The 55,793-nt window shown below is 73.1% G+C and carries 56 protein-coding genes, 2 tRNA genes and 1 pseudogene (1 of these 59 running past the window's edge); 24 read left to right on the top strand and 35 right to left on the bottom strand.

What is annotated here, in order from left to right; genetic code table 11:
- A protein-coding gene (locus tag KBX37_RS06940) for a hemolysin family protein (protein ID WP_210775088.1) crosses the window boundary here: on the bottom strand, positions 1-958 show its 5' portion. Its footprint begins 56 nt before the window's first position; only the first 958 of its 1,014 coding nucleotides appear in the window; the start codon lies at positions 956-958; the stop codon falls past the left edge of the window.
- A gap of 228 nt (positions 959-1,186) precedes the next feature.
- Between KBX37_RS06940 and galE the strand changes: the two genes are divergently transcribed.
- Both galE and galK read left to right on the top strand, forming a co-directional pair.
- Positions 1,187-2,116, top strand: coding sequence for a UDP-glucose 4-epimerase GalE (galE, locus tag KBX37_RS06935; protein WP_247657203.1), 930 nt, complete (start codon positions 1,187-1,189; stop codon positions 2,114-2,116).
- Positions 2,113-3,312: a galactokinase gene (galK, locus tag KBX37_RS06930; protein ID WP_210775086.1), complete on the top strand. Its 1,200-nt coding sequence runs from the start codon at positions 2,113-2,115 to the stop codon at positions 3,310-3,312. The genes galE and galK overlap by 4 nt, the downstream gene beginning before the upstream one ends.
- Before the next feature lie 105 nt (positions 3,313-3,417).
- Here galK and cysN read toward each other — a convergent pair whose 3' ends face one another.
- The 8 genes from cysN to KBX37_RS06890 form a co-directional block, all read right to left on the bottom strand.
- On the bottom strand, positions 3,418-4,746 hold the full coding sequence (cysN, locus tag KBX37_RS06925) for a sulfate adenylyltransferase subunit CysN (RefSeq protein WP_210775085.1): 1,329 nt from the start codon (positions 4,744-4,746) through the stop codon (positions 3,418-3,420).
- Entirely contained in the window at positions 4,746-5,660 is a 915-nt protein-coding gene (cysD, locus tag KBX37_RS06920) for a sulfate adenylyltransferase subunit CysD (protein ID WP_210775084.1), read from the bottom strand. The genes cysN and cysD overlap by 1 nt, the downstream gene beginning before the upstream one ends.
- Positions 5,661-5,739: 79 nt before the next feature.
- Entirely contained in the window at positions 5,740-6,558 is an 819-nt protein-coding gene (locus KBX37_RS06915) for an inositol monophosphatase family protein (RefSeq protein WP_210775119.1), read from the bottom strand.
- Between the two features lie 117 nt (positions 6,559-6,675).
- Positions 6,676-7,266: an aminoacyl-tRNA hydrolase gene (gene pth, locus KBX37_RS06910; RefSeq protein ID WP_210775083.1), complete on the bottom strand. Its 591-nt coding sequence runs from the start codon at positions 7,264-7,266 to the stop codon at positions 6,676-6,678.
- Between the two features lie 98 nt (positions 7,267-7,364).
- Positions 7,365-8,066 (bottom strand): 50S ribosomal protein L25/general stress protein Ctc, encoded by a 702-nt coding sequence (locus tag KBX37_RS06905; RefSeq protein WP_210775082.1) that lies wholly within the window; start codon positions 8,064-8,066, stop codon positions 7,365-7,367.
- 287 nt (positions 8,067-8,353) lie between these two features.
- Positions 8,354-9,334, bottom strand: a complete 981-nt coding sequence (locus tag KBX37_RS06900) for a ribose-phosphate diphosphokinase (RefSeq protein ID WP_154939736.1) — start codon at positions 9,332-9,334, stop codon at positions 8,354-8,356.
- A 51-nt stretch (positions 9,335-9,385) separates the two neighbouring features.
- On the bottom strand, positions 9,386-10,915 hold the full coding sequence (gene glmU, locus KBX37_RS06895) for a bifunctional UDP-N-acetylglucosamine diphosphorylase/glucosamine-1-phosphate N-acetyltransferase GlmU (protein ID WP_210775081.1): 1,530 nt from the start codon (positions 10,913-10,915) through the stop codon (positions 9,386-9,388).
- A 101-nt stretch (positions 10,916-11,016) separates the two neighbouring features.
- Positions 11,017-11,088: transfer RNA gene (locus tag KBX37_RS06890), tRNA-Gln, on the bottom strand.
- Positions 11,089-11,296: 208 nt separating this feature from the next.
- Here KBX37_RS06890 and KBX37_RS06885 point away from each other — a divergent pair.
- Together KBX37_RS06885 and KBX37_RS06880 are read left to right on the top strand one after the other, a co-directional pair.
- Positions 11,297-12,253 carry an acyl-CoA desaturase gene (locus tag KBX37_RS06885; RefSeq protein ID WP_210775080.1) on the top strand — a complete coding sequence of 319 codons (957 nt, stop codon included), beginning with the start codon at positions 11,297-11,299 and terminating at the stop codon, positions 12,251-12,253.
- 117 nt (positions 12,254-12,370) lie between these two features.
- Entirely contained in the window at positions 12,371-13,048 is a 678-nt protein-coding gene (locus tag KBX37_RS06880; RefSeq protein ID WP_210775118.1) for a TetR/AcrR family transcriptional regulator, read from the top strand.
- Positions 13,049-13,060: 12 nt separating this feature from the next.
- On the opposite strand, the gene KBX37_RS06875 is transcribed toward KBX37_RS06880, so the two are convergent.
- From KBX37_RS06875 to KBX37_RS06845, 7 genes are all read right to left on the bottom strand, one after another.
- Positions 13,061-13,537, bottom strand: coding sequence for a DUF4383 domain-containing protein (locus KBX37_RS06875; RefSeq protein ID WP_210775079.1), 477 nt, complete (start codon positions 13,535-13,537; stop codon positions 13,061-13,063).
- A gap of 175 nt (positions 13,538-13,712) precedes the next feature.
- Positions 13,713-14,168, bottom strand: a complete 456-nt coding sequence (locus KBX37_RS06870; protein ID WP_210775078.1) for a DUF4383 domain-containing protein — start codon at positions 14,166-14,168, stop codon at positions 13,713-13,715.
- Between the two features lie 115 nt (positions 14,169-14,283).
- Positions 14,284-16,086, bottom strand: coding sequence for an ABC-F family ATP-binding cassette domain-containing protein (locus KBX37_RS06865; RefSeq protein ID WP_210775077.1), 1,803 nt, complete (start codon positions 16,084-16,086; stop codon positions 14,284-14,286).
- Between the two features lie 255 nt (positions 16,087-16,341).
- On the bottom strand, positions 16,342-17,295 hold the full coding sequence (locus tag KBX37_RS06860; RefSeq protein WP_210775076.1) for a 4-(cytidine 5'-diphospho)-2-C-methyl-D-erythritol kinase: 954 nt from the start codon (positions 17,293-17,295) through the stop codon (positions 16,342-16,344).
- Positions 17,292-17,432 carry a hypothetical protein gene (locus KBX37_RS06855; RefSeq protein ID WP_210775075.1) on the bottom strand — a complete coding sequence of 47 codons (141 nt, stop codon included), beginning with the start codon at positions 17,430-17,432 and terminating at the stop codon, positions 17,292-17,294. Before KBX37_RS06855 ends, KBX37_RS06860 begins: the two co-directional genes overlap by 4 nt.
- Before the next feature lie 9 nt (positions 17,433-17,441).
- The gene (gene rsmA, locus KBX37_RS06850; RefSeq protein WP_210775074.1) at positions 17,442-18,311 is read right to left on the bottom strand and encodes a 16S rRNA (adenine(1518)-N(6)/adenine(1519)-N(6))-dimethyltransferase RsmA; all 870 of its coding nucleotides are present in this window, start codon (positions 18,309-18,311) and stop codon (positions 17,442-17,444) included.
- Positions 18,312-18,343: 32 nt separating this feature from the next.
- Complete coding sequence (locus KBX37_RS06845; protein WP_210775073.1) at positions 18,344-19,243, bottom strand: TatD family hydrolase; 900 nt, start codon at positions 19,241-19,243, stop codon at positions 18,344-18,346.
- A gap of 82 nt (positions 19,244-19,325) precedes the next feature.
- Here KBX37_RS06845 and KBX37_RS06840 point away from each other — a divergent pair, with 82 nt between their 5' ends.
- Together KBX37_RS06840 and KBX37_RS06835 are read left to right on the top strand one after the other, a co-directional pair.
- Complete coding sequence (locus KBX37_RS06840; protein ID WP_210775072.1) at positions 19,326-20,552, top strand: hypothetical protein; 1,227 nt, start codon at positions 19,326-19,328, stop codon at positions 20,550-20,552.
- 72 nt (positions 20,553-20,624) lie between these two features.
- The gene (locus tag KBX37_RS06835; RefSeq protein WP_210775071.1) at positions 20,625-21,476 is read left to right on the top strand and encodes an alpha/beta fold hydrolase; all 852 of its coding nucleotides are present in this window, start codon (positions 20,625-20,627) and stop codon (positions 21,474-21,476) included.
- Between the two features lie 68 nt (positions 21,477-21,544).
- Here the strand turns inward: KBX37_RS06835 and metG are convergent, their stop codons facing one another.
- Positions 21,545-23,347 (bottom strand): methionine--tRNA ligase, encoded by a 1,803-nt coding sequence (gene metG, locus KBX37_RS06830; protein ID WP_210775070.1) that lies wholly within the window; start codon positions 23,345-23,347, stop codon positions 21,545-21,547.
- A 161-nt stretch (positions 23,348-23,508) separates the two neighbouring features.
- Here metG and KBX37_RS06825 point away from each other — a divergent pair, with 161 nt between their 5' ends.
- On the top strand, positions 23,509-24,390 hold the full coding sequence (locus tag KBX37_RS06825; RefSeq protein ID WP_247657180.1) for a hypothetical protein: 882 nt from the start codon (positions 23,509-23,511) through the stop codon (positions 24,388-24,390).
- Between the two features lie 12 nt (positions 24,391-24,402).
- On the opposite strand, the gene rsmI is transcribed toward KBX37_RS06825, so the two are convergent.
- On the bottom strand, positions 24,403-25,242 hold the full coding sequence (gene rsmI / locus KBX37_RS06820) for a 16S rRNA (cytidine(1402)-2'-O)-methyltransferase (protein WP_247657197.1): 840 nt from the start codon (positions 25,240-25,242) through the stop codon (positions 24,403-24,405).
- A 92-nt stretch (positions 25,243-25,334) separates the two neighbouring features.
- Here rsmI and KBX37_RS06815 point away from each other — a divergent pair, with 92 nt between their 5' ends.
- The 3 genes from KBX37_RS06815 (at position 25,335) to KBX37_RS06805 (ending at position 29,546) form a co-directional block, all read left to right on the top strand.
- Entirely contained in the window at positions 25,335-27,005 is a 1,671-nt protein-coding gene (locus tag KBX37_RS06815; protein ID WP_210775068.1) for a dolichyl-phosphate-mannose--protein mannosyltransferase, read from the top strand.
- 497 nt (positions 27,006-27,502) lie between these two features.
- Positions 27,503-28,774, top strand: coding sequence for a VWA domain-containing protein (locus tag KBX37_RS06810; RefSeq protein WP_210775067.1), 1,272 nt, complete (start codon positions 27,503-27,505; stop codon positions 28,772-28,774).
- Between the two features lies 1 nt (position 28,775).
- Positions 28,776-29,546, top strand: a complete 771-nt coding sequence (locus KBX37_RS06805) for a peptidase (RefSeq protein ID WP_210775066.1) — start codon at positions 28,776-28,778, stop codon at positions 29,544-29,546.
- A 40-nt stretch (positions 29,547-29,586) separates the two neighbouring features.
- Here KBX37_RS06805 and KBX37_RS06800 read toward each other — a convergent pair whose 3' ends face one another.
- Positions 29,587-29,856: a hypothetical protein gene (locus KBX37_RS06800; RefSeq protein WP_210775065.1), complete on the bottom strand. Its 270-nt coding sequence runs from the start codon at positions 29,854-29,856 to the stop codon at positions 29,587-29,589.
- Between the two features lie 262 nt (positions 29,857-30,118).
- Here KBX37_RS06800 and KBX37_RS06795 point away from each other — a divergent pair, with 262 nt between their 5' ends.
- The 4 genes from KBX37_RS06795 to KBX37_RS06780 all read left to right on the top strand — a co-directional run bounded on the left by KBX37_RS06795 (position 30,119) and on the right by KBX37_RS06780 (position 33,197).
- Positions 30,119-30,772 carry a 4'-phosphopantetheinyl transferase gene (locus KBX37_RS06795; RefSeq protein ID WP_210775064.1) on the top strand — a complete coding sequence of 218 codons (654 nt, stop codon included), beginning with the start codon at positions 30,119-30,121 and terminating at the stop codon, positions 30,770-30,772.
- A gap of 115 nt (positions 30,773-30,887) precedes the next feature.
- Positions 30,888-31,913, top strand: a complete 1,026-nt coding sequence (locus KBX37_RS06790; protein ID WP_210775063.1) for a DUF4352 domain-containing protein — start codon at positions 30,888-30,890, stop codon at positions 31,911-31,913.
- Between the two features lie 182 nt (positions 31,914-32,095).
- Positions 32,096-32,290: a general stress protein CsbD gene (locus tag KBX37_RS06785; protein WP_210775062.1), complete on the top strand. Its 195-nt coding sequence runs from the start codon at positions 32,096-32,098 to the stop codon at positions 32,288-32,290.
- Between the two features lie 25 nt (positions 32,291-32,315).
- Positions 32,316-33,197: a redoxin domain-containing protein gene (locus tag KBX37_RS06780; protein WP_210775061.1), complete on the top strand. Its 882-nt coding sequence runs from the start codon at positions 32,316-32,318 to the stop codon at positions 33,195-33,197.
- 25 nt (positions 33,198-33,222) lie between these two features.
- Here the strand turns inward: KBX37_RS06780 and KBX37_RS06775 are convergent, their stop codons facing one another.
- On the bottom strand, positions 33,223-33,843 hold the full coding sequence (locus tag KBX37_RS06775) for a VOC family protein (protein ID WP_210775060.1): 621 nt from the start codon (positions 33,841-33,843) through the stop codon (positions 33,223-33,225).
- 490 nt (positions 33,844-34,333) lie between these two features.
- On the opposite strand from KBX37_RS06775, the gene KBX37_RS06770 reads away from it, so the two are divergent.
- A complete protein-coding gene (locus KBX37_RS06770) occupies positions 34,334-34,942 on the top strand; it encodes a hypothetical protein (RefSeq protein ID WP_210775059.1) in 609 nt (202 codons plus the stop codon).
- A gap of 68 nt (positions 34,943-35,010) precedes the next feature.
- Here KBX37_RS06770 and KBX37_RS06765 read toward each other — a convergent pair whose 3' ends face one another.
- The gene (locus KBX37_RS06765) at positions 35,011-35,802 is read right to left on the bottom strand and encodes a hypothetical protein (protein WP_210775058.1); all 792 of its coding nucleotides are present in this window, start codon (positions 35,800-35,802) and stop codon (positions 35,011-35,013) included.
- A 220-nt stretch (positions 35,803-36,022) separates the two neighbouring features.
- Here KBX37_RS06765 and KBX37_RS06760 point away from each other — a divergent pair, with 220 nt between their 5' ends.
- The gene (locus KBX37_RS06760) at positions 36,023-36,583 is read left to right on the top strand and encodes an RNA polymerase sigma factor (protein ID WP_210775057.1); all 561 of its coding nucleotides are present in this window, start codon (positions 36,023-36,025) and stop codon (positions 36,581-36,583) included.
- The gene (locus tag KBX37_RS06755; RefSeq protein ID WP_210775056.1) at positions 36,568-37,338 is read left to right on the top strand and encodes a hypothetical protein; all 771 of its coding nucleotides are present in this window, start codon (positions 36,568-36,570) and stop codon (positions 37,336-37,338) included. The genes KBX37_RS06760 and KBX37_RS06755 overlap by 16 nt, the downstream gene beginning before the upstream one ends.
- Before the next feature lie 57 nt (positions 37,339-37,395).
- Here KBX37_RS06755 and KBX37_RS06750 read toward each other — a convergent pair whose 3' ends face one another.
- Positions 37,396-37,872 (bottom strand): DUF4279 domain-containing protein, encoded by a 477-nt coding sequence (locus tag KBX37_RS06750; protein ID WP_210775055.1) that lies wholly within the window; start codon positions 37,870-37,872, stop codon positions 37,396-37,398.
- 415 nt (positions 37,873-38,287) lie between these two features.
- Here KBX37_RS06750 and KBX37_RS06745 point away from each other — a divergent pair, with 415 nt between their 5' ends.
- Positions 38,288-39,196, top strand: a complete 909-nt coding sequence (locus KBX37_RS06745) for an arylamine N-acetyltransferase (protein WP_210775054.1) — start codon at positions 38,288-38,290, stop codon at positions 39,194-39,196.
- Positions 39,197-39,456: 260 nt separating this feature from the next.
- Here KBX37_RS06745 and KBX37_RS06740 read toward each other — a convergent pair whose 3' ends face one another.
- From KBX37_RS06740 to KBX37_RS06710, 7 genes are all read right to left on the bottom strand, one after another.
- Complete coding sequence (locus tag KBX37_RS06740) at positions 39,457-40,041, bottom strand: DUF4304 domain-containing protein (protein WP_210775053.1); 585 nt, start codon at positions 40,039-40,041, stop codon at positions 39,457-39,459.
- 131 nt (positions 40,042-40,172) lie between these two features.
- Positions 40,173-40,246, bottom strand: a tRNA-Ala gene (locus KBX37_RS06735).
- Positions 40,247-40,482: 236 nt separating this feature from the next.
- Positions 40,483-41,283: a hypothetical protein gene (locus KBX37_RS06730; RefSeq protein WP_210775052.1), complete on the bottom strand. Its 801-nt coding sequence runs from the start codon at positions 41,281-41,283 to the stop codon at positions 40,483-40,485.
- 177 nt (positions 41,284-41,460) lie between these two features.
- Positions 41,461-42,111 carry a GNAT family N-acetyltransferase gene (locus KBX37_RS06725; RefSeq protein WP_210775051.1) on the bottom strand — a complete coding sequence of 217 codons (651 nt, stop codon included), beginning with the start codon at positions 42,109-42,111 and terminating at the stop codon, positions 41,461-41,463.
- On the bottom strand, positions 42,108-43,403 hold the full coding sequence (gene glp / locus KBX37_RS06720) for a gephyrin-like molybdotransferase Glp (RefSeq protein WP_154939801.1): 1,296 nt from the start codon (positions 43,401-43,403) through the stop codon (positions 42,108-42,110). The genes KBX37_RS06725 and glp overlap by 4 nt, the downstream gene beginning before the upstream one ends.
- The gene (locus KBX37_RS06715) at positions 43,400-44,353 is read right to left on the bottom strand and encodes a UTP--glucose-1-phosphate uridylyltransferase (RefSeq protein WP_179802988.1); all 954 of its coding nucleotides are present in this window, start codon (positions 44,351-44,353) and stop codon (positions 43,400-43,402) included. Before KBX37_RS06715 ends, glp begins: the two co-directional genes overlap by 4 nt.
- A gap of 9 nt (positions 44,354-44,362) precedes the next feature.
- A complete protein-coding gene (locus KBX37_RS06710; protein WP_210775050.1) occupies positions 44,363-46,552 on the bottom strand; it encodes a diguanylate cyclase in 2,190 nt (729 codons plus the stop codon).
- Positions 46,553-46,636: 84 nt separating this feature from the next.
- On the opposite strand from KBX37_RS06710, the gene KBX37_RS06705 reads away from it, so the two are divergent.
- From KBX37_RS06705 to KBX37_RS06695, 3 genes are all read left to right on the top strand, one after another.
- On the top strand, positions 46,637-47,293 hold the full coding sequence (locus KBX37_RS06705) for a 5-formyltetrahydrofolate cyclo-ligase (RefSeq protein ID WP_210775049.1): 657 nt from the start codon (positions 46,637-46,639) through the stop codon (positions 47,291-47,293).
- A 61-nt stretch (positions 47,294-47,354) separates the two neighbouring features.
- Positions 47,355-47,711, top strand: coding sequence for an FmdB family zinc ribbon protein (locus tag KBX37_RS06700; protein WP_210775048.1), 357 nt, complete (start codon positions 47,355-47,357; stop codon positions 47,709-47,711).
- Between the two features lie 1,110 nt (positions 47,712-48,821).
- Positions 48,822-49,085: a hypothetical protein gene (locus KBX37_RS06695; RefSeq protein WP_247657178.1), complete on the top strand. Its 264-nt coding sequence runs from the start codon at positions 48,822-48,824 to the stop codon at positions 49,083-49,085.
- Positions 49,086-49,324: 239 nt separating this feature from the next.
- Here KBX37_RS06695 and KBX37_RS06690 read toward each other — a convergent pair whose 3' ends face one another.
- Entirely contained in the window at positions 49,325-49,504 is a 180-nt protein-coding gene (locus tag KBX37_RS06690) for a hypothetical protein (RefSeq protein ID WP_247657189.1), read from the bottom strand.
- Between the two features lie 223 nt (positions 49,505-49,727).
- On the opposite strand from KBX37_RS06690, the gene KBX37_RS34250 reads away from it, so the two are divergent.
- On the top strand, positions 49,728-50,282 hold the full coding sequence (locus KBX37_RS34250) for a hypothetical protein (protein WP_307848980.1): 555 nt from the start codon (positions 49,728-49,730) through the stop codon (positions 50,280-50,282).
- Positions 50,283-50,294: 12 nt separating this feature from the next.
- Here the strand turns inward: KBX37_RS34250 and KBX37_RS06680 are convergent, their stop codons facing one another.
- A complete protein-coding gene (locus KBX37_RS06680; protein WP_210775046.1) occupies positions 50,295-50,777 on the bottom strand; it encodes a DUF2231 domain-containing protein in 483 nt (160 codons plus the stop codon).
- Positions 50,778-50,972: 195 nt separating this feature from the next.
- Here KBX37_RS06680 and KBX37_RS06675 point away from each other — a divergent pair, with 195 nt between their 5' ends.
- Positions 50,973-51,401: a Fur family transcriptional regulator gene (locus KBX37_RS06675; RefSeq protein ID WP_210775045.1), complete on the top strand. Its 429-nt coding sequence runs from the start codon at positions 50,973-50,975 to the stop codon at positions 51,399-51,401.
- A 102-nt stretch (positions 51,402-51,503) separates the two neighbouring features.
- Positions 51,504-52,361, top strand: a complete 858-nt coding sequence (locus KBX37_RS06670) for an oxygenase MpaB family protein (protein WP_210775044.1) — start codon at positions 51,504-51,506, stop codon at positions 52,359-52,361.
- Between the two features lie 291 nt (positions 52,362-52,652).
- Here KBX37_RS06670 and KBX37_RS06665 read toward each other — a convergent pair whose 3' ends face one another.
- The 4 genes and pseudogenes from KBX37_RS06665 to KBX37_RS06650 form a co-directional block, all read right to left on the bottom strand.
- Entirely contained in the window at positions 52,653-53,516 is an 864-nt protein-coding gene (locus KBX37_RS06665; protein WP_247657186.1) for a PD-(D/E)XK nuclease family protein, read from the bottom strand.
- Positions 53,517-53,667: 151 nt separating this feature from the next.
- Positions 53,668-54,282 carry a MarC family protein gene (locus KBX37_RS06660; protein WP_210775042.1) on the bottom strand — a complete coding sequence of 205 codons (615 nt, stop codon included), beginning with the start codon at positions 54,280-54,282 and terminating at the stop codon, positions 53,668-53,670.
- Positions 54,283-54,322: 40 nt separating this feature from the next.
- A complete protein-coding gene (locus tag KBX37_RS06655; RefSeq protein WP_210775115.1) occupies positions 54,323-55,186 on the bottom strand; it encodes a PHP domain-containing protein in 864 nt (287 codons plus the stop codon).
- Between the two features lie 26 nt (positions 55,187-55,212).
- Positions 55,213-55,793: pseudogene (locus KBX37_RS06650) on the bottom strand (hypothetical protein); the annotation flags it as partial.

The following is a 55,793-nucleotide window of genomic DNA, read 5'->3' as shown; positions in this document are numbered from 1 at the left end:
GCCGCTGCTCGGGCAGGCGCGCCGCGGAGACCGCGACCCGGGACACCCGGCGCCCCTCCAGGGCCAGCACCCGCAGCAGCCAGCCGTCGACCGGCTCGTCCGGCGCCTCGGCGTCGACCGGGGACACCGGCACCTCGTCGCCGGCCACCGGCAGCCGCCCGAGCGCCGCCATCAGGTAGCCGCCGACCGTCTCGTACGGCCCGACGGGCAGCGGCACCCCGGTGCGCTCGGCGAAGTCGGCGAGGTTGAGCCGGCCGTCCACCACGGCGGGCAGGCCCGCGTGCGCGGGCTCGGGGTCGCCGTCGTACTCGTCGTGGATCTCCCCGACCAGCTCCTCGATCAGGTCCTCACACGTGACGATGCCGGCGGTGCCGCCGTACTCGTCGACCACCACCGCCAGGTGGTGTCCCTCCTTGCGCATCTCGGTCAGCGCGGCGAGCACCCGCTTGCTGCCGGGCAGCTGTTTGACCTCGCGGGTCAGCTCGCCGACGGTGGTGCACGGGTCGAGGTCGGGGCGGAGCAGCACGTCCCGCAGGTGCACGAAGCCGACCACGTCGTCCTGGGTGCCGTCGACCACCGGGTAGCGGGTGTGCGTCTCGGCCCGGACCACCCGCTCGGCCTCGGCGATGGTCAGCCCGGCGGAGAGGAAGACGACCTCGGTGCGGGGCATCATCACCTCGCGGACCAGGCTCGCGCCGGCCACCAGCACCTCGTCGATGATCCGCCGCTCGTCCGGGTGGAGCCGGGTGTTGGCCGCGACGAGGTCGCGCAGCTCGTCCTCGCTGATCCGCTCCCGACCGGCCGCCGGGCTGGCGCCGAGCAGGTCGGTGACGAGGCGGGTGGCGCCGTCGGCGGCCCGGACGACGAGCCGGGCCACCGTCCGGGCGATCGGCCCGGGCCGGCGTCGGGGCCGCCCCGACACGCGTCGACGCAGCCCGGGACTGCCCGCTTCCCGCATGGAAGAGATGGTAAGGCTGCGCGTCACCGCCGACCGGCGATGTTCGGATCTGTTCAGTCGTGAAGGTTCATGATGGAATGAGGCGGGCCGGGACGCTGAGCGCGGGCACAGCGTGCGGCCGTAGGGTGATCACGAACGGCCGCGACGGGACGCGGCCAGGCAGGAGGACCCGACGTGAAACTGCTCGTCACCGGCGGCGCCGGCTTCATCGGCAGCGTGGTGACCCGGATGCTGCTCGACAACGGCCACGGCGTGACGGTCCTCGACGACCTGCGCACCGGCCACCGGGCCGCGCTCGCGCCGGACGCCACCCACGTCGAGCTGCCCGTCCACGAGGCCGCCCGGGTGCTCACCCCGGAGGCCGGCTTCGACGGGGTGCTGCACTTCGCCGCGCTGATCGCCGCCGGCGAGTCGATGGTCCGCCCGGAGCTGTACTGGCACGCCAACACGGTCAGCTCGATCGCCCTGATCGACGCGGTCCGCGCCGCGCGGGTACCCCGGCTGGTCTTCTCCTCCACCGCCGCCGTCTACGGCAACCCGACCGAGCTGCCCATCCCGGAGACCGCGGTCAAGGCCCCCACCAACACGTACGGGGCCACCAAGCTCGCCGTCGACATGGCGCTCACCTCCGAGGCGATCGCCCACGACCTGGCCGCCGTCTCGCTGCGCTACTTCAACGTCGCCGGGGCGTACCTCCGCGACGACCTGGCGATCGGCGAACGGCACGACCCGGAGACCCACCTGATCCCGATCGCGCTGGACGTCGCCGCCGGCCGGCGGGAGAAGCTCCAGCTCTTCGGCGACGACTACCCCACCGTCGACGGCACCTGCGTGCGCGACTACATCCACGTGGCGGACCTGGCCCGGGCCCACCTGCTGGCGCTCAGCGCCGCCGTGCCCGGCCGGCACCGGATCTACAACCTGGGCAACGGCAACGGCTTCACCAACCGCCAGGTGGTCGACGTGGTCCGCGAGGTCACCGGCCACCCGCTGCCGGTGGAGATCGCTCCGCGCCGCGAGGGCGACCCGGCCGAGCTGGTCGCTTCTTCGGCGCTGGCCCGCGAGGAGCTGGGCTGGACGCCGGAGAAGCCGACCCTGCACGACATGGTCGGCGACGCCTGGGCCTTCTACCGCGCGCACGTGCTGGGGCAGCGATGAGCGGGCCGGCCGCGCAGACCGCGCCACCCGGGGCCGCGGCGGGCGACGTCGCGGCCCGCGCCGCCGCCGGCTTCCACGCCGCGTACGGCGAGCCGCCCGCCGGCCGCTGGGCGGCTCCCGGCCGGGCCAACCTGATCGGCGAGCACACCGACTACAACGACGGCTTCGTGCTCCCCTTCGCGCTGACCCTGCGGACCGTGGTCGCCGCCGCCCCGCGGCCCGGTGAGCGGTGGACGGTCCGGTCGGAGCTCTCCGACGAGGCGGTGGAGTTCGGCGCCGCCGAGGTCGACGAGCCGGGCCGGGTCACCGGCTGGGCGGCGTACGTGGCCGGGGTCGTCTGGGCGCTGCGCGAGGCCGGGTACGACGTGCCCGGTGCCCGGCTGGCGATCACCTCCGACGTACCGGTGGGCTCCGGCCTCTCCTCCTCGGCGGCCATCGAGGCGGCGGTGCTCGCCGCCCTGGTCGACCTGGGCGGGCTGGACCTGCCCGCCGAGAGGCAGCCGCGGCTGGCCCAGCGGGCCGAGAACGCCTACGTCGGCGCGCCGACCGGCATCATGGACCAGTCGGCGGTGATCCGCTGCCGCGAGGGGCACGCCCTCTTCCTGGACTGCCGCACCGAGGCCGTCGAACACATCCCGTTCGACCTCGACGCCGCAGGGCTGGCCGTGCTCGTCATCGACAGCCGCGCGCCGCACCGGCACGCCGACGGCGAGTACGCCTCCCGCCGCGCCGCCTGCGAACGGGCCGCCTCGCTGCTCGGGGTGCCGGCGCTGCGGGACGTACCGCTCGCCGACCTCGACGCCGCACTGGCCCGGCTCGACAACGACGAGATCCGCCGCCGGGTCCGGCACGTGGTGACCGAGGACCAGCGGGTGCTGGACACCGTCGACCTGCTCCGCGCCGGCCGGGTACGCGAGATCGGCCCGCTGCTCACCGCCTCGCACGCCTCCATGCGGGACGACTTCGAGATCACCGTCCCGGAGATCGACACCGCGGTCGAGACGGCCCTGGCGGCCGGCGCGCTCGGCGCCCGGATGACCGGCGGCGGCTTCGGCGGCTGCGTCCTCGCCCTGGTCCACTCCGACCAGTCCGACCCCGTGGCCCGCGCCGTCGCCACCGCCTACGCCGACCGAGGCTTCCCCGCCCCCGCCCACGTCACGGTCCTCCCCGCCCCCGGCACCACCCGCCTCGACTAACCCCCACCCCGTCGCCGTCGGGGGCCTCTTACAGAGAAAGAGTGGCTATCCACGTCGGAATAGCCACTCTTTCTCTGAAAGTGCGTCCGGCCAACCCGGGGTGGGTCAGGCGGTGTCGACGATCATGCCGGCGGCGACGGTGCGGTTGGTGGTCTCGTCGATGATGACGAAGCCACCGGTGGTGCGGTTGCGGCGGTACTCGTCGGCGAGCAGCGGCACGGTGGTGCGCAGCCGCACCCGGCCGATCTCGTTGAGCTTCAGCTCGCCGGCCGCCTCGTCCCGGTGCAGGGTGTTGATGTCCAGCCGGTAGTGCAGCCCGCGCACGATGGCCCGGGCCGACCGGGTGGTGTGCTTGATCGCGTACTTGCCGCCGACCTGGAGCGAGCGGGTCTCGTCCATCCAGCAGACCATCGCCTCGATGTCCTGCGACACCGCCGGCGAGTTGTTCGGCCGGCAGATCATGTCGCCCCGCGAGATGTCGATCTCGTCTTCCAGCCGGACGGTCACCGACATCGGCGGGAACGCCTCGGCCACCGGGCCGTCCGCCGTCTCCACCGAGGCGATCCGGCTGGTGAAGCCGGAGGGCAGCACCATCACCTCGTCCCCCGGCTTGAGCACGCCCGAGGCCACCTGCCCGGCGTAGCCCCGGTAGTCGGTGACGGTGGTGGACTGCGGACGGATCACGTACTGCACCGGGAACCGCACGTCGACCAGGTTGCGGTCGGAGGCGATGTGCACCCGCTCCAGGTGGTGCAGCAGCGACGGGCCCTCGTACCAGGGCATGTTCTCCGAGCGGGTGACGATGTTGTCGCCCTTGAGCGCGGAGATCGGCACCACGGTCAGGTCCGGCACGTCGAGCTTCGCGGCGAACGCGGTGAACTCGTCGGCGATCCGCTCGAAGACCTCCTGCGAGTAGTCGACCAGGTCCATCTTGTTCACGCAGAGGACCAGGTGCGGCACCCGCAGCAGCGAGCAGAGGAAGGCGTGCCGGCGGGACTGCTCGACCAGGCCCTTGCGGGCGTCCACCAGGATCAGCGCCAGGTCGGCGGTGGAGGCGCCGGTGACCATGTTCCGGGTGTACTGGATGTGCCCCGGGGTGTCGGCGATGATGAACTTCCGCCGGGGGGTGGCGAAGTAGCGGTACGCCACGTCGATGGTGATGCCCTGCTCCCGCTCGGCGCGCAGGCCGTCGGTGAGCAGCGCCAGGTTGGTGTACTCGTCACCCCGGGCCGCGCTGACCGCCTCGACGGCGGCGAGCTGGTCGGTGAAGAGCGACTTGGTGTCGTACAGCAGGCGGCCGATCAGGGTGGACTTGCCGTCGTCCACGCTGCCGGCGGTGGCGAAGCGCAGCAGGTCCATCGGCCGGGCCTCCGGCCCGGCCCCGGTGGCGGCGCGGCTGTCCGCCGCGCCCCCGGCGATGGTCTCGGTGCTCATCAGAAGTAGCCCTCCCGCTTGCGGTCCTCCATGGCGGCCTCGCTGACCCGGTCGTCGCCGCGGGTCGCGCCGCGCTCGGTGATCCGGGTGGCGGCCACCTCCTCGATCACCTTCTCCACCGTGTCGGCGTCCGAGCGGACGGCCGCGGTGCACGAGGCGTCGCCCACGGTGCGGTAGCGCACCCGGGCCTTGAACCGCTCCTCCCCCGCGCGGGGGCGGAAGAACTCGTTCACCGCGTAGAGCATGCCGTCGCGCTCGACCACCTCGCGCTCGTGCGCGTAGTAGATCGACGGCAGCGGGATGCGCTCGTGGGCGATGTAGTGCCAGACGTCCAGCTCGGTCCAGTTGGACAGCGGGAAGACCCGGATCGACTCGCCCGGGTGGTGCCGGCCGTTGTAGAGCGACCACAGCTCGGGGCGCTGGTTCTTCGGGTCCCACTGGCCGAACTCGTCGCGGAAGCTGAACACCCGTTCCTTGGCGCGGGCCTTCTCCTCGTCCCGCCGGGCGCCGCCGAAGAGCGCGTCGAAGCGGTGCTTCTCCACCGCGTCCAGCAGCACCGGGGTCTGGATCCGGTTGCGCATGCCGTCGCCGGACTCGCGGACCATGCCCCTGGCCAGGGCCTCCGGCACGCTGGCCACGATCAGGTGCAGGCCCAGCTCGGCGACCCGCTGGTCGCGGTACTCCAGGACCTCGGGGAAGTTGTGCCCGGTGTCCACGTGCATGACCGGGAAGGGGATGTTGGCCGGGGCGAACGCCTTCTGGGCCAACCGGAGCATGACGATGGAGTCCTTGCCGCCGGAGAAGAGCAGCACCGGGCGCTCCATCTCCGCGACCACCTCACGCATCACGAAGATGCTCTCCGCCTCGAGCGCGTCGAGGTGGGAGACCTGGTAGAAGCGGGCGGGGGCGGTCATGACACGGTCTCGATCGGCGTGGATCCGCTCATGGATTCCAGACCTTTCCGGTCGGATACATCAAGAACAAGCGCTCAGGCTACCCGGAATGTCTCTGCAGCGCTGCAAGCAACCGAGTGGCGAGATCCTTGCGGCAGACCAGTAGGTCCGGCAGCCGCGGATCCGCCTCGTTGTATTTCAGCGCAGAACCGTCGATCCGGGAAGCGTGCAGGCCGGTGGCCGTCGCCACAGCGACCGGGGCGGCCGAGTCCCACTCGTACTGGCCACCGGCGTGGATGTAGGCGTCCACCTCACCGGTCACCACCGCGGCGATCTTCGCACCGGCCGAGCCCATCGGCACCAGGTGCGCGCCCACGTCCTCCGCCAGGTCGCTCAGGAAGACCGGCGGCCGGCTCCGGCTCGCCGCCAGGCGCAGCGTCCGCCCGCCACCCGCGGTCGCCGCCTCCAACGTCATCGGCGGGTACGCCGGCGGGTGGTCCGTGCCGAGCACCCGGTGCTGCGCCGGCAGCCCCACCGCCCCGGCCACCAGCCCGTGCGGCGTCGGCGCGTTGCGCGCCCAGAGCGCCACGTGCACCGCCCAGTCCGAGCGCCCCTCCTCGGCGAACTCCCGGGTGCCGTCCAGCGGGTCGACGATCCACACCCGGTCGGCGGTCAGCCGGGACACCGCCGCCGGGTTCACCTCCGCCGCCCAGGCCAGCCGCGAGCCCTCGTCCTCCTCCGACAGGACCGCGTCACCGGGTCGCCACCGGGCCAGCTCGGTACGGATCAGGTCGTGCGAGACCTTGTCCCCGGCCGACTTCAGGGCGCCCGCGTCGGCGAACCCCATCTCGGCACGCAAGCCCAGCAACGCCTGCCCGGCCCGCGCCGCCAGCCACCGGGCGAACGCGCCGTCGATCATCGGAGGACTGCCCACGTACCACTCCCGTCGCCTCGCCGCGATCCGGGTCGCGGGTCGCGGCACGCCAGAAGGCGCAGACTACCGGCCGGGGCGACCCGTTCCCGGTACGCCCCGCCCTCAGGCCCCGTGGTACGCGTTCTGCGTCGGCTCCACGCCCTTGGTGACCACCGACTCCACCACGTCCGCCGCCCGGTCGACCAGGAACTCCAGCTCCTTGCGCTCCGCAGCGCCGAAATCCGACAGTACGTAGTCCGCCGGGTCCTGCCGCCCCGGCGGGCGACCGATGCCGAACCGCACCCGGACGTACTCCTTCGTCCCCAGCGACTTCGACATCGAGCGCAGGCCGTTGTGCCCGCCCTCGCCGCCGCCGATCTTGATGCGCAGCTGGCCGTACGGGATGTCCAGCTCGTCGTGCACCGCGATCACCCGCTCGGCGGGGATCTTGTGGAACTGGGCCAGCGCCGCCACCGGACCGCCGGAGAGGTTCATGTACGTCAGCGGCTTGACCAGCACCAGCTTCGGCCCGCCGAAACCCAGCCGCCCCTCGGCGACCTCCGCCACCGCCCGCTTGTGCCGGCCGAACTTCGCCCCCACCCGGCCCGCCAGCAGGTCGGCGACCAGGAAACCGACGTTGTGCCGGTTACCGGCGTACTCCCGACCGGGGTTGCCCAGGCCGACCACCAGCCACGGCCCCACCTCGTCCGTCACGTCCCGTCCCTCCCGCTCAGCGCCGCACCTGTCCCGATACGCCGACAGGCGCCCCCCGCTGTCCGCCGGGAGCGCCTGCCGTAAACGATGCGGACCGATCAGGCCCCGGTCTCGGCGCTCTCCTCGCCACCGGCGGCGGCCGGCTCGCCGGCCTCGGCGCCCTCGGACGCCTCGGCGGTCTCCTCGCCGACCCCGGCCTCGACCTCCGCGTCGGCCACCTCGACCTCGGGCAGGGTCGCCTCGAGCTGCTCGGCGGTCGGGGCGGCGGTCACCGAGGCGACCAGCAGCTCCGCGTCGGTGGCCAGCTCGACGCCGGCCGGCAGCTGCACGTCGGCGGCCGTCACCTGGGTGCCGGCCTCCAGGCCCTCGATCGAGGCCTCCAGGTGGTCCGGCACCTTGGTGGCGTCGGCGGTCACCGACAGGGTGTCGTGGTCGTGCACAATCAGGGTGTCCCTGGCGGCCTCGCCGGTCAGCTGGACCGCGACCTCGACGGTGACCTTCTCGCCACGGCGGACCAGCAGCAGGTCGATGTGCTCGAAGGTGTCCCTGATCGGGTCACGCTGGATCGCCTTCGGCAGCGCCAGCACCTGGGTGCCGTCGCTGACCTCGATCGCGAAGAGCTGGTTCGCGCCGCCCTTGCGGATCGCGGCCGCGAACTCGCGGGCCGGGAGCGCGATGTGCTTGGGCTTCTCGCCGTGGCCGTACAGCACGGCGGGCACCTTGCCGGCCCGGCGGGTACGACGGGCACCACCCTTGCCGAACTCGGTACGGGGCTCGGCGCTGATCTTTACCTCGGACACGGGGAAACTCCTGATGCGTTCGCTACGGCGGCTTGTCGTCTTGCGGTGCTGGGGCGAGGGGCTCGCTGGGGCTCATGCGTCATGAACGACTGCCCGGAGCACCGCGTCGATGACGGTGCCTCCGTGCGGTGCTTTTCAGCGGCCCGCCGGGCACCCTCGCCGTGGCAACCGCACCAGTCTACCCGAGCTGATTCCGAGGTTTCCGGCAGTCCCCTCATCACCGTTCCCGCCGGCGCGCCGGCCGGCGGGAACGGTGCCGCGCCGCGGTCACCGCCGCGGCGCGGCGCTCAGCTCAGGCCGCCGAAGAGGGTGGTCACCGACCCGTCGTCGAAGACCTCGCGGATCGCCCGGGCCAGCAGCGGCGCGATCGACAGCACGGTGAGCTTGTCGAGCTGCTTCTCCGGCGGGAGGGGCAGCGTGTTGGTCACCACGATCTCGCTGATCGGGCTGTTCTTCAGCCGCTCGGTCGCCGGGTCCGACAGCAGGGCGTGGGTGGAGGCGACGACGATCTCCGCCGCACCCGACTCCTTGAGGATGTCGGCGGCCTTGCTGATCGTGCCACCCGTGTCGATCATGTCGTCGACGATCAGGCAGACCCGACCCTCGACCTCACCGACCACCCGGTTCGCCACCACCTGGTTCGGCTTCAGCGGGTCCCGGGTCTTGTGGATGAACGCCAGCGGGCAGCCGCCCAGCCGGTCGGTCCACCGCTCGGCCACCCGCACCCGACCCGAGTCCGGCGCGACCACCGTCATCGGCCGGCCCGCGTACTTGTGCTCCACGTACTCGGCCAGCACGTCCATCGCGAAGAGGTGGTCCACCGGGCCGTCGAAGAAGCCCTGGATCTGCGCGGTGTGCAGGTCGACCGTGAGGATCCGGTTCGCGCCGGCGGTCTTGAGCAGGTCGGCCACCAGCCGGGCCGAGATCGGCTCCCGACCCCGGTGCTTCTTGTCCTGCCGGGCGTACGGGTAGAACGGCAGCACCACGGTGATCCGCTTGGCCGAACCGCGCTTCAGCGCGTCGATCATGATCAGGGTCTCCATGACCCAGGTGTTCACCCCGTGCGTGACGGACTGCACCACGAAGGCGTCCGAACCGCGCACCGAGTCCTTGTAGCGTACGAAGATCTCGCCGTTGGCGAACTCGTACGCGTCGGAAGGCGTCGGCGCGACGCCGAGCACCTCACCGATCTCCTTGGCCAGCTCCGGAAAGCCACGTCCGGAGAAGAGCATCAGGCTCTTGCGGTTTTCGGCGACGATGCTGCCCATGGGCCCGTCTGCTCCCGTTGGTCGGTGGTTCCCGGCGGCGGAAGCCGGGGACTATTCGGTTGCAGTATCCCCCGCAGCCGACGGCCGTCCCACGGTCTCGGCGTCCCCGTGCATTGCCTCACCTTCCCTTGCGACCGGGCCACCGGCCGACGCACCCTCCGCCAGCGCCCGCTCCGCCGCCGCGGCCGACACCGTGCCGGCCCGCTTGCGGGCCACCCAGCCCTCGATGCTGCGCTGCGGGGCCCGGGTCACCCCGAGCGCGCCCGGCGGCACGTCCTGCGAGATCGCGCTGCCCGCCGCCACGTACGCCCCGGCGCCCACCTCGACCGGCGCGATCAGGCTGGTGTCGCAGCCGATGAAGGCCGCCTCGCCCACCACGGTGCGGTGCTTGTTCACCCCGTCGTAGTTCACGAAGATCGTCGCCGCGCCGATGTTGGCCTTCGCCCCGATCGTCGCGTCACCCACGTACGACAGGTGCGGCACCTTGGCACCCGGGCCGACCTCGGAGTTCTTCACCTCGACGAACGTGCCGACCTTCGACTTCTCGGCCAGCCGGGCGGCCGGGCGCAGGTACGCGTACGGCCCCACGCTGGCCCCCGGACCCACCTCGGCGCCCACCGCGTGGCTGCGCAGCACGGTCGCCGCCGCCCCCACCACGGTGTCGATCAGCGTCACGTCCGGCCCGACGACCGCCTGCGCGCCGACCACCGTCGTGCCCCGCAGCTGGGTGTTCTGGTCGATGACCGCGTCCCGCTCCACGGTGGCGGTGACGTCGATCCAGGTGGTCTCCGGGTCGAGGAGGCTCACCCCGGTCCGCATCCACGCCTCGTTGACCCGGTCGCGCAGCAGCCGGCGCAGCCCCGCCAGCTCCACCCGGTCGTTGCAGCCCAGCGTCTCGACGTGGTCCGCGGCGACGTGCACGCCCACCGGCTCCCCGGCCGAGACGAGCAGGCCGAAGACGTCGGTGAGGTACTCCTCGCCCTGGTCGTTGTCGGTGGAGAGCTTGCCCAGCGCGTCGCGCAGCCGCACCGCGTCGAACGCGTAGATGCCGGCGTTGATCTCCCGCAGCGCGCGCTGCGCCGGGGTCGCGTCCCGCTCCTCGACGATCTGCTCCAGCCGCCCCGCGGCGTCGCGCACGATCCGGCCCAGGCCGGTCGGGTCGGGCACCTCGGCGGCGAGCACGGTCGCCGCCGCGCCCTCGCCCTCGTGCGCCGCCACCAGCGCGGCCACCGTCTCGGCGCGCAGCAGCGGGACGTCCCCGTTGATCACGACCACCGTGCCGGAGGCCTCCGGCACCGCCTCCAGCGCGATCCGCACGGCGTGCCCGGTGCCGAGCTGCTGCGCCTGGAGGACCGGGGTGGCGTCCGGGGCGATCTCGGTCAGGTGCGCCCGGACCTGCTCGGCGCCGTGACCGACCACCACCACGGTGCGGTCGGCGGCCAGCGGCGCGGCCGCGGTCAGCACGTGACCGAGCAGCGTACGACCGAGCAGTGGGTGCAGCACCTTGGGCAGCGCCGACTTCATCCGCTTACCCTCACCGGCGGCGAGCACGACGACGGTACGGAGGTGGGGCTGGGGCACGACGTGGCTCCCGTCGGGAAGGCGACACTCTCGCGGCCATGCTAACCAGACTGCGGGGCGCTTAGTCCCATACCCCACGTGCGGCGCGATATCGGAGAAGGCTCGGCCGCCAGGGTTCGAACCTGAAACACGGGTACCAAAGACCCGGGTGTTGCCAATTACACCACGGCCGACTGTGACGCAAGACAGCTTAGCGCCTCCCTCTCAGCGGCCCCACCCCTACGTGATCGCTGCACCGAGCCCTGCGAAGAGGCCCTCGATCCTCCAGTACAGCTCTCGACTCCGCGACCGGCCCTTCATTCATGTCCGCAACTGTCCACTCCACCGGGGCGGAACCCTAAGTTACGGTGACGTAGGCGTATATCTGCGCTGGGAGGTGCCATGTCGACCGTGACGGACGAGAGTGCCACCGGGCCGAAGCCACTCACCCAGGGCCCGCAGTCCACGGGCATCCTGATCGCGCTGTGGGCCTTCGTGGTCGTACCCTTCCTGGCCCTGCTCGCCGCCGTCCCGGTCGCCTGGGGCGGCTGGCTGAGCGGCCCGGACCTGGCCATCGCGGCCTTCTGGTACCTGCTCTCCGGGCTGGGCATCACCATCGGCTACCACCGGTACTTCACCCACGGCTCGTTCAAGGCCCCGCGCCCGGTGCGGGTGGCGTTGGCGGTGGCGGGCTCGTTCGCCGTGCAGGGCGAGATCATCCAGTGGGTCGCCGACCACCGCCGGCACCACGCGTTCTCCGACGCCGAGGGTGACCCGCACTCGCCGTGGCGCTACGGCGAGAGCGTCCGCGGGCTGGCCCGGGGCCTGTTCCACGCCCACGTGGGCTGGCTGTTCGGCCGGGAGCTGTCCAACCGGGCCCGCTTCGCCCCGGACCTGCTGGCCGACCGGGACACCCGGCGGGTGGACCGGCTCTTCCCGCTGCTGGTGGTGGTCTCGGTGCTGGGGCCGGCGGTGATGGGTGGCCTGGCGACCTGGTCCTGGTCCGGGGCGTGGACGGCGCTCTTCTGGGGCGGTCTGGTCCGCATCGCGTTGCTGCACCACGTGACCTGGTCGATCAACTCGGTCTGCCACGTCTACGGCGAGCGGCCGTTCGCCGTGCGGCAGGGCGACCGGGCGTCGAACTTCTGGCCGCTGGCGCTCCTGTCGTTCGGCGAGAGCTGGCACAACCTGCACCACGCCGACCCGACGAGCGCGCGGCACGGCGTGCTGCGCGGCCAGGTGGACATCTCCGCCCGGGTGATCTGGCTGTTGGAGAAGGCCGGCGCGGCGCGGGACGTCCGCTGGCCGAAACCGGAGCGGATCGCCGCCAAGCTGGTGAAGCCGGCCGCACGGCGCTGAAACCGGGCGATGCCCGCGGAGGTTACCTGGCAGTATTGCCGGGTGACCGAGGTAGACGGGCACGGCGGCAGGAACATCCCACGACAGGGCGTCACCGAGCGCCGGCGAGGTGACGAGATGGCGGACGAGGCCACCGACGGACGGCGGCGGGCGGCGAGCGCGCCGGCCGCGAAGCCCACCTCCCGGGTACGCATGTCCGCGGCGCAGCGGCGGGAGCAACTGATCTCGATCGGCCGGCAGATCTTCGCCGAGCGCGGGTTCGACGCCACCTCCATCGAGGAGGTGGCGTCGCGGGCCAAGGTGTCCAAGCCGGTGATCTACGAGCACTTCGGCGGCAAGGAGGGCCTTTACGCGGTGGTGGTCGACCGCGAGGTGCGCGCCCTGCTGGACCGGATCGCCACGGCGTTGACCGCCGGGCACCCGCGCGAGCTGCTGGAGCAGGCGGCGCTGGCGCTGCTCACCTACATCGAGGAGGAGACCAGCGGGTTCCGGGTGCTGGTCCGGGAGTCGCCGCTGATGGCGGCGACGGGGAACTTCAGCAGCGTGATGAACGACGTCGGGCACCAGGTGGAGCACATCCTGGCGGCCGAGTTCTCCAGCCGGGGGTACGACCCGAAGCTGGCCGAGCTCTACTCGCAGGCCCTGGTCGGGATGGTGGCGTTGACGGGCCGCTGGTGGCTGGAGGTGCGCAAGCCGCGCAAGGAGGTGGTGGCGGCGCACCTGGTGAACCTGTCCTGGAACGGGCTGTCCCACCTGGAGGCGAAGCCGGGTCTGATCACCCGCAAGCGGGCCTGACCGCCGGCCGGTTCAGCGGGTGCCGGCCTCCGCGATCGGGTGTTGCCGGCGGCGGCGCTCCTCTTCGGCGTGCTCGTCGGTGCCGACCTTGTCGTAGAGGCCGGTGGCGAGGAGCAGCAGGCCGAAGAGCATCGACACGATCACCGTGGACATGGAGAAGTTCAGGAAGTTCGCGGTGGTCTGCAGGACGGACATCATGGCGAGGCTGGTGACCATGAAGACCGCGCCGGCGGTCAGGTTCATGTAGTGGCCGAGGTTGCTGCGCCGGGACGCCCCGATCATCAGCACGATCCCGAAGACCACGGAGACCAGCGAGAACGCCAGGTTGGTGCGGAGCCCGAGCGCCCAGTTGGGGCCCCGGTCGAAGAGCGGCTGCCCCCAGGTCTCGAAGACGCCCCAGACGCCGAAGACCAGGATGTAGAGCCCGACCAGCCCGGCGACGACCCGGTACAGCGGGCGAGCCGGATGGTTCACCGGAAAGTGCGCCATTGACCCCTCCGTCCGAGAAGACCCTTTCCGGAGGATTGTCCCTCAGATCGGACTCCACCGTCCGGCGAACAGCCGGCCGGGCACCGGGCAAACGAAAGATCCCGCCCCGCCCGGGAGCAAGCCAACGGACGAAGCGGGACCACAGACGGTTGTCGCCGGAGCGCAACCACCAGGATCAGAGGACGAGCCGGGCCTTCTCGAAGGCTTCCTTCTCCTCGTCGGTGCCGACCTTGCCGTACATGCCGGCCATCAGCAGGACCAGGCTGAGCGTCAGCACCACGATCACGGTGAAGATGCTGAAGTTGCCGATGTTGGCGTCGGTCTGCAGGAACGCCAGCTCGGCCAGGCCGAGCACCATCAGGCCGTAGGCCAGGAACTGGTTGATCGCCACGTCGAGGTTGCGGCCGATCACGGTGCCGGCCAGCACGACGATGCCGAGCAGGATGCTCAGCAGCGAGAATCCGAGGTTGGTCCCCTGACCCAGGACCTTGGTGTCATCCTGGGCGAGGAGGTCGTTGCCGGCGCTCGCGATGACGCCGAGCACACCGAAGACCACCAGGTACAGACCAACGAGCCCGCCGATCGCCCGGTAGATCGGCCGCGCGGGGTGGTTGACGGGGGTATGGGCCATGTCTGAGTCTCCAACGCCGTGGGGATGAGAGAGGTCGACGATGATTGTCCCGCACGCCGGGATGTGACGCCGCACACGGCCCCCGTCTCCTGGCGGGACGGACGCGCGGCGGCGGTCAGACCGGCGGGATCTCGTCGGCCAGGGTGAGCCAGGCCTCCTCGGTCCGCTCGCGCTCGGCACGTACCTCCTTGAGCTGCGCGTCGAGTTCGGCGACCTTGGCGTAGTCGGTGGCGTGCGCGGCGAGCTGGTCGAGCAGCCCGGTCTCCTTCTGTTCCAGCTTGGCGATCTGCCGTTCCAGCCGGCTCAGCTCCTTGCGGGCCTGCCGGGCCTCGGCGGCGGACATGCCGGTCGGTGCCGCGGCGCCCGGGGCGGCCGTGGGAGCCGCCGGGACCCGCGCCGGCTCCGCGCCGCCGGCCCGCGACAGGTACTCGTCGACCCCGCCGGGCAGGTGCACCAGCCGGCCGTCGCCGAACATCCCGTACGCGACGTCGGTGACCCGCTCGATCAGGTAACGGTCGTGGCTGGCCACGATGATCGTCCCGGGCCAGGAGTCGAGCAGGTCCTCCAGCGCGGCCAGGGTGTCGGTGTCCAGGTCGTTGGTGGGCTCGTCGAACAGGAGCACGTTGGGCTCGCCGGCGAGCAGCCGGAGCATCTGCAACCGGCGGCGCTCCCCGCCGGAGAGGTCGCTGACCGGCGTCCAGAGCCGGCGGTCGTCGAAGCCGAAGATCTCGGCGAGCTGGGCGGCCGAGATCTCCCGGTCGCCGAGCTGCACCCGGCGGGCGATCTCCTCGACGGCTTCCAGGACCCGCAGGTGGCCGGGGAGTTCGGCCAGTTCCTGCGACAGGAACGCGGGCCGGACGGTGGAGCCGGTGTGGAGCCGGCCGCCGTCGGGCCGGGTGACGCCGGCGAGCATCCGCAGCAGGGTGGTCTTGCCGGCGCCGTTGCGGCCGAGGATGGCGATCCGGTCACCGGGGCCGACCTGCCAGGTGGTGTCGTGCAGGATTTCCTTCGGGCCGGCGTTCAGGCGGACGTGCTCCAGGTCGTACACCTGCTTGCCGAGCCGGGCGGTGGCGAGCCGTTGCAGCGACATGGTGTCGCGCGGCGGCGGGACGTCGGCGATGAGCGCGTTGGCCGCGTCGATCCGGAACCGCGGCTTGGAGGTACGGGCCGGCGGGCCGCGGCGCAGCCAGGCGATCTCCTTGCGGAGCAGGTTCTGCCGGCGGGCCTCGGTGGCCGCGGCGACCCGCTCCCGCTCGACGCGGGCGAGGGTCCAGGCGGCGAAGCCGCCCTCGTAGGCGCGGACGGCCTGGTCGCCGACCTCCCAGGTGGTGGTGCAGACCGCGTCCAGGAACCACCGGTCGTGGGTGACCACGACCAGCGCGCCCTTGCGGCCGACCAGGTACTTCGCCAACCAGTCGACCCCGCCGACGTCGAGGTGGTTGGTGGGCTCGTCGAGGATCAGCAGGTCCGATTCGCGGACCAGCAGCGCGGCCAGCGCGACCCGGCGCCGCTCGCCGCCGGACATCGGGCCGACGGGCTGGTCGAGGCCGAGGTGCGGCATGCCGAGGCCGTCGAGGATGGCCCGGACGCCGGCGTCGCCGGCCCACTCGTGCTCGGCGCCCATGCTCTGGCCGAGCCAGGCGGTGCCGAGCACCACGTCCCGGACGGTGGCCTCGGGGGTGAGGGTGAGGCTCTGCGGCAGCCAGAGGACCCGCAGGTCGCGGCGGTGGGTGACCCGGCCGTCGTCCGGTTCCTCCTGCTTGGTGAGCAGCCGCAGCAGGGTGGACTTGCCGGCGCCGTTGAGGCCGACCACGCCGATCCGGTCGGCGTCGTCGAGGCCGAGCGAGACGTCGGTGAGCAGCGGCCCGGCAGCGCCGTACCCCTTGGACACCCGGTCCAGGTTGACGATGTTGGCCACGACCTCACCTCCCATGATCAAGGCGTCCCGGTGCCGGCTGGCACCTGGGGACGCCTGACCTCCAAGGGTACGCGGACCGCCCGGCCGCCCGCGCCGCGCGGCTCGGGCCGGCACGCTGCCCGGCGCAGGGGTCGCCCGGCCGCCCCGGCCCGGCGCGCACGATCAACTCCGTGTCGCCGGAACGGGGGTGTCCCCGCCACCCGGACGCCCCCATGTCGCCGACCTGGAGTCGATCTTGTGTACGGGGCGCGCCGGTCAGGTGATGCGGGCTCCGGCGACCGGCCCGTGGGCGACCCGCGCCTCCCGGCACACCTCGGCCGCCTCCAGATCGCCGGCGATCCGCTCGGCGTGGGCGGCGTCGGTGGCGAGGAAGACGCAGGTGGGGCCGGAGCCGGAGACGATGCCGGCCAGCGCACCGGCCGCCTCGCCGGCCTTGAGGGTGTCGGCCAGCGACGGGCGCATGGCCAGCGCGGCGTCCTGGAGGTCGTTGCCGAGGGTGGCGGCGAGCACCCGGGGGTCGCGCTGGCGCAGCGCGGCGAGCAGCGCGTCGGTGCTGCCCAGCGGCTCACCGGCGCTGCCGGCGTCGCGGAGCCGGTCCAGCTCCCGGTAGGCCGCCGGGGTGGACAGGCCGCCGTCGGCGACGGCGACCACCCAGTGCCAGGAGGTGGGGCGGGCCAGCACCGGGCTGACCGCCTCGCCCCGGCCGGTGCCCAACGCGGTGCCGCCGTGGATCAGGAAGGGCACGTCCGAACCGAGGTCGGCGGCGATGCCGGCCAGCTCGTCGCGGGACAGCCCGGTGCCCCAGAGCGCGTCGCAGGCGACCAGCGCCGCGGCCGCGTCGGCGCTGCCGCCGGCCAGGCCACCGGCGAGCGGGATCTGCTTGCGCAGGTGCAGCCGGGCGTGCGGCATCACCCCGGCGTACCCGGCGAGGGCGTGGGCGGCCCGGATCACCAGGTTGGTGTCGTCCAGGGCCAGCTCGCCGGCGCCCTCGCCCTCCATGGTCAGGGTGAGCGTGTCGCCCCGGCGGGCGGTGAGCTCGTCGTGGATGGAGATGGCGTGGTAGACGGTGTTCAGCTCGTGGTAGCCGTCGCGGCGCAACGGCCCCACCCCGAGGTGCAGGTTGACCTTCGCCGGCACCCGGACGCGGACCGGTCCGCTGGCGCCGCGCCGCTGCTGCTCGTCGTCGTCCGGTCGCCAGGCCTCGGTCACGGGGCGAGGTCCCGCCGGCGCGGGCGGATGTCGAACGGCTTCTCCACGATCAGCTCCTCGGCGGAGTCGGCGGCCGGCTCGCGGCGGCCGTCAACCAGGTCGTACGCGTACACGTGCGGCGTGCCCCCGGCGGACACGGCGCCAGCCTACTGCGCGGCGGGCGCGGCGGCCGGAGCCGACGCGGCGATGGCGGCGAACTGCTCCACGGTGAGTGACTCCCCGCGCGCGCCGGGGTCGACGCCGGCCGCCGTGAGCGCCGCGGCGGCCCGGTCGGCGCCGCCGGCCCAGCCGGCCAGCGCGGCGCGCAGGGTCTTGCGGCGCTGCGCGAACGCGGCGTCCACCACGGCGAAGACGCGTTCCCGGGGGACGTCGGCGCGGGGCGGTTCGCGGCGGGTGAAGGCGACCAGGCCGGAGTCGACGTTGGGCACCGGCCAGAACACGTTCGGTGGCACCTTGCCGGCGGCGCGGGCCCGGGAGTACCAGGCCAGCTTCACCGACGGGACGCCGTACACCTTGGAGCCGGGACCGGCGACGAGCCGGTCGGCGACCTCCTTCTGCACCATCACCAGGCCGTGGCGCAGGGTGGGCAGCTCGGCCAGCAGGTGCAGCACCACCGGCACCGCGACGTTGTAGGGCAGGTTCGCCACCAGCGCGGTCGGGGCCGGCTCGGCCAGGTCGGCGGCGCGGACCCGCAGCGCGTCGGCGTGGTGCACGGTGAGCCGGGCGGCGTCCGGGCCGGCGTGCCGGGCGGCGGTCTCCGGCAGCGCGCCGGCCAGCGTCCGGTCGATCTCCACGGCGTGCACGTGGGCGGCGACCGGCAGCAGGGCCAGGGTGAGCGAGCCGAGCCCCGGCCCGACCTCCAGCGCCACGTCGTCCGGGGCCAGCCCGGCGGCGGTGACGATCCGGCGGACCGTGTTCGGGTCGTGCACGAAGTTCTGGCCGAGCTTCTTGGTGGGGGCGACGCCCAGCCGGGCGGCCAGTTCCCGGATCTCCGCCGGGCCGAGGAGTCCGGTCACGCCCCGTAGCGTATCGGCGGGACCGGGCCCGCTCACCACGGGCCGAAGACCCGGTCGCCGGTGGCGGAGATGGCGGCGCAGAGTTCGTCGAGGTCCGCGCCGGTGGTGTCAGCCAGGAACCGGACCGTCAGCGGAATCAGGTACGACGCGTTCGGCCGCCCCCGGTGCGGCATCGGGGTCAGGTACGGCGCGTCGGTCTCCACCAGCATCTGGTCGAGCGGGGTGAGCGCGGCGGCCTCGCGCAGCGCACCGGCGCTGCCGAAGGTGACGGTGCCGGCGAAGCTGAGCAGGTAGCCCCGGCGGACGCACTCGGCGGCGAACTCGGCGTCGCCGGAGAAGCAGTGCAGCACCACGGTGTCCGGCGCGCCCTCGTCGTCGAGGACGCGCAGCACGTCGGCGTGCGCGTCCCGGTCGTGGATCACCAGGGCCTTGCCGTACCGCTTGGCGATGGCGATGTGCGCCCGGAAGCTCTCCTCCTGCGCGGCCCGCCCTTCGTCGCCGGTACGGAAGAAGTCCAGTCCGGTCTCGCCGACGCCCCGGACCCGGTCCCGGGCGGCGAGCGCCTCGATCTCGCGCAGCGCCTCGTCGAGGTCGGCCAGCCGGGGCGCCTCGTTCGGGTGCAGCGCGACGGTGGCGAGCACCGCCGGGTACTTCTCGGCGACGCCGGCGCCCCAGCGGGAGGAGTCCACGTCGACGCCGACCTGGACCAGCCGGTCCACGCCGACGGCGGCGGCCACCTCGATCGCGGCGGCGACCGGGTCGTCGGCGGGACCGCCGCCGGGCACCCCCGCCTCGTTGACCGTGATGTCGAGGTGGGTGTGGCTGTCGAGCACGGGGCGGGGCAACGCCTCCGGCGCGGGCGGGAACTCCCCGGCCCGGCGGGCGGCCCGCTGCTTGCGGGTTTCGGTCGGCTCACTCATCGCGGCCAGCATCACACACCGCCACCGGGCCATGTCTCCGGGACGCCATCGACTGTTCACCGGCCCGGCATGAACCGCGATTACCGTCTGCAGGATGACCGTCACCCGTCAGGCCAGCGACACCGGGTTGCGCGTCGTCCACGAAGGCACGACGTACCCGGCGGAGGAGATCGCCCGGGGCGCGGCGTACGAGTTGTTCCGCGCCGACGAGGCACCCGGTTTCGAGTGGGCGCCCCGGCCCGGCTCGGCGCTGCCGTGGCGCAGGTTCGTCCACGTGACCGAGGTCGGCGCGGTGCAGGGGGCGGCGGAGCCGGCCGAGGAGCCGGAGGCGCCGCTGCTGGTGCCGCTGCACCGGGAGCGCGGCTGGGCGCACGTGCACCAGCTCAGCCAGCAGCCGACGGCGGCCGGGGACCCGACGCTCAGCACCGTCCGCGCCTCGGCGGTGGTGCGGCGCGGCACCCGGATGGTGAAGGTGCTCTCCGCCCAGCAGCTCGCCGGCTACGTGCGGGGTTGGCTGCCGCACGGCTTCTGCTACCGGGAGCACGACGTGGCGCACCTGCGTACGCCGGCGGCGCTGGCGGTGCTGCGCGGCGACGGCGCGGGCGGCGGCGACGACGTGGCGTACGTGCTGCGCTGGCGGGCGGCCGACCCGGTCGACTACGACGTGCCGGTCGGCCCGGCGCACCGGGGGCTGCTGGCGCTGCCGCCCCGGGACCGGCTCGGCCCGCCGGTGCTGGGCACCGGCTTCGTGCCGAGCAACGCGCAGCTGATCCCGGAGTTCGTCACCCGGGACTGCGCCGACCTGCCGCTGCCGGCGAACGCCACCCTGGTCGCGTACACCGCGGAGGGGGTGGAGGTGGTGCTCTACAGCTACCAGGCGGAGCAGCGCGGCTGGCTGCGGATGGTCGGCCCGCAGTGGCGGCACCTGCTCGCCGCGGTGCCGGAGCTCTCCCCCGACCAGGAGTACCTCCCCACCGGCGAGGCGCCCCGCTCCACGCAACTGGTCGGCGGCCACGGCGGCACCGAGTACGAGGCGGTGGCCGACCTGCCCGGCGGCTTCCGGGTGCTGGCGATGACCCGGGCCGCCCGCTACCCGGTGGAGTGGGTGGCCCGGCGGCTGCGGTACGCGCGCTGGCGGGACGTGCCGTGCCTGGTGTTGCGGGAGGAGGCGGGGTGGCTGCGGTTGCGGCTGTGCCGACCGGACCCGGATTCGGTGGTCGACACCGGGTCGCAGTGCCACGAACGGGGCGTCTACGAGACGTGGGCGCCGGGCGCGGAGGTCACCGACGACCAGGTGGTGGACCTGCCGTACGTGCTGTAGAGCCGGGTGGGCATAACGGGCAGCGGGTCGGGAAAGCGCGGGCGTCCGACTTCCACGGTTCAGGAGACCCGCATGCCTTTCATCACCGTCGGGGCGGAGTACAGCGCCCCCATCGACCTGTACTACGAGGATCACGGCTCCGGCCAGCCGGTGGTGCTGATCCACGGGTTCCCGTTCAACGGCGCGTCCTGGGAGAAGGTCTCCATCCCGCTGCTGAACGCCGGCTACCGGGTGATCACGTACGACCGGCGGGGCTTCGGCGCGTCCGGCCAGCCGGCGACGGGGTACGACTACGACACCTTCAGCGCGGACCTCGACGTGCTGATGACCGGGCTGGACCTGCGGGACGTGCTGCTCGTGGGGCACTCGATGGGCACCGGTGAGGTGACCCGCTACCTGGGCACGTACGGGTCGAGCCGGGTGAGCAAGGCGGTGCTGCTGGCGCCGCTGGCGCCGTTCCTGCTGAAGACGGCCGACAACCCGGAGGGCGTCGACAAGCAGCTCTTCGACGGCTTCCAGCAGGCCATCCTGGCCGACCGGTTCGCCTTCCTGACGTCCTTCTGCGACGCCTTCTTCAACTACTCGGAGAACAAGGGCAGGTGGGTCAGCGAGGAGGCGTACCGGGCGCACTGGAACATCGGCACGATGGCCTCGGCGAAGGGCACCCACGACTGCGTGGACGCCTGGCAGACCGACTTCCGGGGCGACCTGCCCAGGATCAACGTGCCGGTGCTGATCGTGCAGGGCGACAAGGACAACGTGCTGCCGTACCCGGCGACGGGGCAGCGGCTCCAGCCGATGCTGCCGGGCAGCCAGCTGATGACGTTGAACGGTGCCCCGCACGGCACACCCTGGACGCACGCCGACGAGGTCACCAAGGCGATCCTGGACTTCGTCAGCCAGCCCAGCATGGCCCGGGCCTGACGGCGGAGGCGGAAAGATCGGCGGCGCGGCCCCGGGGGAAACCCGTGGGCCGCGCCGCCACGTGCGGCTCAGCCGGCCAGGCGGGCCAGCTCCTCCTCGACGATGGAGGGGTCGAGCTTGCGGAAGACCGGCTTCGGCGCCGCCAGCGGCCGGCCGGCCTGCACCGGTACGGACTCCCAGCGCGCGCCGACCGTGTAGTCGCCGGTCAGCACCGGGTACGCCGGCCCGCCGTCGAGATCGTCGATCTCCTCGATGACCGGCATCGGCGCGTGCACGCCGGTGCCGCCGAGCAGCTCGTGGATTTTCTGGGCGGAGTGCGGCAGGAACGGGGTGAGCAGCGTGTTGGCGTCGCTGACCACCTGGAGGGCGACGTGCAGGATGGTCCCCATCCGCGGCTTGTCCGCCTCGTCCTTGAGCTTCCACGGGGCCTGCTCGGAGAGGTACCTGTTGGCCTCGGCCACCACCTTCATCGCCTCGCCGATGGCCTGCTTCTGCCGATGCTTGGCGATCAGGTCACCGACGACGGCGAAGCCGGCCCGGGCGGTGGCGAGCAGCGCCTCGTCGGCCTCGGTGAGCCCGGCCGGGTCGACCGGCGGGATCGCGCCGAAGTTCTTCGCCGCCATCGAGACGGACCGGTTGACCAGGTTGCCCCAGCCGGCGACCAGCTCGTCGTTGTTGCGGCGGAGGAACTCCGCCCAGGTGAAGTCGGTGTCGTTGCTCTCCGGGCCGGCGACGGCGATGAAGTACCGCAGCGCGTCGGGGTCGTAGCGCTCCAGGAAGTCCCGGACGTAGATGACCACCTTGCGGGACGAGGAGAACTTGCGCCCCTCCATGGTCAGGTACTCGCTGGCGACCACCTCGGTGGGGAGGTTGAGCCGGCCCAGCTCGCCCGGCTCGCCGTCGTTGCTGCCCTCGCCGGAGTAGCCGGAGAGCAGCGCCGGCCAGATCACCGAGTGGAAGACGATGTTGTCCTTGCCCATGAAGTAGTAGCCGCGGGCGTCCTTACCCTCGCCGTCGGCCGACCACCACTTCCGCCAGGCCTCAGGGTCGCCGGTGCGGCGGGCCCACTCGATGGAGGCCGACAGGTAGCCGATCACCGCGTCGAACCAGACGTAGATCCGCTTGTCGCCGCGGTCGCGCCAGCCGTCGAGCGGGATCGGCACGCCCCACTCCAGGTCCCGGGTGATGGCCCGGGGCTGGAGGTCGTCCAGCAGGTTCTTCGAGAAGCGCAGCACGTTGGGCCGCCAGCCCTCCCGGGTGTCCAGCCACTGCCGCAGCACGTCGGCGAGGGCGGGCAGGTCCAGGAAGAAGTGCTCGGTCTCGACGAACTTCGGCGTCTCGCCGTTGATCTTCGACTTGGGGTCGATCAGGTCGACCGGGTCGAGCTGGTTGCCGCAGTTGTCGCACTGGTCGCCGCGGGCGCTGTCGTAGCCGCAGATCGGGCAGGTGCCCTCGATGTAGCGGTCCGGCAGGGTCCGGCCGGTGGACGGGGAGATCGCACCGGTGGTGACCTTGGGCACGATGTAGCCGTTGCGGTGCAGCCCCTGGAACAGCTCCTGCACCACCGCGTAGTGGTTGCGGGTGGTGGTGCGGGTGAACAGGTCGTAGGAGAGCCCCAGCGCCCGCAGGTCCTCGGCGATCACCCGGTTGTACCGGTCGGCCAGCTCGCGGGGGGTGACCCCCTCGGCGTCGGCCTGCACCTGGATCGGGGTGCCGTGCTCGTCGGTGCCGGAGACCATGAGCACGTCGTGGCCGGCCATCCGCATGTACCGGGCGAAGACGTCGGAGGGAACGCCGAAACCGGAGACGTGGCCGATGTGGCGCGGGCCGTTGGCGTACGGCCAGGCGACCGCCGCGAGAACGTGACTCATGACCAGCAAGCCTAGTGACCGCGCCCCGGTGGCCGCGAACCAATAGGCCTCCCCGTGTCGGGGCCGACACCGCCGGCGGTCGATCCACCTCCGGCCGTTCGTCCGATTTGTCGCCGACACGCGGCCTGAGCTGCCCGGCCCCTCCCCCGACGCGGTGTCCAATGAACGCCGTGACTGGCAGACGAGCGGCACCGGGGCGTGGCGAGAAGTCCCCGGGCACCAGGACGGACCCGCCGGCCGCGCCGGCGCGGGGCGGCGCGGTCGCGCCCCAGCCGCGGGTGGTGCCGGGACCGGACGAGACGCCGGTCGAGGTCGAGCCGACCACCGGCGCGCCGGTCGACGCGGTGCCGCGCCGGGTCCCGGTCCGTCAGCCGGCGCGCGGCCCGCGCGCCGATCGCGCCACCGACGCGGGTACGGCGGAGGGGGGCGCCGCCTTCTGGGCGCCGATCGAGGAGGTGCACTGGGACGGTACGCCGCTGCGCGAGGAGCCGAAGCGCGGCGAGCGCTCGCCCGCCGGACCCGCCCGCCCCCGCCCGTCGCGCCCCGCGCATCCGCCCGACCCGGTGCGAGGGCTGGCGGTGCTGGTGACGCTGAGCCTGGTCGCCGCCTTCTTCGCCTGGGTGAGCGCCGGGCCGTTCTGGCTCGCGGTCGGGCACGCCAGCACCGGCACGGTGGTGATCACGGACTGCACCGGGAACGGGCTGACCCAGCGCTGCCGGGGCGTCTTCTTCGCCGACCGGGGCCGGTTCCTCGCCCACGGGGTCCGGGTCAGCGGGGTGCCGGGCGAGCGCCGGGCCACCGGTACGGCGCTGCCGGCGCGGATGACCGGGGCGGGCGACGACACCGCGTACGTCGGCACCGGTTTCGGCCGGCACCTGAGCTGGCTGCTCGGGCTGCTGGTGGTCGCCGGCGGCGGGGCCGGCATCGCCCGCGGGACCGGGGCGACCCGGCTGGCCGACGCGCGGCAGCGCCGCTGGGCCACGGCCGGCGCCTACGGCGGGCCGGTGCTGATCACGCTGGGCATGCTGATCGCCGCGTGGTGAGGTCGACGCGCGTCAGGCGTGCACCACGGTGTAGACGTCGCGGCGGCGCAGCCCGTACCCGGCGGCGACCTCGCTAATCGCGTCGCGCCGGGACAGCCCGGCGGCCTCCCGCTCGGCCACCGCGGCGCGCAGCACGTCGTCGTCGGGGCGTTCCGCCGGCCGCTCCGGAGCACCGGCCACCACCAGGGTGATCTCCCCGCGCGGCTCGCCCTCGGCGGCCCAGTCCGCCAGCTCGCCGAGCGGCCGACGGACGATCTCCTCGTACGTCTTGGTCAGCTCGCGGCAGAGCGCGGCCGGGCGGTCGGCGCCGAAGGTGGCGGCCAGGTCGGCCAGCGCGCCGGCGATCCGGTGCGGGGCCTCGAAGAAGACCAGGGTCCGTTCCTCGGCCGCCAGGGCGCGCAGCCGGGACCGTCGGCCGCCGGGCGAGCGGGGCAGGAATCCCTCGAAGCAGAACCGGTCGCAGGGCAGGCCGGACAGCGCCAGGGCGGTGGTCACCGCGCTCGGGCCGGGGGCGGCGGTGACCGGCACGCCGGCGTCCAGTGCGCCCCGGACCAGCCGGTAGCCCGGGTCCGAGACGCTCGGCATGCCGCCGTCGGTGACCAGCGCGACCAGGTATCCGGCGGTCAGCACCTCGACCAGTTCCGGGGTACGCCGCTCCTCGTTGCCCTCGAAGTAGGAGACGATCCGGCCGCCGACGGTGACGTCGAGGTCCCGGGCCAGCCGGGTGAGGCGGCGGGTGTCCTCGGCGGCCACCACGTCGGCGGTGGCGAGCACCTCGCGGAACCGCGCGGAGGCGTCGGCCGGGTTGCCCAGCGGCGCGCCGAGCAGGACCAGGCGCCCGGGCTCGGACATTTCACCCACGAGTAGCGCTCCTTCATCGATCGGCGTGCCGATGTCGGGGACGATGGGCGCCACCGGGCACCTCCAGAGCCTACGATCGCCGGGTGACGAGTGCGTCGACAGCGCAGAGCGCGAACGCGACCGGACCCGACCAGGGCATTTCGCCCACCGATGGTGGCGGCGTCCCGGCCGTCGTGCGTCGCCGACTCGCCACCGTCGAAGCCCGGCTGGACGTGAACTCCTGGATCGCCACCGCCGTGGTGGTGGTGATCGCCGCGATCCTGCGCCTGCTCGGCCTGAGCAGCCCCAAGGGCAAGATCTTCGACGAGATCTACTACGCCCGGGACGGCTACGGCCTGATCGACAAGGGCGTCGAGTGGAACTACAAGGACAACGGCCCGTCGTACGTGGTGCACCCGCCGCTGGGCAAATGGCTGATCGGGTTCGGCGAGTGGGCCTTCGGCTACGCCGACCAGGAGCACAACATCTCGGTGCCGGGGCACCTGTTCACCACCGCCCCGGAGTTCGGCTGGCGGTTCTCGGCGGCACTGGCCGGCATCCTGTCGGTGCTGATGCTGACCCGGATCGCCCGCCGGATGTTCCGCTCCACCACGCTGGGCTGCGCGGCCGGCCTGCTGCTCGCGCTGGACGGCTTCCACCTGGTGCTCTCCCGCACCGCGCTGCTCGACATCTTCCTGCTGCTGTTCGTGCTGGCCGCGTTCGGCGCGCTGGTGCTCGACCGGGACGCCCGGCGGCGGCGCTGGGCCCGGGCGTTGGACGACGGGCTGGACCCGGCCGCGCCGGGGCGGGCCGGGCGACCGGCCGGCGGCTGGCGCACCTGGCCGTGGTGGCGGCTGGCGGCCGGGGTGCTGCTCGGCTGCGCCTGCGCGGTGAAGTGGAGCGCGCTGTACTTCGTGCCGGTGTTCGTGCTGCTGGCGCTGCTGTGGGAGGTCGGCGTCCGGCGCTCCGCCGGGGTACGCCGCCCGTGGCGCGACGCGCTCCTCGACGAGCTGCCCTGGCTGGTGCTCGCCGGGCTGCTGCTGGTCGTGACGTACGTGGCCACCTGGTCGGGCTGGCTGCTCGGCGACGACGGCTACTACCGACTGGCCGCCCGCTACCCCAACACCCCGGGGCTGAGCGACACCCCGATCCTCGGCGCGCTGAACAACCTGTACCAGTACCACCGGGCGGCGTTCGAGTTCCACACCGGCCTGGAGACCCCGCACAAGTACCAGTCGTGGCCGTGGCAGTGGCTGCTGCTCGGCCGGCCGGTGGCCTTCTACTGGTCGGGTGACGGGGCGTGCGGCGCGCCGAGCTGCGCCTCGGAGATCCTGCTGCTCGGCACGCCGCTGCTCTGGTGGTCGTTCCTGCCGGCGCTGGCCGCGACCGCCTGGCTGGGCCTGGCCCGGCGGGACTGGCGGGCCGGAGCGATCCTGCTCAGCCTCGCCGGCGGCCTGCTGCCCTGGTTCTGGTTCGCCCTCGACGGCCGGACGATGTTCTCCTTCTACGCCGCTCCGGCGCTGCCGTTCCTGGTCCTCGCCGTGGTCTACGTGCTGGGCGCGATCGTCACCCCGACTGTTCCCGAGGGCGGCGCGGCGGCCGACGCCGACCTGGCGCGCGGCGACGACCGCCGGCTGATCGGCGGGGTGATCGTCGGCGCGTACGTGCTGCTGGTGGCGCTCTGCTTCGCGTACTTCTACCCGATCTTCGTGGGCAACCTGCTGCCGTACGACGACTGGTCGGCGCGGATGTGGCTGGACGGCCGCTGGATCTGACCCCGCAGGGGGCGGCGCGGCGGGCCGGGCGGGAGACGCCGGTGGCACGGGGCGGCGCGCACACAATAAAGCGCGCCCCGATCGCCTGCCACGGGGGAAGCGGGCGATTGGGGCGCGCAAGACAAAGCTTAACCACCCTTCGGCACCGGCACAACGGGGCGACTCGGGTCAGATTTCCGACCGATGTCCAGGTGGGTGAGAGGTTTACCTCCGGCAATTGACGGATGGTCACCATTCTGTCGACGGTCTGCCGTAAAGCCCGTGTAGGTCCGTACCGTTTCCTGCCCGAACACGAGGATCACCGCCGGACGGACGGTGGAGGATCCGGCACCGGGACGGCGCACGAAAAGCACACGGACGCCTCGCCCGATCCACCCGGACGTGACGGGTAGCCTCGCCGAAGTCGCGCGCCGGACGCCCGGGGCGGAAGGCGACAGGAAGGGCGCCCAGCCGCCCCCAAATGATCATCCAGAGTGGACGCCACTACACTCCGCCCGGTGATCAACAAGAGACGACCGATGGCCGTCCTCATCGGACTGCTGGCGGCCACCGCGCTGACCGGTCCGGCGCCGGCCCTGGCGGACGAGGAGCCCCCGGCCGAGCCACCGAAGGTCGAGCTGGTGCTCGACGTCAGCGGCTCGATGCGGGCCCGGGACATCGACGGCCGCAGCCGGATCTCCGTCGCCCAGCAGGCGTTCAACGAGGTGGTCGATGCGCTGCCCGAGGAGACCCAGCTCGGCATCCGGGTGCTCGGCGCCACCTACCGGGGCAAGGACAAGAAGCAGGGCTGCCTGGACACCCAACAGATCGTGCCGGTCGGTCCGGTCGACCGGGTGCAGGCGAAGGCGGCGGTGGCCACCCTGCGGCCGACCGGCTTCACCCCGGTCGGGCTGGCCCTGCGGTCCGCCGCCCAGGACCTCGGCACCGGCGCCACCGCCCGGCGGATCGTGCTGATCACCGACGGCGAGGACACCTGCGCCCCGCCGGACCCCTGCGAGGTGGCCCGTGAGCTGGCCGCCCAGGGCACGAAGCTGGTGGTCGACACCCTCGGCCTGGCCCCGGACGAGAAGGTACGCCGGCAGTTGCTCTGCATCGCCGGCGCGACCGGCGGCACGTACACGGCGGCACAGAGCGCCGACGAGCTGAGCGGCCGGATCAAGCAGTTGGTGGACCGGGCGAACGAGACGTACACCGCCGCACCCACCGTGGTCGGCGGCACGGCGGAGTGCGCGAACGCGCCGCTGCTCACCCCGGGCGTCTACAGCGACCGGGAGGCGTTCTCCGAGCACCGCTGGTACCGGGTGCCGGTGCGGCCGGGGCAGGAACTGCGCGCCTCGGTCAGCCTGGCACTGGACCGCCCGGTGAACCCGGACCACGGGGTGCTGCTGCGGGCCACCGCCGCCGACGGCCGGGAACTGGTACGCGGGGTGGACGCCGGCAGTGGGCGTACCGACGTGGTCTCGGCGGGCCTGCGCTGGTCGGCGACGGAGGACGGCGGCACGCCGACGCCCGGTGCCACGCCCGTTCCCGCCACGACGGTGTGCCTGGTGGTGAGCAACTCCGTCGCGCCCCGGCCGGGCACCCGGGCCACGCCGGGGATGCCGGTCGAGCTGACCGTCGACGTGGTCGCCTCGTCCCCCGCCCCGGCCGCGCCCGACCTGGGCCGGGGCTGGGTGCTGCTCGCCCTGCTCACCCTGGCCGGCCTGCTCACCGGCCTCGTCGCCGGGCTGCTCACCCGCTGGTGGGTCGCCACCTGGAGGGAGAACTGAGATGCGTACCCCGATGATGCTGGCGGGGACGGCGCTCGCCGCCGGGCTGGCCCTGCCAGCCGTTCCCGCCGCGGCGGCCGCCCCCACTCCCTCGCCCGGCGCCACCCCGGTCACCCGGGCCGGCACGTCCTTCCTCACCGCCACCGGCATCGCCGCCGGCCAGCCGGTACGGGTGGGCGCCTCCACCGGCGACCACCTCTACTGGTCGTTCCCGGCCTCGGCCGGGCAGCGGCACGAGATCACCGCGACGGTGTCGCTGCCGAAGGCCCGCACCGGGGCCTCCACCTGGACCGTCGAGGTCTTCGACGGGCTGCGCCGCCGGCAGTCCTGCACCGCCGGGGCGCAGACTCCGACGGTTGACGCCGCGACCGGCAGCGTGTCGCTCGGCTGCACCCTGCGCCAGGTGCGCTCCTGGGCCGAGCCCTGGTCGGCGGACCCGCTGCCCGGCACCTACTACCTCCGGCTGTCGGTGACCGAGCTGCCCGAGGCCGACCTCGGGCTCCCGGTCGACGTCGACCTGCTGGTCAGCGCGGACGGCGACGGCTCGCGCGACGACGGCGAGCTGAAGGCGCCCCTGGCGCCGAACACCAAGGCGGGCACGGTGCTGACCGCGGAACCGACGGCAGCCCCGGCCGGCCAGGCGGACGGCGGGTTCGGCGACCTGCTGCCCGACCTCGGCTCCCGGTGGATCTGGAGCACGGTCGGCGGGCTGCTGGCCGCGGTGGCCGGCGTGGTCGGCTTCGCGCTGACCCGCCGTCCCCGCCGGCCCTGACCGGAGGCGGTGGCCGCCCGACCGGGGCGGCCACCGCCGCTCAGGTCGTGAGCGGCCCCCGGGGGACCCAGCCGATGAACCGGTCCTGAAGGGATGTCATCGGCGCGGCGCGCAGGTCGACGCTGGCGGCCGCGAGACAGGAGCCCAGGTAGACGCTGAGCGAGGCGCGGTCCACCTGGTACTCACTGAGCAGCCGGGCGCGTTTGGTCGGACACGGCCACTCCTCGCCGCAGGAGTCGCAGGTCCACGCCGGTGTCACCGGAACGTGCTCGTCGGGGTGGGAACCCGAGGGTGCCGGGGCACCGGTCATCGTCACTTCCTCTCGGATGGTCGTACCTGGCACCGGCCCGCCGCGTCGACGACGGGCGGACGCCGGAAGATCCCCCCGCGATGCCCTGACAGCGCTACGGGACGCTCCGGCGTTACACGGTTGCGGTACGTTCACCGTCGATGGCCGCCTGGAACCTCACCGCAGAGCAAGGTGACGCTCTGGCCCGGGTCGCCGCCCGTGCCGGCCGACCGGCTCGACGCCGAACGGGCCAGACTGTCGTCGTACCTGAAGGGGGTGGGTGATGCGTGACCTGCTGCCGCCGACCGTCTCGGTCGTGGTGGCCGGGCCAACGGACTGGGCGGGCGAGCTGCTCCCCGGCGAGCAGGGCGGTCTCGGGGCGCGCGCGGTGGAGAGCCGGCGGCGCGACTACACCGCCGGGCGGGTCTGTGCCCGGCGGGCGATGGCCGAGCTGGGGCTGCCCGAGCTGCCGGTCCCGGCGGCGGCCGATCGCTCCCCCGCCTGGCCGGCCGGGCTGGTCGGCACCATCACCCACACCCGCGGGTACTGCGCCGCCGCGATCGCCCGGGCGGCCGACATCCGGTCCGTCGGGATGGACGCCGAGCGGCACCGCGAGCTCAACGAGGGGGTACGCCGACTGATCTGCCGCCCCGAGGAGGAGGAGCGCTGCGCCCGGCTGCCGGCCGGCACGTCCTGGCCGTTGGTGCTGTTCAGCGCGAAGGAGACCGTCTACAAGGTTTGGCACCCGGTGGTCGGGTCCTGGTTGGACTTCCAGGACGCCACGGTCGAGCTGGACCCGGACGCCGGGACGTTCACCGCGCGGATCGACCCGGTGCGGGTGGCGGCGGCGACCGTGGCCGACCCGCCGTCCGTCGTCATCGGACGCTTCGTCGTCGAGGGCGACCTCGTGCGCACCGCGGCCGTGCTGACGCATTGACCGTTCGGCCCGGTCCGGATCGACGAACGGCGGGTCGGACCCGAGACAGTTCCGCGTTGCCCGCACCGACTAGCGTCGAAGAGTTCCCGATGCAGCCGAAGTGCCGAGGAGTACGGTGAGCCAGCCCCAGCCCCCTTACGGGCCGCAGGACCCCAACCAGCCGCCCGTCGATCCGTTCCCCACGGCGCCGATGCCGCACCAGCAGTACCCTGCGGACCCGACCGCGCCGCTGCCGCCGGTCTCCGGCGCGCCGCAGTACCCGACCGCCCCCCAGCCCCCGTACGCGCCGATGGACCCGACCGCCGTGCAGCCGCCGACCTCCGGCGCGCCGTACCCGCCGGTGTCGGGCGCCCCGCAGCCGCCCGTCTCCGGCAGCCCGTACCCGCAGTACGACCCGAACGCGTCGATGCCGCCGGTCTCCGGCGCGCCGTACCCGCCGGTCTCCGGCGGCGGCTACCCGCCGGTGTCCGGTCCCGGCTACCCGCCGGCTCCCGGCCAGCCGCTCGGCCCGCCGGTGCAGTCCGGCGCGAAGAAGAAGCCGTGGGTCATCATCGGCATCATCGTCGCAGTGCTGCTCCTGCTCTGCTGCGGCGGAGGCATCGCCGCCCTGGTCGCCGGCGGCAAGAAGGCCGCCGACAAGGCGGAGGAGATCGGGCGCTCCCTGCCCACCCCGCGCACCACCGCCGCGCCGGCCTTCCCCGGCACGAAGCCCTCCGCGTCCGCCTCGGCCGCCGACGGCGAAACCTTCAACATGGAGCCCGGCGACACCCTGGTGATCGAGGACGACGAGGGCACCATCGAGATCACCATCCGCAAGTTCTCCACCTCCACCAAGGGCTGCCGCTCCTACGCCCCCGCCCCGGACAAGGGCCTCTACCTGATCGCCGACGTCACCGCGACGGTCACCAAGGGCAAGGCGTCGATCAACCCGTTCTACTTCCAGTGGGTGGCCGAGGACGGCACCACCGTCAACGGGCTGGCCGGTGCGCTCTCCGGCTGCGGCGGCGACATGCTCGACTCCGGCAGCGGCATCCGCGCCGGCAGCAAGCGTTCCGGAGCGGTGGTCTTCGACGTCAAGGACAAGAAGGGCGTCGTGGAATACCAGCACAAGTTCGAGGCCGCCGGCTCCTGGAAGCCGTGACCTCCCCGGTTCCCCGGCGGGCCGGCTCCCCATCGTGGGGGCCGGCCCGCCCCCTTTTCTGGATCGACCGGTCGTCGGCAGCCTTCTCGGCGGTCGCCGGGGGTTTCCCGCCACGGCGGGCGGGGACGCGGGGCGGGAGGCGCGGACAGCGCGACTGGTCCACGAACCGACGAGGGGGCGGCATGAGTTCCACCGAACGGGCGAAGGACAGCGTCGAGCAGGTGGCCGGCCCTGCCAGGGCGCAGCTGGGCGACATGAACCAGGACGAGCGGTCGCAGGCGGAACGGGTGGCCAAGCGCGACGAGATCCGGGGCCGGGAACCAGGCGAGCACGTCCAGGAGGACGCTCGGGACGTCAGGGGCGATTTCACCAGCTGACGACTCCGGTCGAGGAGAGCTGACCATGCGAATCCCGCACCTGATGGCCGAGCGGTGGGTGAACTCACCGCCGCTGGCTCCCGACGCGCTGCACGGTCGGGTGGTCCTGCTCGACATCTGGGAGTACACCTGCATCAACTGGATCCGTACGTCGCCCTACGTCAAGGCGTGGCACCGCGACTACGCCGACCTGGGCCTGGTCGTCATCGGCGTACACGCGCCGGAGTTCGAGTTCGGCAGGCACGCCGAGAACATCGACCGGGGGATCCGCGACCACGAGCTCACCTATCCCATCGCGATCGACAACGACTTCAAGGTCTGGCGGGCCCTCGGCAACAACGCCTGGCCGGCGAAGTACCTCTTCGACGCGGACGGACTACTGGTCGACCAGTGGGTCGGCGAGGGCAGCTACGAGCGCGTGGAGTCGGAGATCCGACGGCTGATCGAGATCAGAGCGCCCGGCACCAAACTGCCGCCGGTCAGCCCCGAGGCGATGGCGTTCGCGACGACCGGGGAGCCCTCATACATCGGGGTCACGCCTGAGACGTACGTCGGCGCGCACCGCGCCGAGCCGGGCACCTTCGCCCTCACCGGCGGCTGGGAGACCAGCGGCGAGTACGTCGAACTCGCCGGCGGCACCGGCGAGCTCGCCCTGCCCTTCAACGCCGGCGAGGTGAACCTCGTCGTGGACCCCGGTCCGTCCGGACAGGCGGCGATCGACGTGCTGCTCGACGGGAACCCGATCGGCGACGAGCGCGGCGGGGACGTCGACCCGGACGCGGTGGCGCGCGTCGACCGGGCGGGGATGATCCGGCTCGTCGCCGGCGCGTCGCGGGACGACCACCTGCTGACGCTCGGCACCAGCCAACCTGGCCTCCGCGCGTTCGTGTTCACCTTCGGCCCGTGAGCGTGGGTGTGCGGCGCGCTGCTGCTTACTTGGGCGGTTCCGCGCCCGACTGCTCGCTCACCATGTACTCCGCGTACCAGTCGGGCCAGTCCGGGTCCACCTTGCCGGTGCGCTTCTCGTACTCGCCGTGGGCGGCGGCTGCCCGGCGGAGCGCGCCAGCCAGGTCGCTCACGGAGGTGAACGACGTCGCGGCAGCCTCGACCCGCCCGGGCAGCCGGGCCGTGACCTCCTGAACCAGCCAGTTGTTGCCGTCGGGATCGCTGAACGAGGTGCGCGAGTAGTAGCTGCGACGCTCGGGATCCACACCCTTCACCGGCCCCTCGGGGCCGGGGTGGTAGACCTCGCCCGCCTCGACGCCGGCGGCGACCAGCGCGTTCCGGGCCGCCTCGACGTCGGAGACGACCAGGTACGCCTTGGCCGAACCGGGGGCGGCCGACATGAGGTTCGGCCCGAACTGAACGGAGCAGTCGGAGCCCTGCGGCGTGAACTGGACGATGCCGGGCGGTGTCTTGTCGAGCCGCCACCCGAGGCGCCCGTAGAACTCCTTCGCGCGCTCGACGTCCGAGACCGGGATGACGACGACCTCGAGCTTCAAGTCGACGTCCCGGATGTTCGGTGTCCCGCTGGCGTCGGTTCTCGGGCTCATCGCGGCCTCCCTGGGCTGAGTCAGGACGTCATGCGTCTTCCCGGCGGCGTCGTGCGACTTCCCGGATCGGTTTCCTGGCTGCGTGCTGCGCCAATGACCGGGCGCGCCGTCAGCCGGGCTGTCGCATCCGCGGAGGCCGCCGGTGAGGCAGGGGTCTCGATTACGACGCTACTGCTTCGGCACGTGCGGGGTGTCTGGTTCGCGGCATCGCGTCCTCTGCCGGCCGAGCAGTTCGTTCGGGCCGCGGTTCAAGGTCGAAAAACGCCGCCTCCGACCAGCGGGAACAGCCTCGTCGGCAGGCGGCCGTCCGACGCTCTTGCTGCCAGCGTTCCCGTCGACCAGCCATACCGCCGGCGACCCGGCCGAACCTCCGCTGGGGAGCCGGTCCCGCGGTGCTGGTCCACAGCCTCCGACAAGTCGCGTGACCGAGCAGGAGGCTGCCGAGTTGAGCCACGGATGACCCCTGGTCAACCCACGGACGGTGAGGTGCATGGACGACGGAGAACGCGAGCAGGCGCTGCTCACCGCCCTGACCACCGAGCATTTCGTGCTTCAGACCTCGCGCAGCGCGACCGTCACCGAGTCGGTGGGTCGGGCGACTGTCTTCCTGTCCATGCTCTCTGCCGCGCTGATCGGGCTCGGTTTCGTCGCCAGCAACGCCGCGCTCGTCCGGCCGTACCTCGGGGCGGTGCTGCCGACGCTGGTGATCACCGGACTGCTCACATTCCTGCGGCTGGTGCAGAACATGGTGGAGAACGAGCTGGATCTCGCGCGGATCCAGCGCATCCGGGCGTACTACCATCGCCGGCTGGCCGGCGAGCACGACTTCTTCGCCGACGCGGTGCAGGGCGAGGGGATCATGCGGGCGACCTGGGCGGCGGTCGGTAACGCGCCCCGGCGGGCGCAGCTGTTGCTGACCACGGCGGCGATGGTGGGCGCGGTGAACGCGCTGCTGGTGGGGCTCGCGGTCACGCTGCTGACCGGGCTCGCGGGGCTGCCGCCCGGGTTCGCGGTCGGCGTCGGCACGGTGTTGGCTCTGCTGGCCTTCGCCGCCCAGGTCGCCTACATCAACCGCGAGTCGATCTCCCAGCCCGGGTAGGGGTTACCGGGCTGTGGCACCCGCCCGGCTACCGGCTCCGGCGGCGGCGTCCCTCGGCCACCAGCGGATCAGCCCTCGACGCCCGGACGAGCACGCACTGCCCCTCCTTTGAGCACGGCGGATACGACGAGACCGAGGCCGAGAAGGGCGACGACGGCCGCCCATAGCAGGCGCAGACCCAGCATCAGCGGCACCAGCCCAAGCATCGACGGGATCGCCAGCAGGCACGCGATCCCCATCAGCGGACTCAACGCCATCAGTCCCACCTTTTCGCCCCGGACCGACCACGAACCGTCTGCAGTACCGCGCTTGAGCCGCGCAGCCTCGAACAGCATGGGCAGACCGGAGGCGGCAAACATCCCCAGGAACAGGGTCTGCAACCAGCCGCGGTGGCCCCAGGCCTCGGTTTCGACCCGATCTCCGGCCGGCAGTTCGATCGCCACGGGGATGCCCTCCCACAGCAACGCCTCTGCCTCCGCCTCATCCCTGAGCCTGCGGCTGCCCGAGGTCGGGACCTCGGTCTCGGCAAACAGCACGTACTCAGCGTCCTGCTCCACCATCAGGTGCCAGTCACTGCCGGGGCCACGACTGTGCCAGGGGCCGGACAAGGTGACCGGCACCCGCTCGAGACAGCCCTTCGGCGGATCGACATCCGGCTCTACCCGCATGGTCCCCGCGGGGCACTCCACGGCTCGCCGCATCGCGACCGCGTCGCGGATGCCGTCCGGGACGTCGACCAGCGCGAACAGTCCGAGCACGCCCGCCAGCGAGCCGTAGAGCACGAGGAGCGCCGGCCGCGTCCAGAACGCTCGGCGCCAGAACTGCCAGCCGCGAGGAGGTGCCTTCGTTCTCCTGGACACAGCAACCACCTCCCTCCCGATTGTGGCGTGCCGTTGCCCAGCATCGAGGGCGTCGCCTCGACCTGGTCTGACCAGGAAAGGCTCACCAAACAGAGATCGAGAGGGTGTGGACGGGTGGACAGCTCCTCCCCCTCCACACCCAGCTCGACGGTGAACCGGCGTGTGACAGTTGCCGCTGAGCCGGACAGGTAGGGGGCATGGACAACCAAGAAGAACCCAGATGAGCCGCGCTGATGCCCGGGAGGAGCGCTTCCGTTCTCTGCACACCGAGACATACGCCGACCTGCTGCGCTTCGTCGAGCGGCGGGTCCCGGTCGCCGAGGCTGAGGACATCGTCTCGACGGTCTTCCTGACGGCCTGGCGGCGATTCGACGAGTTGCCGGACGATGCTCGCCCGTGGCTGTTCGCGGTGGCCCGCAAGACCATGGCCAACCAGACGCGCGGCTGGTTGCGGCGCCAGGCCCTGGACGTCCGGCTGGTGTCGCTGGAGGCACGCGAGCTGTCCGACGACACCGTGAGCGCCGCGACGCGCGTCGACCTGGAACGCGCCTGGCGCGTGCTACGCCCCGCAGACCGCGAGGTTCTCGCCCTGGTCGCGTTCGACGGATTGACGGCTGAGCAGGCGGCCAGCGTGCTCGGCTGTCGCCGGTCGACCTTTGCCATGCGGCTCGGCAGGGCCCGGCAACGGCTGCGGGCCGCTCTGGAACCGGCCGAATCTGTCGCCCCTTCGTCTTTCCGCCCTCACGATTTCAAGGAGCAGCAGGCATGGACTCAAGCATGAAGGACCTGCAGCAGCTGGCCGTGCTCGACCCGGCGCGGGGGCGCGAGCCCACCGCGCTGGAACGGACCCGTTCGGAGGCGTTCGTCGAGCGGGTGATGGCCGGTCAGGCCACGGGGGCATCCGCTCGCCGGCCGGTGCGGCGCCGGCTGGTGATGGGCCTCGCCGCGGTCGTCGCGGGTGCCGTCGGGGTCGTGGCCGTGCCCGCGCTGCTGCCGGGGGCGGCGGAGGAAGCGGTCGCGGCCTGGACGCCCACGCCCGGTTCGCTCACCGGTGCGCAGGTGCTGCCGCAGGCCCGGATCTGCGCGGGGAACGATGTGGGGGGCAGCTCGTCGGCGGTCGACCCGGCGGACGTGCTCCTCGCCGAGCAGCGCGGGCTGGCGACGCTGCTCATCATGAAGAAGGGCAGCGGCGTCATCGTCGAGTGCCTGAGCGCGGGAGACGACGACCAGCTCGCCTCGATGGGCCTGGCCGACGGCCCGCTGCCGGCCCTGCCCGCCGGCACGGTGGACCTGCAGACGATGAGTTCCATGGGCAGTGGCGACGCCATGTGGTCGAACATCGTGGGCCTGGTGGGCCCGGGAGTCACCGGCGTGGACGTGCGCCTCGACAACGGGAAGGTCTTCCAGGCCAGCGTGAAGTCCGGCTGGTGGGCGGCCTGGTGGCCGGGCCCTGAGGGCGGCGAGGTCGACCACCTCACCGTGACCGTGCACACCGCCAAGGGATCCACCAGCTACCGCCCTTCCGAGCTGCCCTGACGTGACCCGGCTGCGGCGGCCCCCGGGCCGCCGCAGCCGGTTTCGCCGTGACCAGCCTCACCCGTAGCCGTACTCGTCCACGTCGAGCTCTGCTCTCGTCTGTCGAAGAAACTCCAACACCCGAGCATCGATGTGCCAGCCCAGCAACTGGTGCTGACCAGGGAGCTTCTGCATGCCTTCGACGGGGCTGGTCAGGTCTTCGTCCTCGCCGTCCGGATGCTCGAACACCCGGACGGCCTGCAGCATGCTCGCGCCCGGCGCTCCATCGATGTCGTCCAGTTCGACGGCCAGTTCACCGATGCGCTCCGCGTGACCGAAGAGCCGATCCACGATCCGGTTGATCTGTTCGTCGACGGTCAGCCCAGGCTTGCGACACGTGATCTTCCACCGATGGCTGGCGGGCCGCACAGGGCTGGCCCGGCGGCTGCCACGAACGACAATCTCGTCCGGTTCGATGCCGAGCCTGCCGGTGATCTCGGCGGCGGAAACCCGGTTCGAACTCAGCGCGAAGTACGCGTACTGAGAGATGATCACCGGCGGACCCTACCCACACAGGTACCGACGGCGCTGCCGGTTTCTTGCTGCACTCCGCTGCTGTACAGGATCGAAAAAGGCCGTCTCCCACCACGGGAAACGGCCTTTCAACTGGGTGGAGCTGAGGGGATTCGAACCCCTTACACCCACGGAAGCGAGGAACATCATCAATCGGACCGATCGGCGCCGTGACCAGCGCGGCCCCTGCCGACGCCTGCCAACCCTTGCCGCCGCCTAATAGCACGGACAGGCCCTTGGACCTGGACTAGGCGAAGGCTGTGTTCGAGCCTTGGGGAACGCTTGTTTGGCCGCAGGCTGCCCTTGCCTTTGAGGGGATCAAAAGGTCCCGGGCGCAGGGCCCGCGGTCAGTACCGCGGCGGCGGCCGTCAACGGCGCGCTGATATAGCCTCGGCACATGACCGTGATCTCCCCGACCCCGATCCCGGCCCTGACCGTCCCTGCCGATCCACGCGCGGACGTCGCCGGGTATCTGGGCCGGCTCGGGCTTGAGCGGCCCGCGCGCCCCGACGTGGCGTGGCTGTTCGCCGCTCACCGTGCGCACCGGGAGTGCATCCCCTACGACACCCTCGAGATCCATCTGGAACGGCCGACCACCGTGGATCCGGTCGAGTCGATCGCCCGGATCGTCGGTGGTGGCGGCGGGTACTGCTTCCATCTCAACGGCGCATTCGGCACGCTGCTGGCCTGCCTCGGGTACGAGGTGACCCGGCATGTCGGCGACGTGCGCGGGCCCGGCCCCGACGAGGACGCACCCGGGTTGGATATCAACCATCAGGTGCTGGTGGTGCGCTGCGAGGGCGAGACCTGGTTCGTGGACCCGGGCCTGGTCGACGCGCCGCACGAGCCGATGCCGCTGCGTGCAGGGGTGAGCCAGCAGGGCCCGTTCACCTATCGGCTCGAGCCGTGGGCGGCGCGAGCGGGAGGCTGGCGGTTCATCCACGACGTGCGCGGAGTGTTCTCGTCGATGGTGTTCGCGCCGGAACCGGTGAGCATCGAAGCGTTCGCCGCCGCACACCGGCACCTTTCGACCTCGCCCGATTCCGGGTTCGTGCGGAAGCTGACATTCGGGCGGCAGGACGAGCGCGGCGTCGACATGCTGCGCGGGCGGGTGCTCGAGCGACTCGACGCGGCCGGGCGGACCTCGAGGATCCTCGACAGCCAGGGCGAGTGGTTCGCTGTGCTCGCGGACGTTTTTGGGCTGCGGCTGCCGGGCGTGGACCGGGACGCGCGCGCCCGACTGTGGGCCCGGGTGAGCGCCGCGCACGAGCAGTGGGTGGCCGCTCAGACAGATCAGGTTGCGTAGGCCCTGTCCTGCCGGTCATGCGAGCCACATGAGCGTGGCGATCAGGACCAGACACGCGCGGTGGATGATGTCAGGCACGCGTCGACCCCCACGCTGCCAGGAGCGGGCGTGCCTTAGAGCTCCATCCTCCGGCACAGCCAAATCGCCGTGACCATGAACATCTACAGCGAGGTCGCTGTGGAGGCCACCGAGAAGGCGCTCAAGCGCCTCGGCGAGCAGCTACGAAGCTAGCCGTCGGAAATGCTGTGGCACGAACGCAGTCATCGTCCGGAGCCCATCCACTCCACGTACGGGTGGCTAGGACGACTGAAGTTCTGGATGCCATCGACCGACCCGGCCGGTTGGGCGGCGAGGAGCACCGGTAGGTCGCTTTCGCGCCCGTCGGCAAGAGCCTCGTCAAGTTGGACGTAGTGCGCGAGCCAGGCATCGAAGGTCGGCATGACTCGCTCAGTCAACTCCCGGCCCAGCGCCACTCCGCAGTCGGGCGCATCCACCACCGACCCGATTACCCAACAGCCGAAGGGCTCCGCGTAATGCCGCGAGGCTGCCCCGAGTCGCGTCCACCACTGACCGTCGGATGCCGTAGGCCGGCCACGGTGGTCTCCACCGAACCGCTCCTGACGCCAATCCAGCCAGGAAGCCGTGGCGACGCCGAGGTTGACGTAGAAGAGGGAAACATCCCCTCCGCCAGCCCTCGAACCCTGAAACTCGATGACCGCCGCGTGGCCGGCGTCGGATATCCGGCGGAAGGTACCTCTCGACCGTTTGAACCCGTGTCCCCGAAGCACCGGCGCGACTTGCTTGGAGATCATGCCAAGGTATGCCTGCCGCACTGGACGCTCCATGCACAAGATCCTATTGACCGGTACGACATCGGAGCCGAGCCGTAAGGGCCCAGTCCAGGCTGCTGCACTTCACTGCTGCACAAGATCGAAAAAGGCCGTCTCCCACGACGGGAAACGGCCTTTGAACTGGGTGGAGTTGAGGGGATTCGAACCCCTGACCCCCTCGATGCGAACGAGGTGCGCTACCGGACTGCGCCACAACCCCTCCGCCGGCGAACCGGCTTCGGTCCCACCTGGCTTTCACCAGGCGGGCCGGCGACAAGGCTAACAGGTCCACCCTCCTAGCCGCGAATCCACCCCCGGCGCGCCGACGGGTGCCGTCCGAAGATCGACTCGGGATGCGGCATGTCGCGGTGTCCGCGCCACCGAACACCGCGACACGCCGCAAACGGCGCAAGGAGCAACGCACGCGAGGAACAACGCGGCGAGGAACAACGCCGGTCAGGCGGGGTGGGAGGAGCCCCGGCCGGACTGGTACGGCCGTCCCCGCAGTCCACCGGCCCGGCGGTAGGAGACGGAGCCGCCCCCGCCGGCCGCGGCCGGCAGGTCGCCCGACCGGTCCAGGCCCATCGCGCTGCGGCGTACCGCCTCGCGCTGGGCCGCCAGGCGGCGCTGCGCCTCCCGGCGGGCCGCCGCCCGGCGGGCCTGCTCCCGCCGCACCTCGGCCTGCCGGGCGGCCAGCCACGCCGCCTCCCGGGCCTGGATCCGCCGCCGCCGGCGCTCCGCCACCGCCCGCTTGCGCAGGTGTACGACGTACGCCACCAGCAGCGTCCCGGTGACCGAGATGCTGATCCAGAAGCCGGGGCTGACCACGATCACGCCGACCAGCTCGACGAAGTTGAGCAGCAGCAGCGCGGCGAGCACCCGGCGACGCCGGTAGACGGCCGGGGTGTGGCGGCGCCGGGGTGGCGGTCGACGGCGGGCCTTGCGGGGGGCGGGCGGCACGGCGCGCAGCCGGCCCGAGCGGCGGCCCGCCGCCGGGGGCGCGGAGACCGGGGCGCTCAGACCGCCCGTGTTCGCATCTTCACTGAGCGTGACAACGAGGGCGCGGGACGGGTTGACCGGCCGCCGTCCCGGGACAGTACGGCGTCGCCGACGGCGCTGGAGCACCCGCGCCGTCGACTGCGCCCGCTCCGCCACCAGCCGCTCGGTGGCGTCGTACCGGCGGACCAGCGCCGGCGCGAGGGCGAGCAGGCCGGCAGCGGCGAGGACGGCGAGGAGCACCGAGGTCGGCACCCTCACCCCTCCCGTCACCGAATTCGGGGCAATCGCCGGGCCACCGCAGGATCTTCCCCGGATGGTCGTCCACGGCGCAGATCGTACGGGCGGGCAGCGCTTGCCACAGCTTGCAGTTACTTGAGGTTACGGGCGTTCGACCCTGATGCCGGCGCGCCGCGCCGATCCCGTCCGTGGGACGGCTCACCCCGCGCGGTCACGGATCCGGTGCCAGCGGGCCAGCAGACCGCCTTCGGCGGCGACCTCCTCGCTGGTCATCGCGTATCCGATGTGGTCGCGCCACGCCCCGTCGATGTGCATGTAGCGTACGTGGTACGCCTCTTCGCGGAAGCCCAGCTTCTCCACCACTCGCCGGGACGGCCGGTTCTCGGGTCGGATGTTCACCTCGACCCGGTGCAGCCCGCCCGGCCCGAAGGCGTGGTCCACGGCGAGCGCCATCGCGGTCGGGATCACCCCGCGACCGGCCACTGCGGAGTCCATCCAGTATCCGACGTACCCGGAGCAGAACGCCCGCCGGACGATGCTGCCCACGTTGAGGTGCCCGACCAGCCGGTCCCGGCCGTCCTGGCGGAGGCAGACCGCGAACGGCAGCCCCTCACCGGTCCGCGCCGAGCGCCGCTGGTCCTTGTGGACGTAGCGGAACGCGGTCGGCGAGTTGGTCTCGTCCCAGGTGCCCGGCAGGTGCGACTCCCACGGCGCCAGCCAGGCCTGGTTGGCGCGGCGCACCGCCGACCAGGCGGCCGCGTCCGAACGCCGGTACGGCCGCAGCACCACCGGACCGTCGGTCAACACCACCGGCCAACCCGGCGCCCGCCCGAAGCCGAACAGACTCACCGGCGCCGGTCCAACAGGAGTACGTCCACGGTGGAGCCGGCGGCGGCGGTGGTCACCCGCTCGCCGAGCACCATCAGCCCGTTCGCCTCGGCCAGCCCGGACAGGGTGAACGGCCCACCCGGCAGCGGCTGGACCGTGTATCCCCCGCCGCGCCGCTCGGCGACGTGCGCGGGGCGGAACTCGCGCAGCCCGCCCGGGGAGGTGATGGTCTCCAGCAGGTGCGCGCGGACGCTCGGCCGGAACACCGGCTCCGCCCCGGCCAGCAGGTTGATGGCCGGGCGGGCCAGCACCTCGAAGCCGATCAGCGCCGAGCCGGGCTCACCGGGAAGGCACACCACCGGTACCTCCTCGGCGCCGACGGTACCGAATCCGAGCGCGGTGCCGGGATAGAGCGCGACCTCGGTGAAGGTGACCGGGCCGGCCCGGCCACCCTCCCTCCTGGACAGGATGCGCCGGACCATGTCGCCCGGGCCGGTGCCGGTGCCGCCGGTGGTGATGATCAGGTCGGCCCGCAGGGTCTGGTCCTCCAGCAGGCCGCGCAGCCCCTCCGGGTCGTCGTCGCAGATGCCGACCCGGTACGCCAGCGCGCCCACCTCGGCCGCGGCGGCGGTCAGCGCGTGCGAGTTGGCGTCCACCACCTGGCCGGGCTGGCTGCCCCGGCCGACGTCGACGAGTTCGTCGCCGGTGGCCACGATGACCACCCGCGGGCTGGGCCGGACCACCACGTGCCCGATCCCGGTGGCGGCGAGGACGGCGACCAACGCCGGCGAGACGTACGTGCCGGCGCGGGCGAGCAGGGTGCCGGCGGGTAGTTCCTCACCGGCGCGACGGACGCCGTACCCGCGCTTGGGGGTCCGGAAGATCTCCACCGCGGCCATGCCCTGGTCGGTCCACTCGACGGGGACGACCACGTCCGCGGCCACCGGCAGCGGCGCCCCGGCGGCGACCGAGAAGCACGAGCCCGGGGTGAGCCGGACCGGTCGCCAGCTCGCCGCGCCCAGGTCGCCGACCACGTTCAACCGCACGGTACGGCCGCCCGACCCCCCGGAGGGGGCCGGGCCGTAGCCGACGAGGTCCTCCCAGCGGGCCGCGTACCCGTCCACCGCCGCCTGGTCGAAGGCGGGGAACGAGTGTGGCGCGACGACGTCCTCGGCGAGGACGTTGCCGTACGCCTGGGTGAGGTCGAGGTCGAGCGGAGGCAGCGCGCGCAACCTGCGCAGCACACTGCCCAGGTAGTCGGCGAGCGGCGTCAACTCGTTCGCGGCCGCCTCGGCGTCGGCCGTCGCTGTCATGTATTAGGACCGCCCGACGCGTCGGAGTTGACGAACTCGGCCAGCCACTTGCGGAACTCACCGCCGATGTCGTCGCGCTCGACGGCGATCTGGACCACCGTCTGGAGGTAGCCCAGCGGCATGCCGGTGTCGTAGCGGGTGCCCCGGTAGACGATGGCGTGCACCGGCACGCCCTCGTTGCGCAGCAGTTCCATCGCGTCGGTCAGCTGGATCTCGCCGCCGCTGCCCGGCTCGGTGCGTCGGATCGCGTCGAAGATCCGGCCCGGCAGCACGTACCGGCCGAGGACGGCGAGGTTGCTCGGCGCGTCCTCCGGCTTCGGCTTCTCCACCATGCCGGTCACCTTGACCACCTCGCCGATGTCGGTCAGCTCCGACTCGGCCGGCTCGACCGAGGCGATGCCGTACCGGCTGGTCTCGGCCGGGTCCACCTCGAAGAAGGCCAGCACCACACCGCCGGTGCGCGCCTGGAGTTCCAGCATGGCCGGCAGCAGCGGCTGGTCGAGCTTGACGAACTCGTCGCCGAGCAGCACCGCGAAGGGCTCGTCGCCGACGTGCGACGCGGCGTACCCGACGGCGTGGCCGAGGCCGAGCTGCTCCGGCTGGCGGCGGGTGTGGATCTCGGCCAGCTCGGTGGTGCGCTGCACGGCGGCCAGCAGCTCCGGCTTCTTCGCGAGCCGTTCCTCCAGGTCGGGCCGGCGGTCGAAGTGGTCCACCATGGCCGTCTTGTTGCGCCCGGTGATCAGCAGTACGTCGGTGAGCCCGGCCTGGGCGGCCTCCTCGACGATGTACTGCAGGACCGGACGGTCGACGACCGGCAGCAGTTCCTTGGGCACCGCCTTCGTCGCCGGCAGGAACCGGGTGGCCAGGCCGGCGGCCGGGATGACGGCCTTGACTGCACGGGGACGACCGGTCGCGGCGGCCGTCGAGGGGTTCGCTGAGTGCTCCGACATGTCGCGAGACTATCGGCCACGGCTCTGCCGCGGCGGGTGAGGACCGGAAGACGCGCCGCCCGTAGCCGGCTGTGTCACACCCGGAGCGGGTGCCGGGACTGCGGCGGCCTGCCGGCTCGAACCCTCCGCCGCCCTGGTGGCCGCCGGCCCGGCGCGCGGCAGCTCGTCGTCCGGGCTGACCGCGCCGGCCGGCACCGGGATCTCCTCGGTCACCGCGTCGGGGCGCAGCCCGGTCACCCGGTAACCGTCCCGCCCGGCGGCCTTGGCCGCGTACAACGCCTCGTCGGCGGCGTCGAGCACCTGCTGGCCGGTGCTGGCGTGGTCGGGGTAGACGGCGATGCCGATGGAGACGGTCACCGTGATCGCCACGTGCTCGTCCACCACGATCGGGGTGTCCCGCACGGCCGCGCCCAACCGCTCGGCGACGATCGCCGCGCCCCGGGCGTCGGTCTCCGGCAGCAGTACCACGAACTCCTCGCCGCCCTGCCGGAACGCCAGGTCGACCTCGCGGATCTCGCCGCGTACCCGGCGGGCGAACTCGGCCAGCACAACGTCGCCGGCGGTGTGCCCGTACGTGTCGTTGACCCGCTTGAACCGGTCCACGTCCAAGGCGAGGATGCTGAGCATCCGTCCGAACCGGCTGGCCCGCTCCACCTCGCGGCGCAGCGACTCGCGCAGGTAGCGGTAGTTCCAGAGCCCGGTCAGCGGGTCGGTCAGCGAGAGCCGTTGCGCCTCCTCGTGCACCCGGACGTTCTCCACCGCGACCGCCGCGTGGCCGGCGAAGGTGCGCAGGGTGGCCAGGTCGTCGTCGTCGAACTCTTCGCCGCCCAGCCGGTCGTAGAGGGCCAGCACCCCGACCGCCGGCTCCCGGCCCGCCGGTTCGGCGCCGCCGGGCGCGGCGAAGGGCACCGCCACGTACGTCTCGCAGCGCGGCTCCCCCGCCGGCGCCTCGGCCGGCTCGACCCGGCCGCGCTGCGGCTCCCCGGTGGCGGCGACCGCGCCGATCACCCCGGCCCCGATCGGCACCCGCAGCGGCTCGGCGTCCGGCACCCGGCCGTCCAGCCCTTCGGCGCACTGCCCCACCAGCACGCCGTCCGGGTCGAGCAGCAGCACCGCCCCGGCCCGCGCCCCGGTCGCCGCAAGCGCGCTGTGCAGGATCACCCGCAGGATGCGTTGCAGGTCGTGGGTGCTGGCCAGGGTGTCGCCGAGCACCGCCAGGTGCCCCCGCAACTGGTCCCGACTGCTGGTCAACGCCGCCACGTAGCTGGCCGTCTCCCGGGTCATCCGGTTGAACGCGCCGGCCAGCCGGCCGATCTCGTCCCGACTGCGCACCGGCACCCGCGCGGTCAGGTCGCCACGGGCCACCCGGTCCACCGCGCCGGCCAGCTCGACCAGCGGCCGGGTGGTCACCCGGGCCAGCCGCCAGGCGGCCAGCACCGCCAGCACGGCGGCGAGGAGCACCGCGCCGACCAGCACGGCGGGCAGCCCGGCCGGCTGTTCGCCCGGGACGGAGAGGACCAGCGGCAGCGGCTGCCCCGGGCTCGGTCCGAGGCGGCGCACGTACCTGCCGTCGGGGGTCTCGGTGACCCGGTCGCCGTCGACGGTGCTCGCGGCGGCGAGCACCGCCTCGCGTACCCGGTTGGACTCGGTGGTGTGGGTGACCCGGTCGGGGGCGGCGGGGCCGTCGAGCAGGGTGACCGCGACGCCGGTGGCGGCGGCCAGCCGGGCGACGAACGCCGGGTCGACCACCTGGGCGGCGACGACGGTGCCGAGCGCGACGCCGGCCGGGTCGCGCAGGTCCACCCGGGCGCTGAGCGCCCGGACCGGCCCGGCAGCGGTCCGGTCGCCGGAGCAGTCCTGCCAGGGCGTCGGGGGCGCGCCTGGGGTGGCGTAGGTCGTGGTGCCGGCCACGTCGGTGACCAGGACCGCGCCGGCCAGGCCCCGGCTGACCACCTGGGTGGCGGCGCCGGCGCGGGCGGCGGGATCGGTACCCAGCGCCACCGCGTCGGCGGCGGCCCGGAGTTGCTGGCAGAGGGCGTCCACCGAGGTACGCACGGTCGAGGCGGCGAGTCCGAGGCGTTCGGTGGAGCGGCTGCGGTCGACGGCCGCGAGGGTGGTGCCGACGAAGACCGCTCCGAGCAGCACCGGGCCGAGCACCACCGCGAGGAAGGCCGCCGTCAACCGCCCGCGTAGCGTCAAGCTTCCCCCCGGAAGTTCCGCGCCCGTTCCTGCGATGCTGACACAGAGCAACCGGAAGAGGCGGTTTGCGCAAGGGAGTGTTGCGTGCCCGAATTTCCTGATGGAGCGCATGAGGCCAAACGCGAGACGCGGGTCGCGCTGCTCGCCCACCGCCGGGCGCTGACCGCGCCGCAGCGGGCCGAAGCCGCGGCGCGCGTCCGGGCCGAGCTGGTGGATCTGGTACGCCGGCTGCGCCCGCGCCGGATGACCGGGTACGTGCCGGTGGGCTCCGAGCCGGGCGGCCCGGAGCTGCCGGAGGCCCTGCGCGCGGCGCTGCCCGGCCGGGCCGAGCTGCTGCTGCCGGTGCTCCGTGCCGACCTGGACCTCGACTGGGCGGTGTACGACGGGCCCGACTCGCTGGTGGCGGCCGGGCGCGGCATGCGGGAGCCGGCCGGCCCCCGGCTGGGTCGCGCGGCGATCGGCGAGGCGGAGCTGGTGGTGGTGCCGGCGCTGGCGGTGGACCACCGTGGCCTGCGCCTGGGGCGCGGCGGCGGCTCGTACGACCGGGCGCTGGCCCGGCTGCCGGGAAGAGTGCTGACGGTGGCGCTGTTGCACGACGGTGAGCTGGTCGAGGCGCTGCCCGCCCAGCCGCACGACCGCCCGGTGCACGCCGTGATCACCCCGTCGGGCGGTCTGCGTACGCTGACCGACGCGCCCGGTGTCGATCCCCCCACGTCCGCTGGACGAACCCGGGCCCGATGACGCACCATTGGCACTCGAAACCGTCGAGTGCCAACCGGCCGTACCAGATCCGGAGGAGAACGTGCCCACGTACCAGTACGCCTGCACCGCGTGCGGCCACCAGCTCGAGGCGGTGCAGTCCTTCTCCGACGAGCCGCTGACCGAGTGCCCCACGTGCGCGGGGCGGCTGCGCAAGGTCTTCAACTCGGTTGGTGTCGTGTTCAAGGGCTCCGGCTTCTACCGCACCGACTCCCGCTCCTCCGGCTCGGAGAGCAAGACCGGCAGCACCACCCCGAAGCCGGAGAAGTCGGACAGCGGCTCCTCGTCGGGTAGCGGGTCGTCGGCCGCCTCGTCCAACGGCGGCAGCACGTCCGGCTCGTCGGGTTCGTCCAACGGCGGGTCGGCCAAGACCGCGGCCAGCACCTCCGCCTCCTCCTGATTTCGAACGCCACCGCCCCCGCCGCCCTGTTCGGGCCGCGGGGGCGTTTGGCGTACGCACTCTGCTCGCCCCGCCTGCGGTCCTCGGTCCCCCGGGCGCGGGAAGCTGGCCGGCTTGCCGACCCGGTGTGCGGCGCTGTGGATCTGATGACGCGAACGACTCAGCCTCGGCACCGTCGGCCTGGCGGTCGGGACCCGGTCTCGATCGGCCCTGCGGTCACCGGTGGGCAGGCGCAGGCAAGGGTTTCGATGATCCGCTGCTGGTGACGGTCCCCGGTGATCTGGCCCGGTCGAAGGGTTTCCGATGTCGCCGGCCGAGCTGACCATGATCGTCGGGCGGAGGCTGTGGCGCTGGGAAGACGATGACGTCGACGACCCAGCCGACGGCCGTTTCGCTCGGTCAGTCCGGTCGCCCGACCACACCGACCTCGGTAGCAGATCGAGCGCCGCTTCGGGGCGTTGTCCACAGCCCTGCCGGTTGTCCACAGGCCGGTGCACACGGCACTGCTGCGTCCGCTCCTGCCCCCTAGCGTGCTGTCCGAGCGCCGCGACGGCGGCCGGACAGCGAGGTGAGGGCCGGCGGTGGGCCCTCGGGATGCGGGGCGGCCCGACGGCAGGCACGCGCTGGGTTCCGGGGCGGCCCGACGGCAGGCACGCGCTGGGTTCCGGGACGGGTGGCTCGACGGCGAGGTGGGAGGTGGGCGGCATGACTGGTGGTGGCCCGGACGGGAGGGACTCCCTGCGCCCGGTGCGCTGGCTCCGCCGGCCAGCCGGCGGCACGCTGCTGCGCCTCGGGCTGGTCGCTGCCCTGCTCGGCCTGGCGGTCGTCGTCCTCGACTCGTCCGGCGGCTGTCCCGCCCCGGCTCTTTCACCGGGCTCCTCGGCTGACGGCGCGACCGCCGGAGGCACACCGGCCGCATCGGCGGGCGGGACCGGATCAGCCGGGGAGCTGTCGGGCGGGGAGCCGTCCAACTCAGGCGTGCCGGCGGCGGGACCGTCGACCGAGGGTGATCGGTCGGGGGCGGGACCGCCGACCGAAAGTGGTCGGTCGGGGGCGGGGCCGTCGACCGGAGGCGATCGACGGGGCGCACTGTCGCTGCCGAGCGGGTCGGTGGGCGTACCAGTGCGGCTGGCCGAACCCGCCGCGCTCGCCGTGCTGCGGCCGGGAGCCCGGGTCGACCTGCTGGTCGTACCGGCCGGCCGGACACCGGTGGAGGCCGCACTGGTGGCCTCCGGAGCGCTGGTGCTCGACGTGGTGGGCGGCGACGCCGCCGACGGATCCTCGGCCCTCTACCTGGCGCTCCGCCCGGATCAGGCACAACGCGCCGTCGGCCAACCGGAGGGCAGTCGCTTCGCCGTCGTGGTACGCGGCTGACCCAGCCCCTTCGCCCCACGCACGGGCCTGACGGGACGAGCGCTGTCACACAGGCTGCTGCCGCGATCTCCACCAGCGGCCGCCTCGATCGTCTCTTCGGACGCCATCAGCGCCAGCAGCAGGGGTTCTTGATCGAGTAGCAATTTCCGAGGCGACACGCCGGCGCGAGGCTCGGGAATTGCTACCTGATCATGGGGACGCTGTCGGAGAGCCCGCCGGCCAGACGGAAGAAAGGTGGGTCAGCCCCAGTGCGGCGGGCGCTCGGCGAGCAGCCAGTCGTCGTTGCCGCCGATGCGCTCACCCCAGCCGTGGTCGGTGTCGTCCACGGTCTGCTCGGGCAGCACCACGAAATCCTCGCTGAGATCGACGGCGCGGTCGTCGTCGCGCACGTCCGGATCCTCGATGCTCACGAGCGGCAACACTATCCCAGCCCAGCCCGATCCTGGCGGCCACACGTAGACCAGGACGGCGAGCGTGCAGCCGCCCGACCTCATCGACCAGGCGACCCGGGACTGCGCCCTCCCGCAGCTCGGCTGCGAGCCACACCAGTCCCGGTCGCCGCCACCTCGCCGTTGTCATCGGCACCGACCCGTCGCCGCGTCGGGCGGCCCAGCGCTCCCCGCGTTGGTAGCGTCGGACGGCGTGACGACGCCCAGCGGTGCCAGCTCCGAGGACGAGTTCTGGCGACGGCCGCCCGAGCAGCCCCAGCCGACGGCACCGGACACCGACCGGACGACTCCCGACACCGGCCGGAGCGCCCCGGGCACCGACGGAGCGACGCTCGGCGAGCCCACCTTCGGCCTCACCCCGGCAGCGGGGCCGCAGCCCTCCGGGCCGGCCACCGGCACCACGGCGACGACCAACGGCGTGGCGGCTGCCGGCACGCCCGCCGCACCGACCTCGCCGTCACCGTGGGCCGCCCCGACGGACTTACCCCCGCCGCCGGTCCCGGGGCAGGCGGCTGCGCGGCTCGTCGGTGGCTACGCCGGTCCGCCGCCGACCACCCCGCCGCCGCCCGGTTGGCGACCGCCGGTGCACCTCCAGGCCACGCCGCCGCGGGCGCTGCCGCCGCAGGACATGGAGGCCATGGACGCGGCGGAGCAGCGCGCGCAGCGGATCACCTACGCGATCGGCGGGGTGGCTGGGGCCGTGTTGCTGGTCCTGCTCTGTCTGCTCTGCTCCCGGGCGCTCTTCTGAGGCGGACGACGGTCAGAGGGTGTTGCCCCAGACCGACTGGGCGCCCGTGTCGCCGGTCAGCACGACGTAGCTCAGCGCGAACACCCCCAGCACCACGATGGCACCGGTGAGCAGCCAGTTCACCCAGGACGGCAGGCGCGGGGTACGCACCCGGTCGCTGGTCAGCGCCAGCAGCACCAGGGCCGCCACGGCGAGCCCCAGGGTGAGCCAGAACGTCGTGTCGCCGTACTCGGAATGCTCCTCGATCTTGGCCAGCAACTGGGGCGGGTAGTTCTTGCCCTTCAGGAACTCCTCGAACGCCTCGCCGGACTCGGTGGCCACCCAGGTGATCACCGGCGTCACCACGGAGAGAATCGCCACCGCCCAGGCGAGCCGGGGGCGCCAGCGGGGCACCAGCCCGTACGCGGAGGCGAGCAGTGCCAGCAGCGGGACGAACACCACCGCCGCGTGGATCACCAGGATGTGGCCCGGCAGGCCGTTGATCTCCTTGAACACCGACACCTCCGACGATGGCTGCGGTTGGCCGCGAAAGCGTACGACGATCCATCCGTCGCAGCACGCCCCCGATCGGACACACGCGGTGTCAGCCGATGCGGTTCACCGGCCACGAAAAGGCTGTTGAGCTGTGGCCGGGGCCACGTGCCGCCGGGCTCACTTGTCGACCTGGTGACCCCGTGCTGTCATTGCCTCATGTCCAGTGGTGAGGAGCTGCTCCGGTCGAGGGGCCTGCGGGTCACCCGGCCGCGCCTCGCCGTCCTGGACGTGCTGGCCGCCGGCGGCCACCTGGAGGTCGACGAGATCACCCGCCGGGTACGCGAACGCCTCGACTCGGTCTCCACCCAGGCGGTGTACGACGTCCTCGGCGCGCTCTCCCGCGCCGGCCTGTCCCGCCGGATCGAGCCGGCCGGCAGTCCCGCCCGTTACGAGGCCCGGGTGGGCGACAACCACCACCACGTGGTGTGCCGGGGCTGCGGCGAGATCGCCGACGTCGACTGTGCCGTCGGTGGCGCCCCCTGCCTCGACCCGAGCACCGCGAACGGCTTCGAGGTCGACGAGGCGGAAGTGACCTTCTGGGGGCTCTGCCCCACCTGCCAGGCCCGCCGGTCCGCCGACGCCTGACCCGGGGTCCCAGCACCCCCGCTCGCCGTCGACGGTCACCGCCGTGGACCGGGTGATCCGACGACCGGGTCGCACCCGAGCGTCCCGTGGCACTCTTGGGCGGTGGACTCCGACGACATCGGCCTCTTCGGTCCGGCATCGGTCACCTGGAAGGTGCACGACGAGCCGGTCCTGATCGTCGCCGGCCTGCGCTCCCTCTACCTCCAGGCGCTGCATCCGCGGGCGATGGCCGGCGTGGCGCAGAACAGCAACTACCGCACCGACGCGTGGGGCCGGCTGGTCCGGACCGCCACGTACGTCGGCACCGTCATCTACGGCACCACCGCCGAGGCGAAGGCGGCCGGTCGGCGGCTGCGCGGCCTGCACGCCCGGATGCGCGCCACCGACCCGCTGACCGGCGAGGAGTTCCGGATCGACGACCCGGCGCTGCTGCGCTGGGTGCACGTCACCGAGGTCGAGTCGTTCGTCAGCACCGCCCGCCGGGCCGGGCTGTCGCTGACCGACGCCGAGGTGGACGGCTACTACGCCGAGCAGCGGCGCGCGGCCGGGCTGGTCGGGCTCGACCCGGCCGAGGTGCCCGGCAGCGCCGCCGAGGTCGCCGACTACTACCGATCGGTACGGCCCGAGCTGCGGATGACCAGGGAGGCGGCCGAGACCGCCCTGTTCCTGACCGCGCCGCCGATCCCGTGGAAGCTCAGCCTGCCGGCCCGGCTGGGCCTCAGTCTCGGGCCGCCCCGCTGGGCGTACCTGGGGATCGCCGGCACCGCGCTCGGCCTGCTGCCGCCCTGGGCGCTGCGGTTGTACGGCGGCCTGGGGCTGCCCACCACCGCGCTCTCGGCCGACCTGGGCGTCCGCGCGCTGCGCCTCGCCCTGGCCGCGCTGCCCCGCGACTGGCGCGAGGGCCCGATGCAGCAGGCGGCCAAGGAACGGGCCGCTCGCCTCGCCGCGACGGCCGCCTGACCTGCGACGGTGACGGTTCGGTCGGTCGGTCGGTCGGTCGGTCGGTCACCCCGGAGGGTGCGACCCTACCCTGGCACCTCCTCGCCCGCCGCCCGGAGCGGTCGGCTCGGCATTCACCAGCCATGGCTGATGTGACAGAGGGCGCTGACCGCCGAAGCGCGCCGCCGGCCAGCCGGCACACACCCTGGTGAGCGATATGCCTGAGCGGAATATTTATGCCTGACAGGCATATCGCTCATTCTCAAGTCCTGCGGCACGGGCGTCACTCTGGGCATGCCAGGGCTTCCCGCCTCAGCTACCGCCGCCCGCCACCGCGGCGGAGTCGGAGCCGGGTGCGGCCGGGCGGTCCATCGCCGCCCACGGCTCGCGGCCGGGCACCTGCGCCCCCACCGGGCAGCTACGGCGGTAGTCGCACCAGCCGCAGCGCGGCCCGGCCACCGGCGGGAACGCCTCGTCGGGATCGGCCCCGTCGGCGACCGCCCGCTCGGCGGCGATGATGTCGCGCGCGGTGTCCTCGGCGCGGGTGAGCTGCCGGGCCAGCGACTCGGTGGTGTGGTCGTGCGCGGCGACCGTCCCGGTGGGCAGGTGGTGCAGCTCCACCCGGCGGCACGGCCGGCGGAACGTCCGCTCGGCGGCGTACGCGTACAGCGCCAGTGCCTGCGAGCCCCGCGCGTCGTCGGTGTCCAGCCCGGTGCGGCCGGTCTTGTAGTCGACGATGACCAGCTCGGGCCCGTCCGGCCCGGGTCGGGAGTCGATCCGGTCGGCGCGGCCGTTGAAGGCCAGCACCGCCGTGCGGACCGCGACCACCCGCTCCACGCCGAGCGGGTCGGCGCCCGGCTCCAGCGTCTCGACGTACGCCTCCAGCCAGCCGAGCGCCCGCCGGTAGGCCTGCCGCTCCTGCTCGTCGTCGCGGTAGCCCTCCCGCACCCAGGTGCCCTTGAGCAGCCCGGCCAGCGCCTCCGGCCGGCGTCGCTCCGGGGTGAGCGCGTACCAGTTCTTCAGGGCGGTGTGCACGCTGGCGCCGAGCGAGTTGTGCGCCCAGGGCGGCCCCTTGGGCGGGGCGGGCCGGTCGACGTAGGAGTAGCGGTAGCGGCGGGGGCAGTCCTCGTACGCACCGAGCTTGCTGGGGGTGCAGACGAAGAGCCGCTCCGGCATGCCCTCGAAGCCCAGCTGCTCGGCCTGCTCGGCACGGGGTCGGGGGGTGCCCGCGGATCGTCCGGCGGAGGAGGCTCGTCGCACGGGTCCGATCCTGCCACCCGGGTCCGACACCGCCACGCCCGCACCGCCGCCGCCGGGCCCGGTCAGGTCAGGTCATGTTCACGTACTGGGTGACGAAGGCGGCGACCGCGTCGGCGATGAGCTGCACGGCGATCGCGGCCAGCAGCAGGCCGGCGATCCGGGTCAGCACTTCGATGCCGCCGGGGCGCAGGACCTTGACGATGCCGCCGGAGAAGCGCAGCACGATCCAGACCGCGATCATCACCGCGACGATGGCGGCGGCGATCGCGGAGTGGTCGTCGAAACCGTCGGCCTGCTGCACGAAGAGCATGGTCGCCACGATGGCGCCCGGACCGGCCAGCAGCGGCGTGCCCAGCGGCACCAGCGCGATGTTCGAGGTGACCTGCTGGCTGGGGTCGTCGGCCTTGCCGGTCAGCAGTTCCAGCGCGACCAGCACCAGCAGCAGGCCGCCGGCCGCCTGCAACGCGGGCAGGTCCACGTGCAGGTAGTCGAGGAGCGTCTGACCGGCCACGGCGAAGATCACGATCACGCCGAGCGCCAACGCGACCGCCTGCCAGGCCGCCCGGTGGCGGTCGCGCGCGGTCAGCGGCCCGGTCAGGGCGAGGAAGATGGGCATCATGCCCGGCGGGTCGACGATCACCAGCAGGGTCACGAAGACCTCACCGAAGAGCTTGAGATCCACCGGCTAACCGTAGTCGGGCCGCTGTGGACGGAAACGCGGATCAGCCGGAAGCGACCCCGGTCACCCCGGAGGCCGCCGCCACGATCCGCTCGTACGCCTCCGGCGCGGTGGTGTGCGCGCCCAGCCGCACGGTCTTGTGCGTGCCGTGGAAGTCCGACGAGCCGGTCACCAGCAGGCCCAGCTCGGCAGCGAGCGCGCGCACGTGCGCGGCCTCGGCCGGGGAGTGGTCCTCGTGGTCGGCCTCCAGGCCGGCCAGCCCGGCCGCGGCCAGCTCGACGATCAGCTCGTCCGGCACGATCCGGCCCCGCCGGGTCGCCCGGGGGTGGGCGAAGACCGGTACGCCCCCGGCGGCCCGGATCAGCTCGACCGCCCGGAACACGTCCACGTCCTCCTTCGGCAGCCGGTAGCGCTCGCCCAGCCAGTCCGACCCGAACGCCTCGGTGGTGGTGGCGACCAGGCCGGCCCGGATGAGCGCCGCGGCGATGTGCGGCCGGCCGACGGTCCCGCCGCCGGCCGCGGCCATGATCTCCGGCCAGCTGATGTCGACCCCGTCGGCGCGCAGCAGCTCGACGATCCGCTCGCCGCGCACCTCGCGGGCGAGCCGCACCCGGGCCAGCTCGGCGACGAGTTCCGGGTGGTCCGGGTCGAAGAGGTACGCGAGCAGGTGCAGCGGGACGGCCGGCTCGATCCCGTGCCACCGGCAGGAGATCTCCGCGCCGCGGATCAGGGTGAGGCCGGGCGGCAGCGCCCGCACGGCGGCGTCCCAGCCGGCGGTGGTGTCGTGGTCGGTGATGGCGACGACGTCCAGCCCGGCGTCGGCGGCGGCGCGGACCAGCTCGGCCGGGCTCAGCGTGCCGTCGCTGGCGGTGGAGTGGGTGTGCAGGTCGATCGCCGGACGCGAGATCACGCTCCGACGCTACCGCCCGGCCGTCAGGAGGCGCCGGCCACCACGACCGGGCGCTCGCCGGAGGTGACCCCGCTCAGCATCGTCGTGGAGGCCCGTCCCCCGGCCAGCACCTTGTCGGGGTCGACCCGCGCCAGCGCCCCGCCCCGGTCGACGTAGGCGGCCGTCATGGCGCCGTTCCAGGCCACCTCGCCGCTGATCGTCGGGCCGGCGGCCCGGGCGGCGTGGCCCGGTTCCGGGCCGGTGAGGTCGACCAGGAGCGCGCCGGTTGTCCCGCCGGTACGGCCGTTGACCAGCAGCCACCGTCCGTCGGGGGAGTCGGCCCCGAGGCCGTCTCCGGCCAGCGGAGCCGCGCAGCCGGTGGAGGTCGGCGCGAGATCGGCCGGGTCGAGCACCGCCAGGCAGGACCGGCCCGGGTTCCGGTCGGCGGGCACCCGCCCGACGGGCCGGCCGTGGGGCAGCGCGCCGTAGACGGCGAGGATCCGGCGGTCGCCGTCGGGCAGCGGGCCCGCCGCGGGCCGCCACAGCCGGTGACCGCCGGGGCGGGTGCGCACCAGGACGCGGGCGCCGACGAAGGGGTCCGGCGTGGCGCCGTGCGCGGCGGGGG

This window comes from Micromonospora sp. U56 (assembly GCF_018070095.1).
GTDB lineage: Bacteria > Actinomycetota > Actinomycetes > Mycobacteriales > Micromonosporaceae > Micromonospora > Micromonospora purpureochromogenes.
The sequence above is the reverse complement of the archived record's forward strand: the minus strand, read 5'-3'. Positions and strand labels throughout refer to the sequence as shown.

Coding starts and splice junctions, on each gene's coding strand:
- galE (WP_247657203.1), top strand. CDS start 1,187: ATGCTGCTCGACAACGGCCACGGCGTGACGGTCCTCGACGACCTGCGC.
- galK (WP_210775086.1), top strand. CDS start 2,113: ATGAGCGGGCCGGCCGCGCAGACCGCGCCACCCGGGGCCGCGGCGGGC.
- cysN (WP_210775085.1), bottom strand. CDS start 4,746: ATGAGCACCGAGACCATCGCCGGGGGCGCGGCGGACAGCCGCGCCGCC.
- cysD (WP_210775084.1), bottom strand. CDS start 5,660: ATGACCGCCCCCGCCCGCTTCTACCAGGTCTCCCACCTCGACGCGCTC.
- KBX37_RS06915 (WP_210775119.1), bottom strand. CDS start 6,558: ATGATCGACGGCGCGTTCGCCCGGTGGCTGGCGGCGCGGGCCGGGCAG.
- KBX37_RS06900 (WP_154939736.1), bottom strand. CDS start 9,334: ATGGGCAGCATCGTCGCCGAAAACCGCAAGAGCCTGATGCTCTTCTCC.
- KBX37_RS06885 (WP_210775080.1), top strand. CDS start 11,297: ATGTCGACCGTGACGGACGAGAGTGCCACCGGGCCGAAGCCACTCACC.
- KBX37_RS06880 (WP_210775118.1), top strand. CDS start 12,371: ATGGCGGACGAGGCCACCGACGGACGGCGGCGGGCGGCGAGCGCGCCG.
- KBX37_RS06875 (WP_210775079.1), bottom strand. CDS start 13,537: ATGGCGCACTTTCCGGTGAACCATCCGGCTCGCCCGCTGTACCGGGTC.
- KBX37_RS06870 (WP_210775078.1), bottom strand. CDS start 14,168: ATGGCCCATACCCCCGTCAACCACCCCGCGCGGCCGATCTACCGGGCG.
- KBX37_RS06845 (WP_210775073.1), bottom strand. CDS start 19,243: ATGCTGGCCGCGATGAGTGAGCCGACCGAAACCCGCAAGCAGCGGGCC.
- KBX37_RS06840 (WP_210775072.1), top strand. CDS start 19,326: ATGACCGTCACCCGTCAGGCCAGCGACACCGGGTTGCGCGTCGTCCAC.
- KBX37_RS06835 (WP_210775071.1), top strand. CDS start 20,625: ATGCCTTTCATCACCGTCGGGGCGGAGTACAGCGCCCCCATCGACCTG.
- metG (WP_210775070.1), bottom strand. CDS start 23,347: ATGAGTCACGTTCTCGCGGCGGTCGCCTGGCCGTACGCCAACGGCCCG.
- KBX37_RS06825 (WP_247657180.1), top strand. CDS start 23,509: ATGAACGCCGTGACTGGCAGACGAGCGGCACCGGGGCGTGGCGAGAAG.
- rsmI (WP_247657197.1), bottom strand. CDS start 25,242: ATGTCCGAGCCCGGGCGCCTGGTCCTGCTCGGCGCGCCGCTGGGCAAC.
- KBX37_RS06805 (WP_210775066.1), top strand. CDS start 28,776: ATGCGTACCCCGATGATGCTGGCGGGGACGGCGCTCGCCGCCGGGCTG.
- KBX37_RS06800 (WP_210775065.1), bottom strand. CDS start 29,856: ATGACCGGTGCCCCGGCACCCTCGGGTTCCCACCCCGACGAGCACGTT.
- KBX37_RS06795 (WP_210775064.1), top strand. CDS start 30,119: ATGCGTGACCTGCTGCCGCCGACCGTCTCGGTCGTGGTGGCCGGGCCA.
- KBX37_RS06785 (WP_210775062.1), top strand. CDS start 32,096: ATGAGTTCCACCGAACGGGCGAAGGACAGCGTCGAGCAGGTGGCCGGC.
- KBX37_RS06780 (WP_210775061.1), top strand. CDS start 32,316: ATGCGAATCCCGCACCTGATGGCCGAGCGGTGGGTGAACTCACCGCCG.
- KBX37_RS06775 (WP_210775060.1), bottom strand. CDS start 33,843: ATGAGCCCGAGAACCGACGCCAGCGGGACACCGAACATCCGGGACGTC.
- KBX37_RS06770 (WP_210775059.1), top strand. CDS start 34,334: ATGGACGACGGAGAACGCGAGCAGGCGCTGCTCACCGCCCTGACCACC.
- KBX37_RS06760 (WP_210775057.1), top strand. CDS start 36,023: ATGAGCCGCGCTGATGCCCGGGAGGAGCGCTTCCGTTCTCTGCACACC.
- KBX37_RS06755 (WP_210775056.1), top strand. CDS start 36,568: ATGGACTCAAGCATGAAGGACCTGCAGCAGCTGGCCGTGCTCGACCCG.
- KBX37_RS06745 (WP_210775054.1), top strand. CDS start 38,288: ATGACCGTGATCTCCCCGACCCCGATCCCGGCCCTGACCGTCCCTGCC.
- KBX37_RS06740 (WP_210775053.1), bottom strand. CDS start 40,041: ATGGAGCGTCCAGTGCGGCAGGCATACCTTGGCATGATCTCCAAGCAA.
- glp (WP_154939801.1), bottom strand. CDS start 43,403: ATGACAGCGACGGCCGACGCCGAGGCGGCCGCGAACGAGTTGACGCCG.
- KBX37_RS06715 (WP_179802988.1), bottom strand. CDS start 44,353: ATGTCGGAGCACTCAGCGAACCCCTCGACGGCCGCCGCGACCGGTCGT.
- KBX37_RS06675 (WP_210775045.1), top strand. CDS start 50,973: ATGTCCAGTGGTGAGGAGCTGCTCCGGTCGAGGGGCCTGCGGGTCACC.
- KBX37_RS06665 (WP_247657186.1), bottom strand. CDS start 53,516: ATGCCGGAGCGGCTCTTCGTCTGCACCCCCAGCAAGCTCGGTGCGTAC.